This window comes from Micromonospora sp. NPDC049529, from assembly GCF_055586685.1.
This window is the reverse complement of sequence record NZ_JBVJHT010000026.1, coordinates 1-57,671: the sequence shown is the minus strand read 5'-3', so window position 1 is coordinate 57,671 and position 57,671 is coordinate 1. Positions and strand designations below refer to the sequence as shown.

General features: G+C 72.1%; 33 protein-coding genes and 2 pseudogenes (1 of these 35 running past the window's edge). 22 read left to right on the top strand and 13 right to left on the bottom strand.

Annotated features, from left to right (window positions below):
• On the bottom strand, positions 1–296 hold the 5' portion of the coding sequence (locus tag ACZ6QQ_RS32755) for a FecCD family ABC transporter permease (protein WP_465881611.1). 670 nt of this gene lie to the left of the window's left edge; only the first 296 of its 966 coding nucleotides appear in the window; it begins with the start codon at positions 294–296; its stop codon lies off the left edge, out of view.
• Positions 297–530: 234 nt separating this feature from the next.
• Between ACZ6QQ_RS32755 and ACZ6QQ_RS32750 the strand changes: the two genes are divergently transcribed.
• Both ACZ6QQ_RS32750 and ACZ6QQ_RS32745 read left to right on the top strand, forming a co-directional pair.
• On the top strand, positions 531–1,562 hold the full coding sequence (locus tag ACZ6QQ_RS32750; protein ID WP_465881546.1) for an iron-siderophore ABC transporter substrate-binding protein: 1,032 nt from the start codon (positions 531–533) through the stop codon (positions 1,560–1,562).
• 1 nt (position 1,563) lies between these two features.
• Positions 1,564–2,496 carry a siderophore-interacting protein gene (locus ACZ6QQ_RS32745; RefSeq protein ID WP_465881544.1) on the top strand — a complete coding sequence of 311 codons (933 nt, stop codon included), beginning with the start codon at positions 1,564–1,566 and terminating at the stop codon, positions 2,494–2,496.
• A gap of 67 nt (positions 2,497–2,563) precedes the next feature.
• Here the strand turns inward: ACZ6QQ_RS32745 and ACZ6QQ_RS32740 are convergent, their stop codons facing one another.
• A complete protein-coding gene (locus ACZ6QQ_RS32740) occupies positions 2,564–3,508 on the bottom strand; it encodes a methionyl-tRNA formyltransferase (RefSeq protein ID WP_465881543.1) in 945 nt (314 codons plus the stop codon).
• 140 nt (positions 3,509–3,648) lie between these two features.
• Here ACZ6QQ_RS32740 and ACZ6QQ_RS32735 point away from each other — a divergent pair, with 140 nt between their 5' ends.
• The 3 genes from ACZ6QQ_RS32735 to ACZ6QQ_RS32725 all read left to right on the top strand — a co-directional run bounded on the left by ACZ6QQ_RS32735 (position 3,649) and on the right by ACZ6QQ_RS32725 (position 25,978).
• Positions 3,649–5,001 (top strand): lysine N(6)-hydroxylase/L-ornithine N(5)-oxygenase family protein, encoded by a 1,353-nt coding sequence (locus ACZ6QQ_RS32735; RefSeq protein ID WP_465881542.1) that lies wholly within the window; start codon positions 3,649–3,651, stop codon positions 4,999–5,001.
• A 142-nt stretch (positions 5,002–5,143) separates the two neighbouring features.
• A complete protein-coding gene (locus tag ACZ6QQ_RS32730; protein ID WP_465881540.1) occupies positions 5,144–25,753 on the top strand; it encodes an amino acid adenylation domain-containing protein in 20,610 nt (6,869 codons plus the stop codon).
• A gap of 9 nt (positions 25,754–25,762) precedes the next feature.
• Positions 25,763–25,978 (top strand): MbtH family protein, encoded by a 216-nt coding sequence (locus ACZ6QQ_RS32725; RefSeq protein ID WP_465881539.1) that lies wholly within the window; start codon positions 25,763–25,765, stop codon positions 25,976–25,978.
• A gap of 109 nt (positions 25,979–26,087) precedes the next feature.
• On the opposite strand, the gene ACZ6QQ_RS32720 is transcribed toward ACZ6QQ_RS32725, so the two are convergent.
• Positions 26,088–29,873 carry an nSTAND1 domain-containing NTPase gene (locus ACZ6QQ_RS32720; RefSeq protein WP_465881610.1) on the bottom strand — a complete coding sequence of 1,262 codons (3,786 nt, stop codon included), beginning with the start codon at positions 29,871–29,873 and terminating at the stop codon, positions 26,088–26,090.
• 152 nt (positions 29,874–30,025) lie between these two features.
• On the opposite strand from ACZ6QQ_RS32720, the gene ACZ6QQ_RS32715 reads away from it, so the two are divergent.
• Positions 30,026–30,943: a hypothetical protein gene (locus ACZ6QQ_RS32715; protein ID WP_465881538.1), complete on the top strand. Its 918-nt coding sequence runs from the start codon at positions 30,026–30,028 to the stop codon at positions 30,941–30,943.
• Here the strand turns inward: ACZ6QQ_RS32715 and ACZ6QQ_RS32710 are convergent.
• Positions 30,936–31,364: pseudogene (locus ACZ6QQ_RS32710) on the bottom strand (nuclear transport factor 2 family protein). The gene ACZ6QQ_RS32715 and the pseudogene ACZ6QQ_RS32710 sit on opposite strands and share 8 nt — an antisense overlap.
• A 71-nt stretch (positions 31,365–31,435) precedes the next feature.
• Entirely contained in the window at positions 31,436–31,561 is a 126-nt protein-coding gene (locus ACZ6QQ_RS32705; RefSeq protein WP_465881615.1) for a hypothetical protein, read from the bottom strand.
• Between ACZ6QQ_RS32705 and ACZ6QQ_RS32700 the strand changes: the two genes are divergently transcribed.
• The 4 genes and pseudogenes from ACZ6QQ_RS32700 (at position 31,512) to ACZ6QQ_RS32685 (ending at position 33,522) form a co-directional block, all read left to right on the top strand.
• Entirely contained in the window at positions 31,512–31,856 is a 345-nt protein-coding gene (locus tag ACZ6QQ_RS32700; protein WP_465881608.1) for a LysR substrate-binding domain-containing protein, read from the top strand. The two genes, ACZ6QQ_RS32705 and ACZ6QQ_RS32700, sit on opposite strands and share 50 nt — an antisense overlap.
• 395 nt (positions 31,857–32,251) lie before the next feature.
• Entirely contained in the window at positions 32,252–32,605 is a 354-nt protein-coding gene (locus ACZ6QQ_RS32695; protein WP_465881537.1) for a hypothetical protein, read from the top strand.
• A gap of 101 nt (positions 32,606–32,706) precedes the next feature.
• Positions 32,707–32,928: pseudogene (locus ACZ6QQ_RS32690) on the top strand (helix-turn-helix domain-containing protein); the annotation flags it as partial.
• 123 nt (positions 32,929–33,051) lie between these two features.
• Positions 33,052–33,522, top strand: coding sequence for a hypothetical protein (locus ACZ6QQ_RS32685; RefSeq protein ID WP_465881614.1), 471 nt, complete (start codon positions 33,052–33,054; stop codon positions 33,520–33,522).
• Between the two features lie 23 nt (positions 33,523–33,545).
• Here ACZ6QQ_RS32685 and ACZ6QQ_RS32680 read toward each other — a convergent pair whose 3' ends face one another.
• Positions 33,546–35,096 (bottom strand): glycosyltransferase family 4 protein, encoded by a 1,551-nt coding sequence (locus ACZ6QQ_RS32680; protein ID WP_465881536.1) that lies wholly within the window; start codon positions 35,094–35,096, stop codon positions 33,546–33,548.
• Between the two features lie 232 nt (positions 35,097–35,328).
• On the opposite strand from ACZ6QQ_RS32680, the gene ACZ6QQ_RS32675 reads away from it, so the two are divergent.
• Together ACZ6QQ_RS32675 and ACZ6QQ_RS32670 are read left to right on the top strand one after the other, a co-directional pair.
• A complete protein-coding gene (locus tag ACZ6QQ_RS32675) occupies positions 35,329–37,761 on the top strand; it encodes a CHAT domain-containing protein (protein ID WP_465881535.1) in 2,433 nt (810 codons plus the stop codon).
• A gap of 109 nt (positions 37,762–37,870) precedes the next feature.
• Positions 37,871–38,413, top strand: a complete 543-nt coding sequence (locus ACZ6QQ_RS32670; protein ID WP_465881534.1) for a hypothetical protein — start codon at positions 37,871–37,873, stop codon at positions 38,411–38,413.
• 30 nt (positions 38,414–38,443) lie between these two features.
• Here the strand turns inward: ACZ6QQ_RS32670 and ACZ6QQ_RS32665 are convergent, their stop codons facing one another.
• The 4 genes from ACZ6QQ_RS32665 to ACZ6QQ_RS32650 form a co-directional block, all read right to left on the bottom strand.
• Positions 38,444–39,535 carry a hypothetical protein gene (locus ACZ6QQ_RS32665; RefSeq protein ID WP_465881532.1) on the bottom strand — a complete coding sequence of 364 codons (1,092 nt, stop codon included), beginning with the start codon at positions 39,533–39,535 and terminating at the stop codon, positions 38,444–38,446.
• Positions 39,532–40,296, bottom strand: coding sequence for a TauD/TfdA family dioxygenase (locus ACZ6QQ_RS32660; protein WP_465881530.1), 765 nt, complete (start codon positions 40,294–40,296; stop codon positions 39,532–39,534). Before ACZ6QQ_RS32660 ends, ACZ6QQ_RS32665 begins: the two co-directional genes overlap by 4 nt.
• Positions 40,293–40,955: a hypothetical protein gene (locus ACZ6QQ_RS32655; protein WP_465881528.1), complete on the bottom strand. Its 663-nt coding sequence runs from the start codon at positions 40,953–40,955 to the stop codon at positions 40,293–40,295. The genes ACZ6QQ_RS32660 and ACZ6QQ_RS32655 overlap by 4 nt, the downstream gene beginning before the upstream one ends.
• A gap of 258 nt (positions 40,956–41,213) precedes the next feature.
• Entirely contained in the window at positions 41,214–41,519 is a 306-nt protein-coding gene (locus ACZ6QQ_RS32650; protein ID WP_465881526.1) for a hypothetical protein, read from the bottom strand.
• A gap of 334 nt (positions 41,520–41,853) precedes the next feature.
• On the opposite strand from ACZ6QQ_RS32650, the gene ACZ6QQ_RS32645 reads away from it, so the two are divergent.
• Together ACZ6QQ_RS32645 and ACZ6QQ_RS32640 are read left to right on the top strand one after the other, a co-directional pair.
• A complete protein-coding gene (locus ACZ6QQ_RS32645) occupies positions 41,854–43,026 on the top strand; it encodes an alanine--tRNA ligase-related protein (protein WP_465881525.1) in 1,173 nt (390 codons plus the stop codon).
• 130 nt (positions 43,027–43,156) lie between these two features.
• Complete coding sequence (locus tag ACZ6QQ_RS32640; protein ID WP_465881523.1) at positions 43,157–44,824, top strand: AAA family ATPase; 1,668 nt, start codon at positions 43,157–43,159, stop codon at positions 44,822–44,824.
• Positions 44,825–44,849: 25 nt separating this feature from the next.
• On the opposite strand, the gene ACZ6QQ_RS32635 is transcribed toward ACZ6QQ_RS32640, so the two are convergent.
• Together ACZ6QQ_RS32635 and ACZ6QQ_RS32630 are read right to left on the bottom strand one after the other, a co-directional pair.
• Positions 44,850–45,080, bottom strand: coding sequence for a hypothetical protein (locus tag ACZ6QQ_RS32635; RefSeq protein ID WP_465881522.1), 231 nt, complete (start codon positions 45,078–45,080; stop codon positions 44,850–44,852).
• A gap of 95 nt (positions 45,081–45,175) precedes the next feature.
• A complete protein-coding gene (locus tag ACZ6QQ_RS32630) occupies positions 45,176–46,045 on the bottom strand; it encodes an ion transporter (RefSeq protein WP_465881520.1) in 870 nt (289 codons plus the stop codon).
• A gap of 396 nt (positions 46,046–46,441) precedes the next feature.
• Between ACZ6QQ_RS32630 and ACZ6QQ_RS32625 the strand changes: the two genes are divergently transcribed.
• From ACZ6QQ_RS32625 to ACZ6QQ_RS32590, 8 genes are all read left to right on the top strand, one after another.
• Positions 46,442–47,539, top strand: coding sequence for an Ig-like domain-containing protein (locus ACZ6QQ_RS32625; protein WP_465881519.1), 1,098 nt, complete (start codon positions 46,442–46,444; stop codon positions 47,537–47,539).
• Positions 47,540–48,153: 614 nt separating this feature from the next.
• Entirely contained in the window at positions 48,154–49,236 is a 1,083-nt protein-coding gene (locus tag ACZ6QQ_RS32620; RefSeq protein ID WP_465881518.1) for a hypothetical protein, read from the top strand.
• Positions 49,237–49,546: 310 nt separating this feature from the next.
• The gene (locus ACZ6QQ_RS32615) at positions 49,547–50,500 is read left to right on the top strand and encodes an FAD-dependent oxidoreductase (RefSeq protein WP_465881517.1); all 954 of its coding nucleotides are present in this window, start codon (positions 49,547–49,549) and stop codon (positions 50,498–50,500) included.
• 301 nt (positions 50,501–50,801) lie between these two features.
• Complete coding sequence (gene mmsA / locus ACZ6QQ_RS32610; RefSeq protein WP_465881516.1) at positions 50,802–52,349, top strand: multiple monosaccharide ABC transporter ATP-binding protein; 1,548 nt, start codon at positions 50,802–50,804, stop codon at positions 52,347–52,349.
• A complete protein-coding gene (gene mmsB / locus ACZ6QQ_RS32605) occupies positions 52,346–53,644 on the top strand; it encodes a multiple monosaccharide ABC transporter permease (RefSeq protein WP_465881515.1) in 1,299 nt (432 codons plus the stop codon). The genes mmsA and mmsB overlap by 4 nt, the downstream gene beginning before the upstream one ends.
• A 61-nt stretch (positions 53,645–53,705) precedes the next feature.
• Positions 53,706–54,803, top strand: a complete 1,098-nt coding sequence (locus ACZ6QQ_RS32600) for a substrate-binding domain-containing protein (protein ID WP_465881513.1) — start codon at positions 53,706–53,708, stop codon at positions 54,801–54,803.
• Positions 54,804–54,963: 160 nt separating this feature from the next.
• On the top strand, positions 54,964–55,755 hold the full coding sequence (locus ACZ6QQ_RS32595; protein ID WP_465881512.1) for a maleylpyruvate isomerase family mycothiol-dependent enzyme: 792 nt from the start codon (positions 54,964–54,966) through the stop codon (positions 55,753–55,755).
• A gap of 113 nt (positions 55,756–55,868) precedes the next feature.
• The gene (locus ACZ6QQ_RS32590) at positions 55,869–56,354 is read left to right on the top strand and encodes a GNAT family N-acetyltransferase (protein ID WP_465881510.1); all 486 of its coding nucleotides are present in this window, start codon (positions 55,869–55,871) and stop codon (positions 56,352–56,354) included.
• 68 nt (positions 56,355–56,422) lie between these two features.
• Here ACZ6QQ_RS32590 and ACZ6QQ_RS32585 read toward each other — a convergent pair whose 3' ends face one another.
• Positions 56,423–57,475 (bottom strand): LLM class flavin-dependent oxidoreductase, encoded by a 1,053-nt coding sequence (locus tag ACZ6QQ_RS32585; protein ID WP_465881509.1) that lies wholly within the window; start codon positions 57,473–57,475, stop codon positions 56,423–56,425.
• Positions 57,476–57,671 lie beyond the last annotated feature (196 nt).

Here is a 57,671-nt window from a genome sequence, read left to right as displayed (position 1 = left end):
TGCAGCACGGCGCTGGCGGTGACGATGCCGAGGGCGGCGCCGGCGCTGACGCCGAGCAGTCCGGGGTCGGCCAGCGGGTTGCGGGTCAGCCCCTGCATGACGGCGCCGGCCAGGCCGATGGCGGCTCCGGCGAGCAGCCCGAGGACGGTACGCGGCAGCCGCAGTCCGCGGACGATCGCCAGGATGTCCTCGGGTGTCCCGCCGGGGTCCACGAGGGAGCGCACGACCTGGGCCGGGGGGATCTGGCGGGCGCCGATCGCGATCGACAGTAGGCAGACCACGCCGAGGACGAGCATCCCGGCGCCGAGCGCGACCACGTGCCGTCGGGTCCGCCCCGGCACGGTGGGTGGCCGGATCGGTGTGCTCACGTGGTCTCCCCTCGCGGTGGTGTCATCGGCGTCGGTGATCGTCGCCCGACACGGCTGCGAGCATCCTACGGCTTGAGGTTAGGTAAGCCGACCCTTACTATATGGCAACCTCTCCTCGGCCGGTGCCGAGGCTCAGCTGGACGCCGATCCCGAAGGGGACCAATGCATAGCCCGTCGAAGATAGTCAATGGCCGGTCCGGTGTGCTGGCGCGGACGCTGCTCGCGGTGGCACTGACCGCCACGGTGGCCGCCTGTGGCGGCGAGTCCGCCGAGCCGGACGCCGCCGCGCCGTCGGCCGCCTCCGGAGCGTTCCCGGTCACCATCGAGCACAAGTACGGTTCGACCACCGTGACCAAGGCGGCCACCCGCGTGGTCACCCTCGGGCTCAGCGACCAGGACACCGTGCTGGCGCTGGGCGTCACGCCGGTCGGCGCGGTCGACTGGTTCGGCGAGCGCCCGTTCGGCAACTGGGCCTGGACCAAGGACAGGTGGGGCAGCACCCCGCCGGAGATCGTCGGTGAGCGGGACGACTACCAGGTCGAGAAGATCGTCGCGCTGAAGCCGGACCTGATCATCGCCCAGTACTCGGGCATGACCCAGGAGCAGTACACCACCCTGTCGAAGATCGCCCCGGTGGTCGCCCAGTCCAAGAAGTACGACGACTACGCCACCCCGTGGGACGAGATGGCCCGGGTGATCGGGCAGGCCCTCGGCCAGCAGCCGAAGGTCGACGAACTGCTCGCCGCGATCGACACCCGGCTCGCCGACATCCGCAAGCAGCACCCGGAGTTCGCCACCCAGACCGCCGTGGTGGCCGACCCGAGCGAGCCGGGCACGTACGCCGCCTTCGCCAAGAACGACCCCAAGGCGCAACTGCTCGGCGAGATGGGCTTCAAGCTCTCCGACCAGGTCGAACAGCTCGCCGGCAAGGAGATCGCGGCGGTGGTCAGCTCGGAGCGGCTGGACCTGCTCGACGTGGACCGGCTGGTGCTGCTGACCGCCGACGAGTCGGTGGAGCCGAGGGTCAAGGCGGACCCGGTCTTCGCGGCGTTGAAGGTGGCCAAGGAGCAGCGGGCGGTGTTCGTGCCCTACATGGAGCCGCCGGTCGGCGCGGCACTGTCCTTCGTCACCGTGCTGAGCGTTCCGTACGCGATCGACCAGCTGTTGCCGATGCTCGTCGCGCCCGGTCGGTAGCGTGGCCGCGTACCTGCCGTTCGCCGTACGGGTGCTCCGGGTGCGGCGGTTGAGCCCCACCTTCGTACGCGTGACCGTGGCCGGCGAGTCCCTCGCGGGGTTCGCCGGTCACGGCTTCGACCAGCGGATCAACCTGCTGTTCCCGCCGGGCGGCGATCCGGACCTGCTGCCGACCGGCCCGGACTGGGTGGACCGGTGGCAGGCGGTGCCCGCGCGGCGGCGCCCGCCGCTGCGGACGTACACGGTGCGGGCGTTCCGGCCGAAGGCCCGCGAACTCGACCTGGACTTCGTCCTGCACGGCGACGTGGGGCCGGCGTCGCGCTGGGCGGGCGCCGCCCGCCCCGGTGACCCGCTCACCGTCATCGGCCCGGTCGCCGGGCACCCCGGACCGGTGGCGGACGTGGCCTGGGCACCACCGCCGGGCACCGGGCGGCGGCTGCTGCTCGCCGCGGACGAGGCCGCCCTGCCGGCGGCGTCGGCGATCGCCGAGGCGCTCGGGCCGGACGACCGGGCGACCATGGTGCTGGAGGTGGCCGAACCCGCCGACGCGGTCGAGTTCGACGCGCCGGCCGGCGTCTCGGTGATCTGGCTGGCCCGCAGCCGGGGCGAGCGCCTCGGGCCGGTGGTCCGCGAACTGCTCGCGGACCTGGTCCCGCTGCCGGTGGGAAGCACCGCCGCCGGCCGGGCGGGACGGCCGGTTTCGGCGGATCACCGCGCCGACGACGGGAACCGGTCGGACGAGGCCGACGACGACCCCTGGGACGTGCCCGAACCGGGCGACGCCGGTGGTGCCGGCGGGTTCTACGCCTGGCTGGCCGGGGAGGCGGGCGCGGTGGTGGCGCTGCGCCGGCACCTGGTGGGGGAGCGGGGAGTGGACCGGCGCTCGGTGGCCTTCATGGGGTACTGGCGCCGGGGCAGGTCGCAACCGAACTGACGGCTCGGGCGGGTCCGCCTGGCGTGGGGCGATACCACCACGGCGACGGGCCCGCCCGAGTGCGCGGTCAGGGCTGGTTGGTGAGGTAGCCGCCCATGGTGTGGAAGAACTCGGTGGCCGGGTACTCGGTGCCGTCGTCGGTGCGTACCCGTTTGATCACCAGGCCGTGGCTGCGACCGCGCCGCGCCTCGCTGCCGGCGACGATGACGATGCCGTCGTCCTCCCGGATGAAGATCCGGCCGGGGGTGCCGCCGTAGAAGCCACGGGAGACGCCGGCCTCGATGATCCGGATCCGCTCGCCCCGGTGGTGGGTGAACGCGTTCGGGTACGGGTCCGCCAGCGCCCGGACCAGCCGCTCCAGGTCCTCCGCCGGCCAGGTCCAGTCGATCAGGCTGTCCTGGATGGACCGCTTGTGGAAGAAGCTGCCCTGGCTCGGATCCTGCTTGGTCCAGTCGGTGCGACCGGATTCGATCAGTGCGAGGCCGTCCAGCGTGATCGGCCCGAACAGCGCCAGCGTGCGGTGGAACAGGTCCGCGGTGGTGTCGGTCGGTCCGACCGGCACCGCGCGTTGCAGCACGATGTCGCCGCCGTCGAGCGCCTCGTCCATCAGGTGTGCGGTGACCCCGACCTCCGGCTCGCCGTTGATCAGCGCCCAGATCAGCGGGGAGAAGCCGGCGTATTTGGGCAGCAGCGAGTCGTGCACGTTGAGGGTGCCGTACCGGGGCAGGTTGAAGATCGCCGGGGGCAGCCAGGTGCGCCAGTTGGTCGCCACGATCACGTCGGCGTCGGCCTGCTTGACCTGGTCGGCGAGCTCGTCGTCCGGGCGCTGGCGCAACAGCACCGGTACGCCGTGCTCGCGGGCCAGGTCGGCCACCGAGTCGTCCCACATCTGCTCGTACGCGTGGTCGCTCTTGGGATGCGTCACCACCATGACGACCTCATGTTCCGAGTCCAGCAGCGCCTGCAGGGTCCGATGACCCCAGGTCTGGTAACCGAACATGATCACTCGCATGTGGAGGCCTCCTGGCGATTGGGGGATACTAGTCAGGCAAGGCTTACCTAGCTAGCGTGTGCGGTGTTGCCGTCGACTCATTGACCGGGATTTGAAGCAAGGGTAGCCTACCCTAAATCGACGATCTAGGGGTGTGGTCCATGGCGCACGTACCGCCGCATGACGAGGTGCCTGTTCACGACATCGTCGGAGTGGGGTTCGGGCCGTCCAACCTGGCCCTGGCCATCGCCCTGACCGAGCAGGCCGAAACGACCGGCCCCGGCGGGTCGAGTCGACCGGTGAGCGCGCTCTTCCTCGAACGACAACAGAGCTTCGGCTGGCACCGCGGCATGCTCCTGGACGACGCGACCATGCAGGTCTCGTTCCTCAAGGACCTGGTGACCCTGCGCAACCCGACCAGCCGATTCAGCTTCCTGGCCTACCTGCACGCCAAGGACCGGCTGGTCGACTTCATCAACCACAAGACGCTCTACCCGCTGCGGATCGAGTTCCACGACTACCTCGAATGGGCCGCCGCCCAGGTCGACCACCTGGTGCGCTACGGCCACGAGGTGATCGGCGTGCGCCCGGTGACCACCGACGACGGCATCGAACTGGTCGACGTCATGGTCGACACCGGTCGGGGCACCACCGTGCACCGGGCCCGCAACCTCGTGCTCGCCACCGGCCTGCAACCCCGGCTACCGGCCGGCGTGATCGCCGACGACCGGATCTGGCACAGCCGCGACCTGCTGTTCAACCTCGACCGGCGTACCGGCCCGGCCCCGTCCCGGTTCGTCGTCGTCGGCGCCGGACAGAGCGCCGCCGAGATCACCGCGCACCTGCACGAACGCTTCCCCGACGCCGAGATCTGCGCCGTCTTCTCCCGGTACGGCTACAGCCCCGCCGACGACAGCTCGTTCGCCAACCGCATCTTCGACCCCGGCGCCGTCGACGACTACTTCGACGCGCCCGCCGAGGTCAAGACCCAGCTCATGGACTACCACGGCAACACCAACTACTCCGTGGTGGACGGTGACCTGATCGCCGAGCTGTACCGGCGCAGCTACCGGGAACAGGTGCTCGGCCAGTCCCGGCTGCGGCTGCTCAACACCTCCCGGCTGCGCGCCGCCGTGTCCCACCCGGACGGCGTACAGGTCACCATCGAGACCATGATCACCGGGCAGCCGGCCGTACTCGACGCGGACGTGCTGGTCTGCGCCACCGGATACGACCCGGTCGACCCGGCCACCATGCTCGGTGAGCTGAGCCGTTACTGCCACCGCGACGAACTCGGCCGGCTGCGGCTGGACCGCGACTACCGGGTCTCCACCGGCGACGACCTGCGCTGCGGCATCTACCTCCAGGGCGGCACCGAGCACAGCCACGGGATCAGCTCCTCGCTGCTGTCCAACGGCTCCGTGCGCGCCGCCGAGATCCTGGAGTCGATCCTGGCCCACCGCGACTCGCCCAGCCCGGTGCCGGCGTACCCGGCCGGAGCGCTGCGGGGCTGACCGCCGCCCGAGCAGTCCTCCCCGGCTGGTCGGTACCCGGCGTCGGGCTCCACCCTGCCTGCCCGACGCGCAACCGGCCGCGCCGCCCGCGTCGCCGTCCCGCGCCCGCCCGCGCAACCCTGTCGAAGAGGTGTGAGTCTTCTTGTCCGCCAGCGAACTGACCACCGTGGACGACGCGCTCCGGTATTGGCGCGACCGGCTCAGCCCGGCCGCGCCGGCGATCGCGCTACCGTTCGACGGGCCGGAACGGGATCTCACCGAGGACGTCGACCCGGACCCGGTCGGGACCGCCGGTCGGGTCCTGCCGGCCAAGGCGAGCGCGCTGGTGGCCGCGCACGCCCGGCGGGTCGGCGCGCACCCGGACGACGTGGTGCTCGCCGGGCTCGTGGCCCTGCTCGCCCGCTACGGCAACGGCACCGACCCGGTGCTGACCGTGGGGGACCTGCCGCTCCGGCTCGACCTGACCGGTGTCGTCGGTCTCGGTGACCTGGTCGGACGGGTCGTCGCCGCGCGAGCCGAGGCGTCGGCGTACGCGCTGCCGCTGCCGGTGATCACCGCGCACCTGGACCCGGAACGGGACGCCCCGCTCACCACCGTCGGGTACGCCGGCACCCCGGACCCCCGCCACGACCTCTGGCTCGGGGTCACCACCACGGCGGACACGCTCACGCTCGAACTGCGCCACCGGCACCGGGCCCTGACTCCGGCGGGCGCCGAGCGGCTCCTCGGCCACCTGGAACTGCTGCTCACCGACGGGCTGCGCCGGCCGGAGCACCCGATCGGTCGGCTCGACCTGCTCAGCGCGGCCGAACACGAGCAGCTGGTGCGGCAGTGGAACGACACCGCCCTCACCGGCCCGTCCACCCCGCTGCCGGAACTGTTCGAGGCCTGGGTCCGGCGCACCCCGGACGCGGTGGCCCTGGTGCTGGACCGCACCGAACTCACCTACGCCGAACTCAACGCGGCCGCCAACCGGCTCGCCCACCGGCTGATCGCCGCCGGTGTCGGACCCGAGCGGCTGGTCGCGCTGGCGCTGCCCCGCTCGGTCGACCTGTTCGTGGCGGAACTCGCCGTGCTCAAGGCCGGCGGGGCGTACCTGCCGCTGGACGTCGACTACCCGGCCGAGCGGATCGCCTACATGCTCGCCGACGCCGCCCCGATCTGCCTGCTGACCACCGTCGAGCTGGCCGGTGACGTACCGGAGCGGACGGGCACCGCCCGACTCTTGCTCGACGACCCCGAACTCGCCCGGCAGATCGCCGCCGGCCCCGACACCGACCCGACCGACGCCGACCGGACCGCCCCGCTCGACGTGCTCCACACCGCGTACGTCATCTACACCTCCGGCTCCACCGGCCGCCCCAAGGGCGTGGTGCTCTCCCACACCGGCGTGGCCAAACTGCTCGCCACCCAGACCGAACGCTTCGGCGTCGGCCCGCACAGCCGGATCCTCCAGTTCGCGTCCCCGAGCTTCGACGTGGCGTTCTGGGACCTCTGCCTGGCCCTGCTCTCCGGCGGCCGGCTGGTGGTGGTGCCCACCGAGCGACGGCTGCCCACCGCCGACCTCGCCGACTACGCCCACGAACACGGCGCCACCTTCATGATCCTGCCGCCGGCCCTGCTCGCCGCCCTGCCGCCGCAGGTCGAACTGCCCGAGGGCGCGACCCTGCTCGCCGGCACCGAACGCGTCTCCGCCGAACTCGTCGCCCGGTATGCCGGCCGGCAGCGGATGTTCAACGCGTACGGGCCGACCGAGGCGACGGTCAACTCCACCCTGGGCCGCTGCACCCCGACCACCCGCCCCGGTTCCTCGGTGCCGATCGGCCGACCCGACCCCGGCACCCGCGCGTACGTGCTCGACGCAGGCCTGCGACCGGTGCCGGTCGGGGTGATCGGCGAGTTGTACCTCGGCGGCGACGGGCTGGCCCGGGGTTACCTCGGTCGGCCGGCGCTGACCGCCCAGCGGTTCGTCGCGGACCCGTACGGCGGGCCGGGACAGCGGCTCTACCGGACCGGTGACCTGGTCCGGTGGCGCGCCGACGGGCAACTCGACTTCGTCGGCCGCGCCGACGACCAGGTGAAGATCCGTGGCTACCGGATCGAGCTCGGCGAGGTCGAATCGGCGCTGGTCCGCGATCCCGACGTGGCACAGGTGGTCGCCACGGTCCGTGAGGACCAGCCGGGCGAGCGCCGCCTGGTCGCGTACGTGGTCCCGGCCACCGGCGACCAGCTCGCCGCCGGCAGCGGTGAACACCAGGTCGCCCAGTGGAAGGACCTGCACGAACTGCTCTACACCGCCGGTACGACCGAACCGGCGGCGGAGAACTTCACCGGCTGGAACAGCAGCTACGACGGCCAACCGATCCCGCTGCCGCAGATGCGGGCCTGGCGCGACGCCACCGTCGCCCGGATCGCCGCCCTGCGCCCGGAACGGATCCTGGAGATCGGTGTCGGCAGCGGCCTGCTGCTGTCCGGACTCGCCCCCGACGCCGCCGACTACTGGGGCACCGACCTGTCCGAGCAGGCGATCGACTCGCTGCGCCGGCACGTCGACCGCGATCCCGACCTCGCCGCCCGGGTCACCCTGCGGGCCCAACCGGCACACCGCTTCGACGGGCTGCCGACCGGCTACTTCGACACCGTCGTGGTCAACTCGGTGGCGCAGTACTTCCCCGACGCCGACTACCTCGCCGACGTACTGCGGCGCGCGGTCGACCTGGTCGTGCCCGGCGGCCGGGTCTTCGTCGGCGACGTGCGCAACCTGCGCCTGCTGCCGTGTTTCCGGGCGGCGATCCAGGTCGGACGCCGGGGCGCGGACGCCGATCCGACCGCGATCGAGTCGACCCGGACCGCCGTCGAGCAGGACCTCGCCTGGGAGGGCGAACTCCTGCTCGACCCGGAGTTCTTCCCCGCCCTCGCCCGCGAACTGCCCGAGGTCGACCGAACCGACCTGTGGGTCAAGCGCGGCGACGACCACAACGAACTGACCCGCTACCGGTACGACGTCGTGCTGCGCCGCCGAGGCGGCGACCCCGTCCCGGCGCCGACGAACGGGGCGGACGGAGCGCGGACGTACCGGTGGGGGAGCGGGGTCGCGGACCTCGACGCGCTCGCGGACCTGCTCACCGACGTGCGGCCGCCGGCCCTGCGGCTCACCGCCGTGCCGAACGCGCGCCTGACCGTGGACCTCGCCGCCGCCCGCGCCCTGGCCGGTGAGCCGGCACCGGCGACCGGCGCGGTCGACCCGGAGGCCCTGCACCGGTTGGGCGCCCGACTCGGCTACACGGTCGTCGTCACCTGGACCCCGGACGCCACCGACGGCAGCCTCGACGTGCTGTTCACCACCGGTCCCGCCACCGCCGACGCCTACCGGCCCGCGTCGACCGGCCCCCGCCGCCCCGAGTACGGCAACCGTCCCACCCGCTTCCGCGACATCCCCACCCTGCTGCGCCGGCTGCGCGAACAGGCCCGAACGTGGCTGCCGGAGTACATGGTGCCGGCCGCGATCGTGCCGCTGCACCGGTTGCCGGTCACCGGCAGCGGCAAGCTCGACCGGGCCGCGCTGCCCGTCCCCGACCGGGGCGCGCTGAGCACCGGCGTACGGCCGCGCAGTGCCCGCGAGGAACTGCTCTGCACCCTCTACGCCGAGGTGCTCGACCTGCCCACGGTCGGCATCGACGACGACTTCTTCGCCCTCGGCGGGGACAGCATCGTCGCCATCCAACTGGTCATCCGCGCCCGGCAGGCCGGCCTGGCGCTCACCCTGCGGCAGGTGTTCGTCAGCCGTACGGTCGCCGAACTCGCCCCGGTCGCCGTACCCGTCACCTCGGCCGTCACCGAACCGCTCGCCCCGGTGCTCGACCCGCAGGCCACCGCCCAACTCGCCGTCGACCTGCCGGGGCTGGTCGAGGCGCTGCCGGTCACCCCGATGCAGGAGGGTTTCTACTTCCACGCCCTCGCCGACGGCACCGGGACCGACGCCTACCTGGTGCAACTCGTCGTCGAACTCGACGGCCCGCTCGACGAGGCCGCGCTGCGCCGGGCCGGGCAGCGGCTGCTCGACCGGCACGCGCCGCTGCGGGCCGGGTTCCGGCTGACCGGCGACGGTCGGCTGATCCAGGCCGTGGTCACCGCCGTGGACCTGCCCTGGCGCACCGTCGACCTGTCCGGGCTGGACGAGGCCGGGCAGTCCGACCGGCTCGCCGTCGAGATCGACAGCGAGCGGGCCCGCCCGTTCGACCTGGGCCGACCGCCGCTGCTGCGGGCGCTGCTGGTCCGCCGCGACGGCAACCGGCACTGGCTGGTGCTCCAGTTCCCGCACATCGTCGCCGACGGCTGGTCGGTGCCGGTGCTCCTGCGCGACCTGCTGGCCCTGTACGGGCCCGCCGACACCGTGGCGTCGTTGCCGGTGCCCACCCCGTACCGCGACTACCTCGGCTGGCTCGCCCGGCAGGACCGCGACGCCGCCCGGACCGCCTGGCGGCAGGTGCTGGCCGGGGTGGACGAGCCGACCCGGCTGGTGCCGCCGACCGGACCCGACCGACCGGCCCGCCCCGGCGAGGTACGCATCGCGCTGCCCGAACCGACCACCGCCGGGCTCACCGCACGGGCCCGCGAACACGGCATCACCCTCGGTGTCCTGCTCCAGGGCGCCTGGGGCATCCTGCTCGGCCACCTCACCGGGCGCCGCGACGTGCTCTTCGGCACCACCGTCAGCGGCCGGGCGGCCGACCTCGACGGCATCGGTGACCTGGTCGGGCTGCTCATCAACACGCTGCCGATCCGGGCCCGGTGGCGTCCGGAACAGCCGCTGGTCGATGTCCTGGGGCGGCTGCACGCCGAACAGTCCGACCTGCTCGACCACCAGCACCTCGGCCTGGCCGAACTGCACCGGATCGCCGGCCTGGACGAGCTGTTCGACACCCTGGTGGTGCTGGAGAACTACCCGGACCCGGCCGACCTGCGCGACCCGGCCGGCACGCTCGCCGTCACCGGCACCGACTACCGGGACGCCGGACACTATCCACTCGCTCTGATCGTCGTCCCCGGCGACCGGCTGGAGCTGCGGTTCAAACACGACGCCGCCCGGCTGGACCGCGGCGCCGTACACCGGATCGGTGGCTGGCTGACCCGGCTGCTGGAGCAGGTGGTCGAGGACCCGTACCGGCCGGTGGGAAGGGTCGAGCTGCTCTCCGCCGCCGAGCGGCGGGAACTGCTGACCCGGCTGTCCGGCCCGGACCACGACACCGTCCCCGGCACCCTGGTCGCCGCGATCGGGGCGCAGGTGGCGCGGACCCCGGACGCGACCGCGCTGGTGTCCGACGACGGCACGCTGAGCTACGCCGAACTCGACGCCCGCGCGGCGGCACTCGCCGCCGACCTGGTGGCCCGGGGCGTACGGCCGGAGCACGTCGTCGGCGTGGCCGTGCCCCGCTCGGCGGAACTGGTCGTGGCCCTGCTCGGCGTGCTCAGGGCCGGTGCGGCGTACCTGCCGCTGGACGTGGACCACCCGGCCGAGCGGTTGGCGTACCTGCTGGCCGACTCCGGCGTACGGACCGTGGTCACCACCGCTGCCGCCGCACCCCTGCTGCCCGCCACCGGTCTCGACCTCCTCGTCCCGGCCGAAGACGCGCCGCCACCGGGCGCCACGGCGCCGGTTCCGCACCCCGCCCACCCCGCCTACCTGCTGTACACCTCGGGTTCGACCGGGCAACCGAAGGGTGTGCTCGTACCGCACTCGGCGATCGCCGCCCAGCTCGCCTGGGTGCAGGACCGGTTCCGGCTCACCGCCGACGACCGGGTGCTGCACCACCTGTCGGCGAGCTTCGACCCGGCCGCGCTGGAGATCTTCTGGCCGCTGACCACCGGCGCCGCCGTGGTGCTCACCGCACCGGACGCCACCGGCGACCCGGCGAGGCTGGCCGAGGCGGTCCGCCGGCACCGGGTGAGCACGCTGGTGGTCGTCTCCTCGATGCTGGCCGCGTTCGCCGACGCGGTCGAGGTCGGCGGCGACGCGCGGTCGGTACGCACGCTGCGCCGGGTCCTCGCCGGTGGCGACGCGCTCGGCGACACCGTCGCGCGCCGGTGGTCGGACCTCACCGGGGTCCCGGTGCACAACGTGTACGGCCCGACCGAGGCGACGATCCAGGTCACCTGTGCCGACCCGGTCGACGGGCACACCGGCCCGGCGACCGCCGGCACGAACCCGACGGAGCAGGCCGGCGGCACCGTCCCGATCGGACGCGCGGTCGCCGGCACCCGGCTCTACGTCCTCGACGAGGGGCTGCGCCAGGTGCCGGCGGGGGTACCCGGTGAGCTGTACGTCGCCGGCGTCCAACTCGCCCGTGGTTACCTCGCCCGGCCGGCGCTGACCGCGCACCGGTTCGTCGCCGACCCGTACGGGCCGGCCGGGCAGCGGATGTACCGCACCGGTGACCTGGTCCGGTCCACCGCCGACGGAACCCTCGAATACCTGGGGCGGACCGACCGGCAGGTGAAGATCCGGGGCCACCGGGTGGAACTGGGCGAGATCGAAGCCCGGCTCGCCAACCTCCCTGCGGTCGCCGCCTCGGCGGTGGTCGCCCGGATCGGGGCGGCCGGAACCGCCCGGCTGCTCGGCTACGTGGTCGCCCGGACCGGCACCACGATCGACCCGGACGCGCTGCTGGCCGGGCTGGCGGAGACCCTGCCTACACCGCTGGTGCCGGCCGCGCTGCTGGTCCTGGACGCGCTGCCGCGTACGGCCAGCGGCAAGCTCGATCTCGACGCGCTGCCGGAGCCGGCGCCCGTACGGGTCGCCGGCCGGGCGCCGCGCACCGGGCGGGAGCGGCTGTTCTGCGAGATCTTCGCGTCCGTACTCGGGGTGGCGCAGGTCGGGCCGGACGACGACTTCTTCGTCCTCGGCGGGGACAGCATCGCGTCGATCGGGGTCGCCAACCGGGCGCACGCCGAGGAGCTGACGATCACTCCACGTGACGTGTTCACCCACCGCACCCCGGCCAACCTGGCGGAACTGGTCGGCTCCGAACCCGTGGGCCCGGAACCCGTCGACACGACGCCGGAGCCCGAGCCCGTCCCGGTGGCGGCGATTCCGGAGCCGGTGTCGGACCGGTACGGGGACCTGCCGCCCACCCCGGCGGTGCACCGGCTGCGGGAGAGCGGCGTACCCGTCGCCCCGGCCGGTACGGCGGTGCTCGCCCGTACCCCGGTCGGGACGACCACGGCGCAGCTCCGCGCCGCCGTCGCGGCGCTGCTGGACCGGCACGACGGGCTGCGCCAGCGGCTGACCCGGATCGGCGCGCTGCTCTGGACCCTGCACATCGCCCCGGCCGGCGCCCTCCCCGGCGACGACCTGCCGCTGACCGTGGAAACCACCGCCGGGGCGCTCGACCGGGCCCGGATAGACGAGGAGACGGCGGCGGCGCTCGGCCGGCTCGATCCGGAGTCCGGTGTGGTGTTCGGCGCCGTCTGGTTCCCCGGCGGCCCGGACCGGCCGGGCCACCTGCTGCTGGCGGCCCACCGGCTGGCCGTGGACGAGGCCTCCTGGCCGATCCTGCTGGCCGACCTGTCCGCGCTGCTGGCATCGGCCCCGGTGGACCCGGTACCGGCCCCGGACGTGGCGCCGGTACCCACCCCGCTGCGCGGCTGGGTCCGGTCCCTCGGGGAGCAGGCCCAGCACCCGGACCGGCTCGCCGAGCTGACCCACTGGGCGCAGACCCTCGCACCGGGCGCGGACCCGCTGGGCCGCCCGTTGCCGCCCGGCGCGGACCCGCTGGACCGGTCCATGATCGACCTGCGCCTCGACCCCGTCACCGCGCACCCGGTCGACCTGCTGCTCGCCGCGTTGCGGGTGGCGGTGACCCGCCGCCAGCGACGGCTCGGTCGGGACACCGACACCGACCTCCTGGTCGACGTCGTGACCGCCGGCCGCACCCCGACCGGCCCGGACCTGTCCGGCACGGTCGGGCCGCTGGGCCGGGTGCATCCGGTACGCCTGCCGGCGTCGACCGACCCCGCCGAGGCGCTGACCGAGGTGCGCCGTCGCCGTGCCGCCGTCCCCGACCACGGATCCGGGTACGACCTGCTGCGCCACCTCAACCCGCAGGCCGCCCCGATCCTCGCCCAGACACCGCGCCCGCCGGTGCTGGTCGACCACGCGGACGCGCTGCCCGACGCGGAGTGGCTGACCACCCCGACCGCCCACCCGCACCCGCTCCAGATCACCGTCCGCAACGCCGGCACCGCCACCTGGACCTGGTCGACGGCGGCACTGGACGAACCGGACGTACGCGAACTCGCCGACGACTGGCTCGCCGCACTGGCCGAGCTGACCACCCCCGCCGTCGACGCCGGTGCAGGGTCGCTGCCCACGATCGACCCGGACGAGCTGGAACTGGTCCGCTCGCGCAGCCCGTGGCCGGTGGCCGAGGTGTGGCCGCTGTCGCCGTTGCAGGAGGGGCTCTTCTTCCACGCCAGCTACGACCAGGGCGAGATCGACGTCTACACCGCACAGGTCGCCTTCGAGGTGGCGTACCGGATGGACGCCGACCGGCTGCGAGCCGCCTGCGCGACCCTGCTGGCCCGCAACCCGGGCCTGCGGGTGGGTTTCACCGGTGACGGACTGACCGCGCCGGTGCAGTTCGTCACCGTCGACCCGCCGCCGCCGCTGACCGTGGTCGACCTCTCCACGGTCCCCGGCCCGGACCGGGCGGCCCGGATCGAGGCGCTGCTGGCCGACGACCGGACCCGCCGGTTCGACCCGGCTCGCCCGCCGCTGTTCCGGCTGCTGCTGCTCCGGCTCGACGACGGCACCGACCGGCTGGTCGTCACCCACCATGTGCTGCTCTGGGACGGCTGGTCGGCCCGGATCGTGCTGGACCAGCTTCTCGCCCTCTACGCCACCGGCGGCGACGACACCGACCTGCCGCCGGCCGGCTCGTACCGGGACTACCTGGTCTGGTTGACCGAACAGGACCGGGACGCGGGCCTGGCCGCGTGGCAGGCCGAGTTCGCCGACCTGGCCGAGCCGACCCTCGTCGCGCCGGTGGACCGGGCCCGCCGCCCGGTGCTGCCGCAGCGCCGCCGGGCGGAGCTGTCGCCGGCGTCGACCGCCCGGATCCGGGCGGCGGCGCGGGAGCACGGCGTCACCCTCAACACGCTGCTCAACGCTGCCTGGGCGCTGGTGCTCTCCGGCGCGGTCGGGCGTACCGACGTGGTGTTCGGTGCCACCGTCGCCGGCCGGCCGGCCGAGATCCCGCACGTCGGGAACGCGGTCGGGCTGTTCCTCAACACCGTGCCGGTCCGGGTCACCCTCGACCCGACCGAGCGGGTCGGTGACCTGCTGCGCCGGATCCAGGCGTCGCGTACCGCGCTGATGGCGCACGAGTACCTGGGTCTGGGCGAGGTACAGCGCGGCAGCGGGCACGCCCAGCTCTTCGACACCCTGTTCGCGCTGCAACAGGTCGGCGGCGGCGACGAGGCCACCGACCTGCGGGACCGGTACGGGCTCACCGAGGTCGGCAGCGTCGACGCCACCCACTACCCGCTGACCCTGGTGGTCGCACCCGGCGCGACCGTACGGGCGACGTTGGCGTACCGGGACGACGCGATCGCCGCGACGACGGCGGCGAGCCTGCTGGACCGGTTCACCACCGTGCTGGAGCGGCTCGCCGGTGACCCGGACCGGCCGGTCGGCCGGCTGGACGTCCTGCCGGCGGCGCAGCGGGCGGCGGTGACCGCCGGTGCCCGTGCGACGGCCCGCCCGCTGCCCGGTGAGACGGTCGCCGACCTGCTCGGCGCGCAGGCCCGGCGTACGCCGGACGAGACCGCCCTGGTCTTCGGCGAGTCCGCGCTGAGCTACGCGCAACTCGACGCGCGGGTGAACCGGCTGGCCCGGCTGCTGCTGGCTCGGGGCGCCGGCCCGGAACGGGTGGTGGCGCTGGCCCTGCCCCGGTCGGCGGACATGGTGGCCGCGCTGTTCGCGGTCCTCCGTACGGGTGCGGCGTACCTGCCGCTGGAGCTGGACCACCCAGCCGAGCGGCTGGCGCACATGGTCGCCGACGCCGCCCCGGTCTGCGTGCTCACCACCACCGCCGTGGCGGCCCGACTGCCGGTCCCCGGCACCGTGGCGCTGGACGATCCGGCGGTCACCGCCGAACTCGACGCGTTGCCGCCGTCGGAGGTCACCGACGCCGAGCACCCCGCCTTCGCCCGTACCCGCGCCGACCGGCTGGAACACCCGGCGTACGTCATCTACACCTCCGGTTCGACCGGGCGGCCCAAGGGCGTGGTCACCCCGTACCGGGGGCTGACCAACATGCAGCTCAACCACCAGGAGGCGATCTTCGGCCCGACGGTGGCGGCGGCCGGCGGGCGCCGGCTGCGGATCGCGCACACCGTCTCGTTCGCCTTCGACATGTCCTGGGAGGAGCTGCTCTGGCTGGTCGAGGGGCACGAGGTGCACGTCTGCGACGAGGACCTGCGCCGCGACGCGGAGGCGCTGGTGGCGTACTGCGACCGGAACCGGATCGACGTGGTCAACGTGACCCCGACGTACGCCGACCACCTGATCGCCGAGGGGCTGCTCCGGCAGGACCCGGCGGCCGGGCGGCACCGGCCGGTGCTCGTCCTGCTCGGCGGTGAGGCGGTTTCCGAGCAGGTGTGGAGCAGTCTGCGGGACACCGAGGGAACGCTCGGCTACAACCTGTACGGCCCGACCGAGTACACCATCAACACCCTCGGCGGCGGCACCGAGGACAGTGCCACCCCGACGGTCGGGCGGGAGATCTGGAACACCCGCGCGTACCTGCTCGACCCGTGGCTGCGTCCGGTTCCCGACGGCTGCCCCGGCGAGCTGTACATCGGCGGTGCCGGCCTGGCCCGGGGTTACCTCGGCGCGCCGGGGCTGACCGCGTCGCGGTTCGTCGCCGACCCGTTCGGCAGCCCCGGCGACCGGCTCTACCGCACCGGTGACCTGGTCCGCCGCCGCCCGGACGGCAACCTCGACTTCCTCGGCCGCACCGACGACCAGGTGAAGATCCGGGGCTACCGGGTGGAGCTGGGCGAGATCGAGTCGGTGTTGACCGAGCATCCGGAGGTGGCCCGCGCCGCGGTGATCGCCCGCGAGGGCGCCTCCGGCACCGGCCGCCGGCTGATCGGGTACGTCGTACCGGTCGCCGGTGTCGACGCCGGCAACGAACGTGAACACCTGGCCGAGTGGCAGCAGATCTACCACGACGAGTACGCCGCCATCGGCACCGCCGTGGCCGAGGAGGACTTCGCCGGCTGGGACAGCAGCTACGACGGGCAGCCGATCCCGCTGCCCGACATGCGCGAGTGGCGGGAGACGACCGTCGCCCGGATCCGCGAGCTGCGTCCGCGCCGGGTGCTGGAGATCGGCGTCGGGTCGGGGCTGCTGCTGTCCCGGATCGCGCCGGAGTGCGAGTCGTACTGGGGCACCGACTTCGCCGGCCCGGTGATCGACAAACTGCGGGCCGAGATCGCCGGGCTGCCGGAGCTCGCCGGCCGGGTCGAGCTGCGCCACCAGAGCGCCGACGTGTTCGACGGGTTGCCGCGCGACCACTTCGACACCATCGTGATCAACTCGGTGGTGCAGTACTTCCCGAGCGTCGAGTACCTGGTCGAGGTGCTGGCCGGGGCGGTTGACCTGCTGGTGCCGGGCGGTTCCCTGTTCGTCGGCGACGTGCGCAACCTGCGCCTGGCGCGGACGTTCCACGCCGCCGTGCAGGCGACCCGCGCCGGAGCGGGGGCCGACCTCGACCGGCTGCGGCGGGCGGTCGAGCGTTCCGTGCTGCTGGAGAAGGAACTGCTGGTCGACCCCGACCTGTTCGCGACCCTGCCGGCGGCCTGGGCGCGGACCACCCCGGTCGCGGTCACCGTGCGGACCAGGCGCGGCCACCGGCACAACGAACTGACCCGGCACCGGTACGACGCCGTCCTGCGCCGGCTCGACACGCGTTTTGCCGTCGTGCCGAGTGACCCGCTCACCCCGCCGACCGGCGACCCGCTCACCCCGCCGACCGGCGACCCGCTCTCCCTGGCGGACGCACCCACGATCCGCTGGGGCGACCGGGTCGGCAACCTGTCCGCACTGGAGAACGAGCTGACCACCCGGCGGCCGGACCGGCTGCGGGTCGAACGGGTCCCCAACGCCCGGCTGACCGACGAACTGGCCGTCCTCCGGGCGCTCGACCCGGACCGGGCCGACGCCGCCGGTGCGCCGGACGTGACCCCGGTGGAGCCGGAGGACCTGCACGCACTCGGCGAACGGCTCGGCTACCGGGTCTTCACCACCTGGTCGCAGCTCTCCGACGGCAGCCTCGACGCGCTCTTCGTGGCGCCGGACCGGCTCGGCGACGACACCCTGCCGGTCGACCTGTGCCGGCCGCTGCGGGCGGCGGCGACCCCGGCCGACTGCGCCAACCGGCCGGCGGTGGCCCGGGGCGTGGCCGCCCTCACCACCCGGCTGCGGGACCACCTCAAGCTCCGGCTGCCCGACTACATGGTGCCGGCCGCCCTGGTCACCCTCTCCGCGCTGCCGCTGACGGTGAACGGCAAGCTGAACGTACGGGCGCTGCCGGACGCCGAGCCCGCCGGCTCGGTCGGCGGCGACCAGGCCCCGGTCACCGAGCAGGAGAAGCAGCTCTGCCAGCTCTTCGCCGACGTACTGGGGCTGCCCGCCGTCGGGGTCCGGGACAGCTTCTTCGACCTCGGCGGGCACTCCCTGCTCGCCACCCGGCTGATCGGCCGGGCCCGCAGTGTGCTCGGCGCCGAACTGTCCATCCGGGACCTGTTCGAGGCGCCCACCGTGGCCGAGCTGACCGCCCGGCTCGCCCCGGAGACCGCCGCCGCGCTCCGCCCGGCACTGGTGCCGGTGGACCGGCCCGACCCGCTGCCGGCCGCGTACGCGCAGCAGCGGCTCTGGGTCATCCAGCAACTCGACCCCGACTCCCCGGCCTACAACTTCCCACTGGTGGCTCGGGTACGCGGAGCACTGGACGAGGTTGCCTTCACCGCCGCGATCCGTGACGTCATGCTCCGCCACGAGGCCCTGCGTACGCTGATCGAGGAGCACGACGGGCTGCCGACGCAGCGGGTCGTCGCCCCCGCCGACACCCACCCGGTGGTGCGTACGGTCGCCGTCGACCGGGCCGACCTGGCCGAGGTGATCCGGACCGCCGCGTCCCGCCCGTTCGACCTCGCCACCGAGCTGCCGCTGCGGGTCACCCTCGCCCGGCTCACCGCGGACGAGCACGTGGTGGTGTTCCTGCTGCACCACATCACCACCGACGAGTGGTCCGACGGCCCGTTCCTGCGTGACCTCGGCGTCGCGTACGCGGCCCGGGTCGGCGGCGCCGCCCCGGACTGGACCCCGCTGCCGGTGCAGTACGCCGACTACACGCTCTGGCAGCGCAACCTGCTCGGCGACCCGGCCACCCCGGACAGTCTCGCCGCCCGCCAGCTCGACTTCTGGCGGGAGACCCTGCGCGACCTGCCGCAGCGCATCGAGCTGCCGACCGACCGGGTGCCCCGACCGGGGCAGCGGCGCCGGGTCGGTGGCGAGACGACGGTCGAGCTGGACCCGGCCGCCGTACGCGCCCTGCGCCGACTCGCCCAGGCCGGCGGTGCCAGCATGTTCATGGTCGGGCAGGCGGCGGTGGCGGCACTGCTGCACCGGCTCGGTGCGGGTACCGACATCCCGCTCGGCGCCCCGATCGCCGGTCGTACCGACGAGGCGCTCGACGACCTGATCGGCTTCTTCGTCAACACACTGGTGCTGCGGACCGACGTGGCCGGCGACCCGAGTTTCACCGAACTGCTGGGCCGGGTCCGGGCCGCCGACCTGGCCGCGTTCTCGCACCAGGACGTGCCGTTCGAGGCCGTGGTGCGGGCGCTGAACCCGGACCGGTCGGTCACCGACAACCCGCTGTTCCAGGTGATGGTGGTCTACCGCAACCGGGCCGACGACCGGCTGGAGCTGGGCGACCTGGAGGTCACCCCGGAGCCGTACGCGAGCGACGCGGCCCGGTTCGACCTGGTGTTCAGCTTCGGCGAGCAGGCCGACGAGGACCGCATCACGGTGCTGCTGGAGTACCGGGCCGACCTGTTCGACGCCGCCACGGTGCAGACGATCGGCCGGCGCCTGAGCCGGTTGGTCGAGGCCGTCGCCGCCGACCCGGACGCCCCGGTGAGCCGGGCCGACCTGCTCGACGACACCGAGCGGCGCCGGGTGCTGCACGACCTGAACGACACCGACCGGCAGGTCGACGAGGCGACGGTTCCGGAGCTGTTCACCGCCCGCGCGGCGCGGCGACCGGACGCGGTCGCCGTGGTCGACGCGGCCGGCGAGTGGACGTACGCGCACCTGGACGCCCGGTCGAACCGGATCGCCCGGCTGCTCGCCGGCCGGGGCGTGCGGGCCGGGGACGTCGTCGGGTTGGCGGTGCCCCGCTCGCGGGAGATGGTCGCCGCGATCCTGGGTGTGCTGAAGCTCGGTGCGGCGTACCTGCCGCTGGAGCTGACCCTGCCGGCCGACCGGCTCGACTACCTGCTCACCGACAGCGGCACCCGGCTCGTGCTGGTCACCGCCGAGGCGTCCGACCGGCTGCCGGACGCACCCGGTGTGCACCGGATCGGGCTGGACACCCCGGAGACGCTCGCGGAGCTGGCCGCCCTGGCCGACGACGCGCTCGATCCCGCCCTGACCCGGATCCCGCCGGGGCTGGACCACGCCGCGTACGTCATCTACACCTCCGGCTCGACCGGCCGGCCCAAGGGCGTGGTGGTCAGCCACGAGGGCATCGGCAGCCTGATCGCCACCGCCGTGGACCGGATGGGCGTCACCGCCGACAGCCGGGTGTCGCAGTTCGCCTCCGTCGGCTTCGACGTGGCCGTGTTCGACCTGGTCATGTCGTTGTGCGTCGGCGGGCGGCTGGTGCTGGTCCCGGACGAGGCGCGGGTCGCCGACCATCCGCTGACCGACTTCCTGCACGCCCACGGCGTGACCCACATGATCCTGCCGCCGTCGCTGCTGTCGGCACTGCCGGCCGAGTGCGAGCTGCCTGCCGGCGGCACCGTCCTGGTCGGTACGGAGACCGTGCCGCCGGACCTGATCCGACGGCTGGCCCGCCGCCAGCGGGTGTTCGGCGCGTACGGCCTGACCGAGGCGACCGTCAACTCCACCCTCTGGGCGGCGGAGCCGGACTGGGACGCGGCCGTACCGATCGGCCGCCCCGACCCGAACACCCGCACGTACGTGCTGGACGCGAACCTGCGCCCGGTTCCGCCCGGCGTGGTCGGCGAGCTGTACGTCGCCGGTCGCGGGCTGGCCCGTGGTTACCTCGGCCGGTCCGCGCTGACCGCCGAACGTTTCGTCGCCTCGCCGTTCGGTCCGCCCGGAGCGCGGATGTACCGCACCGGTGACCGGGCCCGGTGGCGGGCCGACGGCAACCTCGACTTCCTCGGCCGGGTCGACGACCAGGTGAAGATCCGGGGCTTCCGGATCGAGTTGGGCGAGATCGAGGCGGCGTTGGCCGGGCACCCCGACCTGACCCAGGCGGCCGTGGTCGCCGACCGGGCCGGCAGTGTGGTGCGGCTGGTCGCGTACGTGGTGCCCCACCCGGCCATCCCGACGGTCCCGGTCCCGGGCGCGATCCGGGCGTACGTGGCGGGCCTGCTGCCGGAGTACATGGTGCCGGCGGCGGTGGTGGTGCTCGACGGCCCGTTGCCGCTGACCGCGAACGGCAAGCTCGACCGGCGGGCGCTACCGGCACCGGACTTCGGTGCGACCGGCGGCGGACGGCCGCCGGCCACCGCCCGCGAGGAGGTGTTCTGCCGGCTCGTCGCCGAACTGCTGCACCTGCCCCGGGTCGGCGCCGACGACGACTTCTTCGCCCTCGGCGGGGACAGCATCGTGGCGATCCAGTTGGTCAGCCGGGTCCGCCGGGAGGGGTACGCGATCCGGCCGGCCGCCGTGTTCCAGGCCCGTACGCCGGCCGGTCTGGCCCGGGCCGCCCACGAACTGGCCGATGCCCCGGTGCCGGCGCCCAGTACGTTGCTCGACCTCGACCCGACCGAGCGGGCCGAGGTGGCCGGGTTCGACCCGGCCCCGGTGGAACTGCTGCCGCTGACCCCGTTGCAGGCGGGTCTGCTCTTCCACACCGCGTTGGACACCGACGGGCCGGACGTCTACACCGTGCAGACCTGGTTCGACCTGGACGGTCCGGTCGACCCGGCCCGGTTGCGCCGGGCCGGGCAGGCGCTGCTGGACCGGCATCCGAACCTGCGCGCCGGGTTCCGTTACCTGGCCTCGGGCCGCCCGGTGGCGGTGGTGCCGGCGCACGCGCCGGTGCCGTGGACCGAACGGGACGTGACCGGTGCCGACGCCGTGGCCGCCGAGCAGACCTGGCGGGGACTGCTCGACGAGCAGGCGGCCCGGTTCGACCCGGCCCGCCCACCGCTGCTGCGGCTGCTGCTGGCCCGGTTCGGTTCCGACCGGCACCGGCTGCTCCTCACCCACCAGCACCTGCTGCTCGACGGGTGGTCCGGGCCGCCGCTGGTCGAGGAGTTGTCCGCCCTGTACCACGCCGACGCCGATCCGGGCGCGCTCGCCCCGGCGGTACCGTTCCGGGACTATCTCGGCTGGCTCGCCGGCCAGGACCGGGACGCCGCCCGTACGGCCTGGGCGGCGGAACTCGCCGGGCTGACCGAGCCGACGCTGCTGGCGGCGGCGGAACCGACCCGGCTGCCGATCGCACCGGCACTGCACCGGGCGGTGCTGCCGGAGTCGGTGACCGAGGCGCTGACGGCGCTGGCCCGGCGCCGGGGCGTGACCCTCGGTGCCGTGGTGCACGCCGCCTGGGGGGTTGTCCTCGGCCGGCTCACCGGTCGGCACGACGTCGTCTTCGGTGCCACCGTCTCCGGCCGCCCGGCCGACCTGCCCGGCATGGAGGCGATGATCGGACTGTTCATCACCACCGTGCCGGTACGGGTGCGCTGCGCCCCGGCCGACCGGCTCGGCACCGTCCTCGACCGGGTCTGGGCGGCCCAGTCGCGGCTGGTCGAACACGAACACCTGGGCCTGTCGGAGATCCAGCGCTCGGCCGGCATCGGGGAACTGTTCGACAGCCTGGTGGTGTTCGAGAACTTCCCCGCCGTACCGGACCTGCCGGAGACTCCCGGTGACCGGTTGACCATCCGGCCGACCGGTGGGCGCGACGCCACCCACTACCCGCTGACCTGGGCGATCGCTCCCGGAGCGGAGTTGACCATGGTCGCCGAGTACCGGCCCGACCTGTTCGACACCGAGGCGGTGGGCCGGTTCACCGACGCGTTCGTCCGGGTGCTCACCGCCCTCGCCGACGACCCGGACCGTACGGTCGGCACGGTCGACCTGCTGCCCGGTCCGGTACGGCACCGGGTGCTGACCGAGTGGAACGACACCGCCCTGCCCGTACCGGTCGGCACCATGCCGGCGCTGCTCGCCGCGCAGGTCGCGCAGTCGCCGGACGCGGTGGCGCTGGTCGCACCGGACACCGGTGCGGGCGGTTGGACGTTCGCCGACCTCGACGACCGGGTGAACCGGCTGGCCCGGCTGCTGGTGGCCCGGGGCGCCGGCCCGGAGAAGGTGGTCGCGCTGGCGCTGCCGCGCGGCGCCGCAATGATCACGGCGATCCTCGCCACCCAGCAGGCCGGGGCGGCGTACCTGCCGATCGACCCGGACCTGCCCGCCGACCGGGTCACCATGATGCTCGACGACGCGGACCCGGTGACGCTGGTGACCACCACCGCGCTCGCCGGGGACCTGCCGCCGACCGGTCGCCCGCACCTGCTGCTCGACACCGCCGACACGGCCGACCTGCTCGCCGGCCAGCCGGGGCACGGGCTCGACGACGCCGACCGGCTCGCGCCGCTGCGCCCGGACCACCCGGCGTACGTCATCTACACCTCCGGGTCCACCGGGCGACCCAAGGGCGTGGTGGTCACCCACCGCAACCTGGTGAACCTGTTCCACAGTCACCGGACCACGCTGCACCGCCCGGCGGTCGCCGCCATTGGCCGGCGTCACCTGCGGGTAGGGCACGCCTGGTCGTTCTCCTTCGACGCCTCCTGGCAGCCGCAGCTCTGGCTCTTCGACGGGCACGCCCTGCACGTCGTGGACGACGAGACCCGCCGCGACCCCGGTCGGCTCGCCGCCGAGATCGGTGCCGCCGCGCTCGACTTCATCGAGGTCACCCCGGCGCACTTCGCCGCGATGGCCGAGGCCGGACTGGTCCGCGACGGCCGGTGCGGGCTCGCGGTGGTCGGGGTCGGTGGGGAGGCGGTGCCACCGGCGCTCTGGCGGACGCTGCGCGAACTGACCGGCACCGAGGCATACAACCTGTACGGGCCGACCGAGTGCACGGTGGACGCCCTGGTCGCCCGGATCTCCGACAGCGACGTACCGGTGGTCGGCCGCCCGGTGCACAACATGCGGGCGTACGTGCTCGACACCGCGCTGCGGCCGGTCGCGCCCGGCGTGACCGGGGAGTTGTACCTGGCCGGCGCCGGACTGGCGCGCGGTTACCTGGGCCGCCCCGGACTGACCGCGCAACGGTTCGTGGCCGACCCGTACGGGCCGACCGGTGCCCGGATGTACCGCACCGGCGACCTCGCCCGGTGGACCCCGGACGGTCGGCTCGACTACGCCGGGCGGGCCGACGACCAGGTGAAGATCCGTGGGTTCCGGGTCGAGCCGGGCGAGATCGAGGCGGCGCTGGCCCGGCACCCCGACATCGGTTCGGCGACCGTGGTCGTACGCGAGGACCGGGCCCGTGGTCGGCACCTGGTGGCGTACCTGGTCGCCGCCGGTGGCGCGGACGTGGACCGGGCGGCGGTACGGGCCCACCTCGCCGGGCTGCTGCCCGAGTACATGACCCCGGCCGCGTTCGTGGTGCTGCCCCGGCTGCCGGTGCTGCCGAACGGCAAACTCGACCGCAGCGCCCTGCCGGTGCCGCAGTACCCGGTCACGCGGGGCCGGGCACCCCGTACGCCGGTGGAGCAGGCGCTGCTCGCGGTGGCCGTACGGGCGTTGGCCCGACCGGAGCTCGGGGTCGAGGACGACTTCTTCGCCCTCGGCGGGGACAGTGCCGCCTCGATCCAGCTGGTGGTGCTGGCCCGGCAGGCGGGGCTGGAGGTCCGTCCCCGGGACGTGTTCCGGCTGCGGACCGTCGCGGCGCTGGCCGAGGTCGCGGTCCCGGTGGAGACCGTGGTGCCGCTGACCCCGGTGATGCACTGGCTGCGGGAACTGACCGGTCCGGTCGCCGGGTTCAACCAGTCGGTGGTGCTGCGGGTGCCGGCGGGTCTCGGCACCGACCGGCTCGGCCGGGCGCTGGGCACCCTGCTTGGCCGGCACGACCTGCTGCGGGCCCGGCTCGACCGGACGGGGGCCGACGGCTCCACCTGGTCGCTGCGGGTCCCGTCGGCCGGCACGGTCGACGCCGGGCCGCTGGTCCGGCGGGTGGACGTGTCGACGATGGACGACGGCGGCCTCACCGACGTGGTGGGCGAGCAGGCCCGGCTGGCCCGGGAACGGCTCGACCCGGATCGGGGCGTGCTGGTGCAGGCGGTCTGGTTCGACGCGGGGGACCGGCCCGGCCGGCTGCTGCTGATGGTCCACCACCTCGCGGTCGACGGTGTCTCCTGGCGCATCCTGGTGCCGGAACTCGCCGCCGCCTGGACCGACGCCACCGAACCGTCGCCCGCCACCGAACCGTCGCCCGCCACCGAACCGTGGGCCGCCACCGCTGAGCCCGCGACCGGGGAGTCGCCGGCCGGCGTCTCCGAGTCGTCGGCGTCGGGCACGTCGTTCGCCCGGTGGGCGGAGGTGCTCGGCGAGGCGGCGGTCGATCCGGCGCGCGAGGCCGAGCTGGCGTACTGGGTCGAGGTGATGACCGGTGCCGTGCCGCTGCTGGACCCGGTCGACCCGGCCAGGGACACCACGGCCACCACCCGCGAGGTACGGGTCACGCTCGGCCCGGCGGAGGTGTCGCCGCTGCTGACCCGGCTGCCGGCCGCGCTCGACGCCACCGTGAACGAGGTGCTGATGACCGGGTTCGCCCTGGCCGTCAACGAGACCCGGCAAGGTGGCGGCGACACCGGCACCTCGGTCCGGTTCACGCTGGAGGGACACGGGCGGGAGGAGGCGGCCGTCGACGCCGGTCCGGCGCGCGGCGGGCTCGACCTGTCCCGTACCGTCGGCTGGTTCACCAGCGTCTACCCGGTACGCCTCGATCCCGGCCCGGCCCGGTTGACCGACCCGGCCGGCACGGACCGGCTCCCGCCGCTGGCCGACGCGGTGACCCGGGTACGGGACCAGTTGCGGGCGCTGCCCGACAACGGGCTCGGGTACGGCCTGCTGCGTTACCTGAACCCGCGTACCGCGCCGACCCTGGCCGCGCTCGGTCTGCCCGACATCCAACTGAACTACCTGGGCCGGTTCGGGCTGCCGGGGGCGGCGGACTGGGCGTTCGCCCCGGAGATGGCAGCCGCCTCGGCCCACGCCGGTGACCCGGACATGCCGCAGGCGTACGGTCTGAGTGTCACCGTGCACATCGAGGACCGCGCCGATGGGCCCTACCTGATGGCGAGCTGGACCTGGCCGGACGCGGTGCTGACCGAGAGCGCGGTCCGGAACCTGGCCGACACCTGGACCCGGGCGCTGCGCGGGCTCGTCGCGTCCGTCGACCCAACCTGAGGAGAAACGATGACCAACCCGTTCGAAGACCCGGACGGCACCTACCTGGTGCTGGTGAACGCCGAGAACCAGCACAGCCTCTGGCCGTCGTTCGTGGACGTGCCGGCCGGGTGGACCACCCTGCACGGCCCCGGTCCCCGGCAGGAGTGCCTGGACTATGTGGAGGCGCACTGGACGGACCTGCGGCCGCAGAGTCTCATCGACGCCATGGGTGCCGACCGGTAGTCGTCGTCCACGGTTGCCCGACGCGTCCGCGTCGGGCAACCGCGACCCACCGCCGACCGGTGGTCGAGCGGGAACCTCCGACCGGTGGGCGAGCAGGAAACGGCCCCGGTCAGTGGTCGAGCAGGAAGGCCCGGCGTTCGTCCGGGGTGAACGGCCGTACCTGCCGGGTCCCGGCGACGGCGAGGACCCGGTCGACCGGTCCGCAGACGTCGCAGTTCCAGGTGCGGACCGAGCCGTCCGAGTGGACGGTCGCGACGCGTTCGCCGTCGGGGCCGAACGCGAAGCCGAGCGGGCCGGGGCCGAGCGGGTGCACGGTGACCGGCTCGGTGGTGCCGGCACCCGTGTTCCAGAGCTGGATCCCGGTGAGCTCGCCGCCGCCGAGCAGCGCGAGGTGGCGGCCGTCCGGGGTGTGGGTCAGCCGGGTGGTGGCCGCACCCTGGCCGGCGGCGGCCAGCAGGGTGGCCGCGCCGCCGGTCGCCGGCCAGATCCGGATGGTGCTGTCCAGGCCGAGGCTGGCGGCGCTGTGACCGTCCGGGCTGAACGACACCGAGGTCACCGGCCCGTCGTGCCGGCCGAGCAGGACGCCCCGGCCGTCCTGCGCCGTGGCCGGGCGCAGTGACACGGTCCCGTCCTCGGCCCCGGTGACCACCCGCCGCCCGTCCGGGGCGAACGCGGCGACGGAACCGGCCGGGGCCAGCGATGCGGTGGGACCGCCGCCGACGGTCCCGTCCCAGACCCGCACGCCGCCGGGTCCGCTGGTCAGCAGCCGCCGGCTGTCCGGGCCGAAGACGATCCGGCTGGAGCCGGCGGCGTCGAAGGTCGCGGCCAGCGCACCGGTCGGCCAGTTCCAGACGCGTACGGTGCCGGCCGAGTCGAGGCTCGCCAGGCGGGTGCCGTCCGGTGCGAACGTCACCTCCAGCACCATGCCCGAATGCCCGCCCAGGATCGGTGCGCCGGTGGTGGCGGTGACCGCCGTGGTGCTGTCGCCGCCCGGTGACCCGAGGGTGGTGATCCGGACCAGTCCGTCGTCGATGCCGCCGGTGGCGAGGTGCCGGCCGTCGGGGCTGAACCGGGCCACGTGCGCCAGATCGTCGTGCGGGTGGGTGATCTCGGGGTGGAACGGCCCGTCGACGTCCCAGGATCGGATGGTGCCGTCCTCGCCGACGCTGACCAGGTGTCCGTCCGGTCCGATCGTGGCGGCCCGGACCGCACCGGCGTGACCGCGCAGCGGCACCGGGTCGCCGGGCGTCCCGGTGTCCCAGAAGCCGAGTACGCCGTACCCGTTGGTGGTGATCAGCCGTCGGCCGTCGGGGCTGAACGCCGCCGGGATGACCCCGCGCAGCCGCCCCAGCACCGTTGGCTGATCGTTTCCGGTCGCCGACCAGATCCGCAGTGTTCCGTCAGCACTGCCGGCCAGCCGGGTCCCGTCCGGGCTGAACAGCAGTTCGTCGGGGTCGACGGAGTCGGTCAGTTCGACCGGTTTCTGGGCGGTGTCGGTCAGGTCCCAGATCCGGGCCGGGGACTGCGCGGTTCCGGTGGCCAACCGTCGCCCGTCGGCCGACCACGCCAGTGTGTAGACACCACCGCGACCCCCGTACGGCAGCACCCGGGACACCGGAGCGCCGGCCAGGTCCCACAGCCGTACGGTCCCGTCGGCGTCCCCGGTCGCCAGCTGCCGGCCGTCGGGGCTGAACCGGACGTCGCGTACCGGTCCGGTGTGGCCGGACAGCAGCACCGGCCCCCGGTTCGGCGCCTCGGTGTCCCAGACCCGGACCACCGCGGAGTTGTAGGAGGCGGCCACCCGCCGACCGTCGTTGCCGATCGCCACCGCCCGCAGGTCCGTGCCCGGTTCCGGCAGCGGTGCGGCGGTACCGGGGGCGTCGGTGGCGTGCCAGACCCGGACGGTGCCGTCCGCGGTGCCGGCCACGGCGTGGAGCCCGTCCCGGCTCAGCGCCGCCGCCCGGTTGCGGGGGCCGAACACCGGTCGGACCGCGAGCACCCGCCAGTTGAGGGTGGCCTGCCGCAGCACCGTCTCGGCGCGGCTGTCCGGCCGGAACCGGTACGCCTCCCGCGCCAGCAGGAAGGCCAGCTGCGGATCGCGTTCCATCTGGGCCCGCGCCCCGGCGACGAGCTGCCCGTGCAGCGCGTTGTCCCGCTGGTCGGCGGCGCGTCCGGCCTGGATCACCGCCAGTGAGGCGAGCACGGTGACGACCGTCGCCACCCCGGCCAGGGTCCCGTGCAGGATCCGCGCCCGCCGACGTCGGCTCGCCGACCGTTGCTCCTCGGCCCGCCGGCTGCCGGTGAGGAACTCCCGTTCGGTGCGGGTCAGGCCGCCCGGCTGGCCGTCCGCCCAGGCCAGGGTCCGGGACAGGGCCAGACCGCGCAGCAGGGCCCCCGGATCGTGCTCCAGCGACTGCCACACCGAGGCGGCCTGGGTGAGCTGGCGGTGGGTGCGTACGCCCTCGCGGTCCTCGTCCAGCCAGTCACGCAGCCGGGGCCAGGCACCGAGCAGCGCCTCGTGGGCCACCCGGACCGACTGCCCGTCCACGGTGACCAGCCGGGCACCGGCCAGCCGCTCCAGCACGGACGCGGTGACCGGGTCGGCGTCGTCGAGTTCGGCGCGGTCGAGCCGGCGACTGGTCACCGGCTCGTCCCCGGCACCGATCTCCACCATCCGCAGCAGCACGTGTCGGGCGCAGCGGCGCTGGTCGGCGTCGAACTCCTGCCAGATCCGCTCGGCGGTCTGGGCGACCGCGCCGTCCATCCCGCCGGCCGCCTCGTACCCGGTCAGCGTGACCGCGCTGCCCCGGCGTCGCCACCACGCCTCCAGCAGTGCGTGCGAGGCCATCGGCAGGGCGCCGGCCCGCCCGGCCACCTGCGCGACGATGGTCGAGACCAGGGCCGTCTCGACCATCGCGCCGGCCCGCTCGGCCGGTCGCACCACGGCGTCGCGGACCTGCGCCGGGGTCATCGGTCCGAGCAGCACCTGTGCCTGCGCCAGCGCCGCCGGCAACTCCGGCAGCTCGGCGCACCGGCCGTAGAAGTCGGCCCGGACCCCGAGGACCACCCGCAGCCGGCTGTCCGGTGCCCGTACCGCCGCCAGCAGGGCACCGACGAAGCCGGTCCGCGCCCGGTCGTCCCGGCACAGCACGAACAGCTCCTCGAACTGGTCCACGACCAGCCACAACTCCGGGTCGGTCGGCTCACCGCCGACGGCTTGGCGGATCGCCAGGTGCAGGTGCGCCGGGTCGGCGGCCAGGTCGGTCCGCAACGCCCCGGCCGGTACGCCGGTCAACCGGGCCAGCCGTACCGCCAGTTCGCCGATCGGGTCCGCCCCCGGCGTCAGCACCTCCACCACCGGCCGAACGGGTTCCGCCGCCGCCGACCGGCCCGGCCCCGGTGCACGCCCGACCAGGGCCGCCGGTACGAGTCCCGCCCGCAGCAGGGACGACTTGCCGCTGCCGGAGGCCCCGAAGACCGCCACCAGCCGTTGCCCTGTCAACCGGCGCAGCAGGTCGTCGACCACGTCCTCCCGCCCGAAGAACCACTCGGCCCGCTCCGGCCCGTACGCGGCCAGCCCCTGGTACGGCACCTCCTGCCCGGCCCCGTCCGGGTCGGCCGTGGTCGTCGTGGTTCCCGCCGCGGCGGCCCGCCACCGCTGTTCCCACTCCGGGCCGTTCCCGCCGCAGGCGTTCACGTACGCCAGGGCGACGGCGAGCGTCGGCAACCGCCGGCCCCCGGCGGCCTCGGACAGGGTGGTGGAGGAGAAGTGCGCCCGTCGGGCCAGTTCCCGGTAACCCGGTCGGCCGGCCTTCTCCCGCAGCAGGCGCAACCCGGCCGCGAATTCCATGATCTCCGGGTCGCCCGGACCCAGCTCACCCTCCGGCCGTGGCACCAAGCCCCCAAAGGTCCATTCCGGTCCACCTTGTCCGCAGTTGATTGTCCGGCCCCGTGCCCCGAAGCCGGACAACGAGTCGGCGACTAGACATCGATCCAGCGGGTCCCGGACGGTGCCCGCCACCACACCCAACGAGGGGGAACCCAGCGATGTCCAAGATCTCCACCAGATTCGGACCGAGGGTGCTGACCAGCACACTCGGCGTACTCCTGGGCTTGACCGCCGTTGTCGTCGGGGTCGCCGCACCGGCGGCGGCCCGGTCGGCACCGGCGGACCGGGCGGGGACCACCGCGTCCGTGGTCCGGTTCAACGCCATCTGGGAACCGGGCGGCGACGGCCGGCCGACCGCGCACACCCACACCTCGGCCCAACTGCTCCAGCGCAACTCGGAACTGTTCGGCCTGGGCTACCGGATCGACTCACTGACCCAGGTCACACTGGACAACGGCGAGTTGCGGTACGACGCGATCTGGAAGCCCGGCACCGGCGCCAGCCCGTTCGTGGTCGGCTGGACCGAGGCCCAGTTCTTCGAGCAGAACTCGGTCTACTGGGCGCAGGGGCTGCGGGCCTGGCGGATCAACCGGTACCCGCACAACGGCACGTACCTCTACGACGCGATCTGGAAGCCGGGCACCGACGGCCGTCGGTTCGTCGTGGACTGGACGGCGGAGTCGTTCCGTGCCGAGGACGCCCGGATGCGGGCCCAGGGCTACCGGCTGATCCAGGCCAGCGGCGTACGCCAGGCCACGCCGTCGGGGAACGACATCCGCTACATCGGCATCTGGATGCCCGGTACGGACACCCGGCCGACGATCTTCGGTGCCACCTGGGACGAGATGAGCCAGGCGAACGCCAACCACTGGCCGGGCGGCTACCGGATGAAGTACCTCAACGTGTACCGGACGAGCACCGACGGCCTGCGCTACGACGCCATCTGGGAACCGGGTGGTGACGGCCGGCCGTTCGTCACCGCCTGGACCTTCTCCGAGCTGATGGCGAAGAACGCGGAGATGTGGGCGGCCGGTTTCCGGATGACGGTGGTCCAGCCGTACCTGAACTTCAACTGATCCGAGGTGAACCGGTGGGGAGGGCGGCCACGACCGCCCTCCCCACAACATGAGTCGCTTCTACGTTGGTGCGCCCGTCAACCGAGGAGTGCCGGTGGTAGACCTTGTTGGCGACGAGCCACCTGTCGTCGACGCGGACGAGCAGGAAGATGTCGGTGGAGGTGTATGCGCCGTGCCAGAGCGTCGTGGTCGCGGTCGCGACGGTGCCGAGGACATCGACGGAGTCGATGCGGCGGGAGCGGATCGGTTCGTTTGGGGCCGGGTGGCTGTGGAAGACAGTGCACTAATCGTCCAGGGGCCACGAGGCGAACGCGCCGTCCCGAACTCCCTCGATGTGCGCGCTGGGCAGGAACGCGTCGCGGAAGTGTGCGGGGTCTCCGGTGGCGTGTCCGCGGACGCAGGCGCGTAGCGGTTCGAGCACGGCGTCGTGTACGGCGGGGACGGTAGCGGCAACGGCGATGTCGGCCTGCTGGCCGGCGGGGGTATCGGAGGTCAGGCCGGTCGCACTGCGGAGGGGGTGTTTGACGCGGCGGCCAGCAGTGCCATGTCCTTCATCAGGGCGCCGATCGTGAACTCGGCCGTCGCGTGGCCGGCTGCCCTGGACGTCGCCGTCGTCACCGATGCGCCACCAGGATTACCCGACGATCCGCGTCTGCCACGACGATTCCTGGAGACGGACGAGATGGTCGTCGTCCTGCCCTTCGACCACCCGCTGGCCGGCCCGGACCCGGTGCGCATCGAGGCGCTGGCCGACCAACACGCTCACACCACGTCGCGACCCTCACCCGTCCACCGCCCCGCTGCTCGACCAGCTCACCCTCGCCTTCGGCCCGGTTCGTGGCCTGGGCCAAGCACGGGCCGACCGAGACGGGCGTCCACCCCTCGGCGGTGGAGGCTGCGGCATCGGAGGTGAGCCGACATCGTTGAGCGGGTCCGATCCACACTCAACGGCCCGGCCGGGCCAAAGCTCGCCATCCGCCCCGTACGCTCGTGCCGCCGCGCTGGGTGGTGTTCAAATGAACAGCCATACTGGCCTGCCGGCAGCTCGCGGGCGCGGCTTCTGCGGTGACCTGTTCAATCGGGGCTTACCGGGCCGGCCGGTTTCGTGAACACCCTGGGAGCGCCCTCCGGCGCTGAAAATCAACCCCGTATCGCGTCTCGTCACGCCTCAGCGTGGGTCGACCGTGCGGTGTCTCCTTCCTGTGACATGCGACAGGAAACACGTTCCGGAAAGGGGGCTGAGCGGTTGACGCTCATGGCAGTCGGCTGGTTGGTCTGCCAGCCCGGAAGTGCAGAGGAGAGTGCGCGATGTCGAAGAGCAGGGTTGCCTTCCGCCACCGTCTCGGGCGGATGGCCGCGATCGTCGGTGCGGTCGGCGCTTTCTTGGCGGTGACAAGTGTGCCGGCATCTGCGGCCGGCCCGTACATCAGCTCGAACTCCGGGGGTGCCAACATCCGAAGCTGCGCCAACACCGGTTGCACGTCCTACGGGTTCTACGGCAACGGCACGTCCGTGACGATGGCCTGCTGGACCGATGCCCAGTGGGTCTACCCGCCGAACTCCAACTATGCGTCGAACCGCTGGTTCAGGGTAACTGCGCCGACGGGCGGCTACATCCACTCATCGCTGGTCGCGGCCCAGGTGTCGACGCCCGCGTGCTGATCGTGGCGGTGGCCCGGCGGTCATTCCGTCCGCCGGCCACCGCCGTGCGAGGGTTGACCTTGATACAGTTACGACGTGTCTTGCAAAGACGACGCTGTGGCATGATGGCCGCGCGTGACGATGAATGCGAGTCACCAACCGACACTCCGGAACGGCTGGGGGAGTGCCTCCGCCGGTACCGGGAGGCCGCTGGGCTGTCTCTTTCCGGGCTCGCCCGGAAAGTCAACTACAGCCGTGGCTACTTGAGCAAAGTGGAGACAGGCCGCGCGCCGGGCAACGTCCAGTTGGCGGAGCGCTGCGACGAGGCGCTGGGGACCAGCGGCGTGTTGGCCAGACTTGCGCGAGCGCAGCTACGTGACCCGCGCCCATCCGAACGGACGGAGTCGCGCGACCGCACGCAGGACGCGCCGATCGGGTGGCCTCGCCAGCGTCGCCCCGACGAGGGGATGTTTCAGCACAGGCCCGACGAGCCACTGGCCCAGGCAGGAATGTCGGTCTCGTCGGCTACCGCTGTCGCGTTCATGCTCGCTCTCGACGAGGCGCACAACGCGTTGCGCGCCCTCGCCCGTACCGATCTGCCACCCCGGGCGCGGCGCGACCCGGCCAACGAGACGCTCCACGACGCGCGGGTGTACGCGCTCCGTGAGCGCCTCTTGGTGCTGGGCGCTGCGCCGTTGGTGAGCTCGGCCGAAGCGACCTTCCTGCGGCTCATCGCGGTTCGGGACGCGATCCGGGCCGGGGCGCGCCTAGAAGAGGCGGCCTACCACCGGGTCTACCATCCGTTCGCCGAGGCGCTGTGGGCCTTCCGGATGGCCGTGCGGGCCGACCTGGGACAGCCACCGTTGACCCCGGACGCGCTCGGCCGGCAAGACTGGTCGGATCGTGAACGATGCCGCGACTGTGGCGAGGTAGCCTAACCCTCCGCGCGAGACCTGGACAGTCAGGCGAGCGTACCCAGCACGGAGGCGGCAGCCTGGTCGCTGGTGACCCGCTCTGCCATGGTCTGTCGGATCCGTTCGGCGATGGCGAATGCACCTGCGGGGTCGCGCAGGATCCGCGCCGTCTCGAACGCCCAGCGCTTGGTGTCGGCCGACTCGTCGTCATCGACCGGCAGCACGATCAGCGCTGCGTCCCTCGGCGGTAGCACCTCGTGGAGCAGCATGCCCAGACCACTTCTCGCGCTGACGAGCAGTGGGGTGCCGGCGACGATGGCCTCGCGTCCGACCAGACCGAATGCCTCGGCGCGGGAGGGCATGAGAGCGAGGCACGCTCGGCGCAGGTCGGCCCGGAGTTCCTCCTCGCTGGTGGAGTAGGCCCGGGGGGTGACCTGCAAGGTACGCCGGTCCGCCCACTTGAGGACCAGGTCCCGTACCTGGCCGTGCTCCGTTGGTGGCACGCCCCGCAGCACCAGTTCCGGCTCGGTGCCGCCGAGGCTGAGCAGCTCCACTGCGTTTCCCACCGCTCGCGCCGCCAGATCGAGCCCTTTGACCGACCAGTCGTCGAGCCGACCCATGAGCATGACCTGGCGTTGGTGCCATGACGGCGGTACGCGGGGCGTCTGGTCGTCGAGCTCAAAGCCCGGGTCGATCCGCCCAGGGGCGCGGGTGCCGGGGTAGCCGGAAAGGTCGCGCTCAAGGAGACCGTGCAGCAGCGGTCCCACCCCGAAGGCCCGGTCTGCGGTGCGAGCCAGCTCGATGTCCTCCTTCCAACGGCCATCGGCGATCGCACCGGCGTCCGGCCGGTCACCACGCTGCCACTCGATGTGGTCTGACCAGGTGTGCACGATGTGTGCCCTGGCGGCCGACCGGAAATGGTCCTCCACCTGGATCCGGGCGTATCCGCCGGTGATCCGGCCGTGTCCGATGACCAGGTCGGGTACCCAACCGTCGGGCAGTCGCGGACGGCGGCCCAGCGCGTCCCGCTCGGCGGCGCCGGAGACCGGCGGAGGGGCGGCGACCAAGGTGACACCGCGTACGCGGGCGTGGCTGATCTCGTCCGGGGACGGCTGGGGAACAACGCACACGACCTCCGCGCCCATCCGGGCCAGCGCGGCGCAGAGTGACCGGTTGAACGTACTCAACCCGCCCTTGGCGGAGAACCAGTGAGTGTCCAGCGCCAGCACCCGGGGCGGTGGGCCGGCGGTACGGCCAGTCGGCTGGGCCGGCTCGGTGGCCCATCGGTCACCGCTCCAGGTCACTGGTCCTGGAGTGGGCCCTTTGGCCAGCATGGCAGCCAGCACCTCGGCTGCCCGAACCGGGTCACTGCCCCGGACAATCACCACCTGGTCGGTCCCGGGTAACTCCAACTCGACGAAGCCCGGCGCGGCCATGGACGCCAACCAGTCCCGCGCGGCCCGGGTGACCTGCGTGAGCCGATCTGCGCCGATCTCGGCGAGGCCGTCGAAGAGGGTGATCACCGCAGCCGGAAACAGCCGTTCCGGTTCGAGGTCCAGATGGCCCAGGTCGAAACCGACGCGTGGTGCGAGTCCCACAGCCGCCAGTCGCTCCGTGAGGTTATCCCGAGCGGAACCATCAATTTCCTCGACGAACTTGACTACTGCCCGCCCGGAAGCTGAGTCTGTCACGGACGTCATTGTGGCATTTCACAATCGATCTTACTTGGACGGTGGTGTGATCGACTCCGGACCATGCGCCGCTCTCCTCGATCAACTCGTTGATCCAATGGTCGCGCTACCGGACGACCACCTCTCCCGGCCTGCCGCCATGCGCCTGTATGTCGAGGGACAATGGGGTCTGCTGGCCGATCTGTGCCAGGAAGAAGCCACGGCCGCATGGCGCCAGCAGCGGGCGCCGATGGCGTTGCGGCTCCTGCTCGCCGAGAGCCGAGTTGCCCTGCGCGACGATGATCAGCGACGATGTCAGGAGGCGGTCGCGTTCGTCGCCCTCTGGCACAGACTCAGTAAGGGCTTCGTTGCCGCCGAGCTGTGGAACCGAATCCTGCTGCGGGAACCGTTGCATGCCGGCACCGCCTGGTTCCATTCGTACGCCTGGCGGGAACTGGCGGCGCTACAGGAGGCGGCAAGCCGGTACGAAACGGGTTTGTCCTACTGCGACCAGGCCGTCGCGGTGTGCCGCCGGTACGCCGATGCACCCCGTATCGGACAACAGCACGTCAAGGTCCTGATGCAGCAGGCGACACTGCACCGGCAGCGGGGCGAGGTGATGACCGCGCGGGACGTCCTGCGCGAGGCCCGCGAGCTCGCCGACCACCGGAACCTCGACGCGTTCACCCGTGGGTTGCTCTCGCACCGCGAAGGCGGACTGGAGATCGTGCTCGGGCGACCCGAGGCGGCACTCGGCGCGTACCGGCGAGCAGCCGCCGCCTTCGACGGCGTGAGCGAGGTGAACCTCCTGTCCACCCGGCTACGCGAAATCGGGGCGCTGCGTGCGCTGCGCCGGTTCGGCGAGGCGCTGCGGATCGCCGACGATCTGGCGAATCGGCTGCGCGTTTCCGGTGACATCTATCGACTTGGTCAGGTACTGCTGGAACGGGCCGAGGTTCTACAAAGTCGCGGCGAGCTGGCTGCCGTCGCGGCCACCCTGGCGGAGGCGCGGCCGTACTACGAACAGGCTGAGACGCTGGAGGCGCTGCGCTGGCACCGGCACATGGCCCGCACCCTGATCGCCTCGAACGGCGAGGCTGCGGTCATCGCCGGACACCTGGCCGCGGTCCTGCGGTTGGCCGGCCGACCAGAACGGCGGGACCTCAGCCGGACCATGCTCGCGCTGTACGACCTGCACCGGACGCCGACCACGGACCTCCTGCCGCCAGCGCTGCGACACGCGGCCGGCCGGGCTGCGCTCGTCGCCGCCGACCTGCAACGCAGTTCGTTGGTGGAGCCGGACGAGCGGTGGTCGCTGCATGCCGCGCGCGAGGAGGTGTACGCGGCGGCGTTGCTGGTACACACAGATCTCGACGAGCCGGAGGAGACGGCGCGCATCGCCGAGACCGGACGAGCCGATCTCCTGAACCAGGTGCTGGCCGACGGTACGGACGGGTCGACGGTGGCCGTGGCGCAGTCTCCTATCTCCGCACCGCCTGCTGATCCCGCGTTGGCCGACGAGGTCTTCACGGTGGCCCGGCTCGCCGCTGCGGCGATCCGCTCCGAGCGACCTGCCGCACAGGTGCCACTGCTGCCGTTGCCCGGACACCTGCCGTCTCCGGCCGTGCTCGACGCGATGGGCGACGTCGTGGTGGTGGTCACTCTCGGGCCGGGGTCGGACGGCTGGTGGTCGTCGGTGCTGGTCAGGCCCAGGCACGGGGCGTGGCGGTCGGCATTGTGTACTGCCTCGGCCAGCCTGGCGGCGCAGCTTGACGGTCTGGCTGCTGGCCGCGCACCACAACGTGGTCTGACCCGCGCCCTGTGGGACGAACTCGGCGCGTTCCTGCTGCCCGACTCGGCCATCTGGGACGGCTCACCGGAGCGCCCCAGGTCAGTGACGATCGTTCCGGACCCACGGCTGTGGCATCTGCCGCACGCGGCGCTGACCCGCGAGGGGACGTATCTCTGCGACGTGGCCGAGGTCACCCTGGCACCAAGCCTGCGGACCGTGGAGCTGCTGCTGGCCCGCTCGGCGGGGACCCGTGGGTCCGGCCCGGCGGCGACCGACCCGGTGGTGAGCCTGCTCGACGACAAGCTGCCCCGCCATTCCGAGTTGAAGTCCGCCCTGGACGGCTGGCCGGGCGGTCACCGGGAGCTTGTCGCGCTGCCGGGCGTCGACGACGGACCACCCCCCGCGCTGCTCTACGTCTCCGGTCACGGTGATCGGCCGGGTGCCACCGGGCTGCTCGGCCCCGACGGCGTGACGATGGACGCGCTTGCTTCCCGGCAACTGCCCAGGCTGGTCGTGCTGAGCGGCTGCTGGAGCGGCACGGCGTTGAGCCGGTACGGGTACGAGCCACTGAGCCTGGCCATCGGCGCGTTGATCGGCGGTGCGGATACGGTGGTGGCCGGCACAGGCCGGATCGGTGGCGTCGCCTCGGCGTTCGTCGGCAAGCACGTGGTGCGACAGGTCGGGCTGGGGGTCCCGGTGGTGACGGCGTTGCGCGACGCGCAGCGGGAGATCCGTGACGAGCATCCCGATCTCGGCCCCTTCGACTGGGCTGGTCTCTGTGTCGTCGGGATCCGCCAATGATCCGTCCACTGTCCGGGTAACCCGGCGCAGTCGGTGTTTCCTGACTCCCGATCGGACGGGAGACAGGAACGCGTGGCGAGTCCGGACACCACGGGCGGAGACTGAAAACGTGGAATGGATAACGTTTGTTGGTGCGATCTGCGGGGCCGTCATCGCCCTCGCCAGTGCGGTGACCGTGGAGTTGCAGCACAACCGTACGGAGCGTCGGCGCAATCGGGAAACCGAGCGCCTCGGGTATTGTCTCGACTTCGCCGTGGCGCTCGATTCGGCCCACAGCGCACTCCGTGAGGTCGCCCAGAGTGACGAGGATCCGTCGCACCGTCTTCGTTCCGCCAACCGCGTCGTCCACGAGGCTGACGTCTTCGCCGCACGAGAACGCCTGCTCGTGGCCGGCACGACGGAGATCGTCAAGGCCGGGGAGTTGGCCTACCAGGGGTTGATCGGGGTGCGGAACGCGGTCCGCTCGGGCGTGGCCCTCTCGTCGGGGGAGTACCACCGTGCGTACCACGAGTTCGCCGAGGCGATCTGGCAGTTCCGGATGGCGGTGCGCGCGGACCTCGACCACGCCCGGTTGGGGCCAGCCGACCTGGAGCGACAGAGTTGGTCCGAACGCGAGAACTGTCGCGGGTGTCGTGAGGTGGCCGGACGGTGAGCTGGTGGCGGCAAACGACGAAGGCCTCGATCACCTCGGCGGCGCTGGCATCGCAGCCCTGATCAGTGTCAACGCGGTCGTGAGGGTCGGACGTCGGGTGCCCAGTCCGGTGAGGCGGCATCCGTACTCGGCGGCGCTGGCCATGGCGCAGACGTGCATGAGGCCGAAGCCGGGTTGTCCCGCGAATTCGAGAAGCTGGTCGCCGAGCGACCCGACAGCGCTCGGGTACCGTCGTCGCATCGCCCCGACAGCGGCATCGATCGGCTGCCCGCGCCAGCGGACCCTCACCTCCAGCTCCACCCTGAGGAACCGTTCGAAGACGGCATGGATGAGCGCGTTCCGTATCCCGGCCTGCCGGGTCTCCGCCAGCGACGCCAACTCCTCGGCCATCGCCCACGATTCGCCGGCCAGCATCTGACGCGGCAGCGCTATCGGTAATCCCTGGTCCGGGCTTGTCGCGAGCGCGTTCAGATGCCGCAGGTGACCACCGTCGTGCACCAGATGCTGGCAGTGGAACAGCAGGTCGCCGTTAGTGTCGGGGTCGAGCAGATAGACATGGCGACCGGGAGAGATCTCGTGCCAGCGACGGAAGAGCAGGTCGGCGCCGGGGACCTCGATGACGGACACATGGGGCGCGGCCAGGGCGCGAATCCGCTCGCGCTGTTCCTCGGGGTCGGCGACTGCGGCCGCCCAGTCCACCGGATGGTTCTCGACGTGGGTATACAGGTCGGGCAGGGCCCGGATTGCCGCGTCGGCCAGCGACCGCACCGCCGCCGGATCCAGGCCGAACAGCGACGCCACGGGCGGTAGCCGGTCACCCGTCGACTCGCCCGCCGTCCCGGTCACCGCGACCGCCGCCAGGTCCGCCGGGATGTCACATGCCACGAGTACGCGCCGCAACCGGGCGAGATGCCGTTTCACGCCGTACGTCTCGTCGGCCTGCGGTGGCCGTCGGGCCAGTTCGGTGGCTAGGACCTCGACCGGCCGTGCGGGATCGCCGCCGAGCAGCGCCTCCAGCATGGCCAACTCGGTCATGTACCGGAACCACCAGCCCCGGTGGTGGTAGGAACCGTCCAACCGGGCCGCGAGTGACCGGTAGTCCATGTCGAGCCTCGTGATCATCCGGAGCACTGTCCGCTGGACGCGGCGGTGGCAGCCGTCAGTGGGTACGGCTCCCACCGCCACCGGATCCGCCAGAGCAGCCGCCGGTGGTCCTGGAACGCGGTCCGCGCGTGCAGCATCCGGGTGTTGTCGACCACAATCTCCTCGCCGGCGCGGAGCCTCAGTTCGACCCGGTCCACCACGCCGATGGCGTCCTCGAACGCCTGGATCGCCGGTCGTAGTCCGGGCCGGTGGAAACCGGTCAACCGCAGGCCGGCCGCGAGGGTGTCCGTCCGCCATCGGACGCGCCCCTGAGCGTCGATGATCCGCCCCCACGATGTGCCGTGCATCCGAAACGTCCGGGGAGCGGCAAAGGGGACGTCGACCTGCTGTAGCAGAGCCAGCGCCGCCGGATCGCGGCGTTCGAGCATGGCGATCACGTCGGCGGCGCGGATGAGGATACTGCTGCCGCCGCCGCAGGCCGCAGGCCACGCGCAGTGCAACACGAAGGCATCCTCCGGCCGATCGCTGTACTGGGAGTCGGTGTGTGGTCCGGCCGCCCGGGACGTCTGACTGAAGGTGGCGTCGGCGCCAGCCTCCGCGCTGCTGCGGACCGGCCAGACGAAACGGGCACCGTCCGGTGCCACGGGCAGGCCGATCGCTCGGACATTGCGCAGCAGCCGGCGCGGCCTGAGCGGTGCCGCGAACCGGTGCACCATCCAGCCAGCGGACGCGAGAGCGGTCCGCGCCTGCGCCGGGTCGAGGTCCCACAGGAGGGTCACCGCAGCACCTCCAGCCGTGTTGCCGCGCCGCCGGACCAGTGCACATGCGCGAGAAGGCGCGGGGCCGAGCGCACCCGCCCACTGCGCCACCAGGCCCGGTGCGGGAACCACAGCCGCTCCACCTCGACGTGCACCTGCTCGAACGACTCGTGCAACTCGAATTCGAGGTACGAGGCGAGCAGTTGGTGCAGGACTCCTCCCGGCACCCGTTCGGTCGCCGCCGACCACTGGATGGTCGTGCTCCTGCGCTGGTCGTGTGAGTCGGGGCGGCAGAATGTCAGGACCCACAAACCTTCAGCGATCTTGGCGACACCGCGAAGGTCGGGATGCGGGGCGGTGGCGACGGACCGCGCCCAGACCGTGGCCGGAACGTCATCGGTGGCGGCGCGCGACCGCTCCACCACCGGGCCGGGCTCGGGGTGCCCCGTCCCGATCTCTGCCGGCGAGGCGTCCACGCAGAGCATCCTCACCCCGTACGCCTGCAACGCACCCGTGTGCGCCGCAAGCCGGCCAAGCCTCCGTCGAATCACCCGCCGGATCTCCGTGGCGTGGGACGATCCGGCGATTGTGGCGGTCAACGGCAACTCGGTGGTGGCGGATGGCGGAACCGGCCGGGTGTGCACCGGAGCAGCCCGACGGCGCTGCACCTGCTCGGTCAAATTTCCTCCTCGGCTCCAGTCGGCGTACCTCAGGCTGCGGAGGGTCGGGCAGTTGCCGCCAGATGTTTCCTGTCGCCAGGCGCCACTGGCGACAGGCGACAGCCGGCTGAGTACTACGCACTCCCGGTCGCGAACCACTGGATCGCCGGCAGCGGTGAACACGGCATGAGGCCGGTGTGTCGCGGCGACCGGGTAAACGCGTACGCCGCGACGCTGACGGCGACCGTCCCGTCGGTCGGCGGAGCGGCGCGCGGATGATCAGCGGCGCCGGGCCGGGTCGGTGGCCCGGTCGAGCAGGGTCAGCGTCGCCACGGCGGTCAGGCTGTAGGCGACGTACGGCAGCGCGTCCTCGACCCAGTCCTGGGCCCGCCAGTCCTCGGGCCCCAGACTGGGCTGGGCCCGCTCCATGAGTCGCTGCACCGTCCGTTCGTGGCTGTTGCTCATCGGTCGGGCCCGGACGACCACGTCCAGGTTGCTGACTATTTCGCGGGCGAGGGTGGCGGCAGCGCCGGCCAGGATGCCGTTGGTCAGGTTGGCCAGCGGGTGCGCCCGTTGCCGCGCCATGAGACCCCCTCGGCTGCCGGTCCCGCCCGCGCCCACCGCGCGGTACGGCGTGAGCCACTTACCCGCCCTGTTCTGCCGCACTCCCGGTCAGCGGGTGGCGTCGGCCGGGAAAGCGGTGGGCGGTGGTCCCGCCTGGCGGTACAGTAGGGCCCATGGAGATCACCTGTCGGCACACCGCCGCGACCGCGCGAGCTACCAGCTCGTCGGTTGCCGCCGTCTGATCTCCCGATTCCCCGCCGGCGACCGGAAACGGTCCGCCGGTGCGTCGACTCCGCGTGACTCGCCCCACCTCGGTGGTCCTTTCCGGTCGTCATGACCCCGAAAGGCCGCCGCCGTGACACCCGAGCAGATCGTCCGCACCTTCGTCGACTACTACCGCGAGCGGGGACACCTGTTGGTGCCCGACACCTCGCTGATCCCGCCACCCGGTGACCCGGTGCTCTTCACCACCTCCGGGATGCATCCGCTCACCCCGTACCTGGAGGGTCGTTCGCATCCGCTCGGACGGCGTCTGGTGGATCTCCAGCGCTGCCTGCGTACCACCGACCTGGACGAGGTCGGCGACCCCACCCACCTGACCGTGTTCGAGATGCTGGGTTCGTGGTCACTCGGTGACTACGACGGCGCGCAGAGCCTGCGCTGGGGCTACGACCTGCTCCGCGAGGGCTTCGGCATCGACCGGGACCGGCTGCACGTCACCGTCTTCGGCGGCGACGACCGGGTCGGGCCGGACACCACGTCGCTCGCCGTCTGGGAAGACCTCGGGGTACCGGTCGAGTTGACCCGCGAGGAGAACTGGTGGTCGAACGGACCGACCGGACCGTGCGGGCCCGACTCCGAGATATTCGTCTGGACCGGGCCGACCCCGCCGCAGGGGACGCCGGGCACCGACGACCGGTGGATGGAGGTCTGGAACCACGTCCGGATGCGCTACCGCCGGTACGACGACGGCCGCCTCGAACCGCTGCGCCAGCCCAACGTCGACACCGGCATGGGGCTGGAGCGGATGGAGATGGTGCTGCGCGGCAACGGTTCGGTGTTCGAGGGCGACGGCTTCGAGCCGTGGGTGCGTACCGTCTCCGGGCTGTGGGGGCAGGACGGGGCGTCGCTGCGCCGGGTCTGCGACCACCTGCGGTCGAGCGTCGTGGTCGTCGGTGACGGTGTACGCCCCTCGAACACCGGCCGGGGCTACGTGCTGCGCCGACTGGTCCGCCGGGTGCTCACCATCCTGTGGCGCGACGATCCCGCGCGAAGCCTGTCCGACCTGCCGGTGGAGCCCTTCGCACACACCCTCGACCGGTTCCGTCAGCGGGTCGACCCCGGTGACCTGCGTGATCTGCTCGCCGACGAGGAGCGGCGGTTCCGGGGCCTGCTGCGGCGCGGACGCCCGCTGGTCTCCCGGGCGAGGTCCCGTGGCCCGTTGGCCGACGAGGACTACCACTACCTGCACGACACCCACGGGCTGCCGCGCGAGTTGGTCGACGGTCTGCTCGGCGAGGTGGGCTGAGAGCCGCCGGGCGGGCTTCGGATACCCAGCGCAGCCGGTCTGAGCACATTGCGTGGCGTCCGGCAATGATTCCGGACGGAGTCTGGACACTGTGGATGCTCCGGGCCCGCCGTCGCCTAGCGTCGGGGCCATGGCACACGAAGAGCCGCTGGCACTGTTCGCGGCCCGGTTGCGCGACTTGCGCGCGGAATGCGGCGAACCGTCGGTACGGGACCTGGCGGCGTACATGAAAGAGGCCGGCCGGCCTTTTCCCCGGTCGACGGTCAGTGACAAGCTCGCCGGGGTTTCGAAGCCGTCGTGGGAGTTCGTCGAGGCGTACGTGAGTACCTGCGCCCGCCTCGGCGGCTGGCCGGCCGACCTGGACAACTGGCGGGCGTCGTACCGGGGGCTGTTGCAGCAGTTGGCGCAGCGTCGGGCCGGCCACCGCCGGGCGGTGGCCGCGCGGTTCGAACTCACCGGGACCGGGCGGGCGGTGCCGGGCCTGGTACCGGCCTCGGACCCGCCGCGTCAGCTACCCGGCGACGTCCCCGCCTTCACCGGCCGGGAGGCGGAGTTCGCCGCCCTGGACAACCTGCTGGCCACGGCGGCGTCCGCCGGGTCGGTCGCCGTCGTCTCGGGTACGGCGGGAGTCGGCAAGACGGCCCTGGCGGTGCACTGGGCGCACCGGGTCGCCGACGCGTTCCCCGACGGGCAGCTCTACCTCGACCTGCGCGGCTACGACGTGGAGGCGCCGGTGACACCGGTGCGCGCACTGGAGGGTTTCCTGCACGCGCTGGACGGCGGGCGGGTCCAGTCCTGGGGCGGCCCGGACGAACTCGCCGCCCGCTTCCGTTCCCTGGTGGCGGGGCGGCGGATGCTGCTGGTGCTGGACAACGCCGGTTCGGTCGACCAGGTCCGGCCGCTGCTGCCCGGCACGGCGTCCTGTTTCGTGCTGCTGACCAGCCGTGACCGGCTCACCGCCCTGGCCGTCCGGCACGGTGCGCGGCGGGTGGAACTGGACCGGTTGCCGCTGGACGCGTCGCTGCGTCTGCTGGGCGCCCTCGTCGGGCCCCGGGTCACGACCGAACCCGAGTCGGCGGTCGTGCTCGCCCGCCGCTGCGCCCAGCTGCCGCTGGCCCTGCGGATCGCCGGTGACCTGGCCGCCGCCCGCCCGACGGCCCGGCTGGCGGACGTTGCCGCCGACCTCGCCGACGAGCAGCGCCGGCTGGACCTGCTCGACGCGGGCGGCGACGAGCGTACCGACGTCCGGGCGGTCTTCTCCTGGTCGTACCGTCGGCTCGACGCCCCGGCGATGCGCCTGTTCCGGCTGCTGGCCCTGCATCCGGGCGACTTCGACCGGTACGCCGCGGCGGCGCTCGCCGGACTCCACCCGGCCGAACTGCACCGGCCACTGGAGACGCTGCTCCGGACCCACCTGGTCCAGCGCGTCGACGGCGACCGGATGGAACTGCACGACCTGCTCCGCGCGTACGCCTACGAACTGCTCGGCGACGACGAGCGGCAACGGGTCGACGTCCTGGTCGACTACTACCGGCACACCGCTCTCGCCGCCCTGGACGTCGCCTCGCCCGACGAGCGCTACGACTGGCTCACCCGGGGCGGGTACCACGGCGAGCTGCCGCCGTTTCCCGACCCGGACACGGCCCGACGCTGGCTGGACGCGGAACGGCCGAACCTGATGGCGGTGACGGACTACGCCCACCGGCACGACCGGTGGGACGACACCAAGGAACTCTCCGTGATGCTCTGGCGCTACCTCGACCTCGACCCGGCCGCCGACGCGTCGTACTCGACGTAGCGGCGTCGTGGGGGCGACCGGGGCGTCAGCGCAGGGGTTGGACGATGTCCCGGGCGTGGTCGACGACGGCCGCCCCGACGACGGTGGCCTCCAGCGGCAGCACCTCCAGGCAGCGCCGTACGGCCGCGGCCATCAGCGCGTTCGGTACCCGCATGGAGAGGGTGCAGTGCGGTACCCACCGGCCCGGTTGGTAGCGCTCGTCGAGGACCACGTCGGCGGCGGCCAGCCGGGCGTGCACGTCGGCGTGATGGGCCACAGCGTCCGGATCCGCCGGGTGGCGTCCGGGTCCAGATACAGTTCGAGCGCCGCGACCAGCGGGTCACGATAGTGGTCCGGCGGCGGCGTTCGTGATCAGGTCCGGTTGCCGGCCGTACGCCGGGCCTTGGACCGCCGTCCGCCGGTGCGACCCGGCCTGCTCGCGGCGGGTGGTTGCTGCCGGGCCAGTTCGGCCTCCAGGGCGTTCAGGGCGGTCCGCAGTTCACGCAGCCGCTCACCGATGGCCTGCGCGCTCTCCGGCGGGTCCGGGGCGGGAGTGGGCGCTGCCGGCCGCTCCGCCTGGTGGGCCTCCTCCAACGCCTTGAGCACGATGCCGATCAGCAGGTTCGTGAGCAGGTACGACGCCACGATGATGTACGACGTGTAGTAGGGGATGCTCCACTCCGAGACCAGCCGCCCGGTCTCCAGCGCGTCGGTGATGCCGTCCAGTGAGAGCAGCAGGAACAGGGTGAGCATGGCTCGGCCGACGGTGCCGTACCGGTCCGGCTGGGCGTCGCCGAAGGTCATCCAGCCGACCATCGCGTACAGGTAGACGGTCAGCGTCGCGATCAGCAGGAAGCTGCCCAGGCCGGGCAGGCTGCGCAGCACCCCGCCGATGATCATCCGCAGACTGGGGAAGAGCCGTACCGCCCGCACCACCCGGGCGAGCCGGAACAGTCGTAGCAGGGTCACGTTCTCCCGTACGCCGGGCAGCAGGGGCGCGCAGACGACCAGCAGGTCGAAGACGTTCCAGCCGTCCCGGAAGAAGCCGCGTGGCGCGGTCAGGTGTGCGCCGAACCGCAGCGCCAGTTCGACCGTGAAGCAGGCGAGGCAGGCGTACTCGACGGCGAGCAGGAGCCCACCGGCCCGGTCCAGCGCCCGGTCGTACGTCTCGACCCCGAGCACGACCGCGTTGACGATGATCACGCCGAAGGCGGCGGCATTGAACCAGTCCGCGCCCACCACCCGCCCACACCAGCCCGCCACTCGTGTCCTGACGGCAGCCGGAACCTCGTTCACGCCGCGCACTCTCCCCTGTGGATCACACCTGTCGCGGGGCAGCCTACGGGCGTACGGTCCGGTGCCACGCACGCCGTCCACCCGGACGAGCGGTCACCCATGTCGCTGAGCGCCACCGCCCGGCGGTAGCACGCGATCGCCTGCCGGTGGTTGCCGGGATGGTGGTGGGCGTAACCGACGGTTTCGGAACAGGTCGAGTGCCGGTTCGACGGTTTTGCAGGTCGAAGGCTTACCTGTGGTCGGATCACGGACAGGACAATCTATATCTAAAGATTTCGCACTTATACTGCAAAATATGAAAAAACTAGCGAGGATAGCCTATATTCATGCAAGGGAGGCGTCATGTGGCGTAAACTTTTAGCCGCGACGCTCATAGTGACCTTGGCAAGCTTGGCTATTGCCGGGCCGGCGCGGGCCGGGGGAGGTAACGAACCGTTCTACGGCGACGTGACCGGCGACAGCCGGTCCGACCGGGTTACTCTCGGCTACCAGGAGCCGGACCGCTGCGGTGTGATCGTGGAGCCGGGCCGCCCCGAGGGCGGCTACGGCGTACGGGAGATCCATACCTACCGGAGTCCGGCGGACCGCAGCGGCGAGGACTGGTGTCCTCACCTTGGTGTGGTGATCGATCTCGGCTGGGACGGCGTCAACGAGATCGTCGTGTCGTGGTTCAACGGCCGCCCGCCCGGAGTCGACTACGGAATGTTGGTACTCCGTAATTTCCAACCCGTGGGCGGCTTCGACGGCCTGGCGTACCCCGACGAGATGCGCCTGGAGGATTGGAACGGCGACGGTCACCAGGACATCTACCAGACCGGTGACCAGGGCGGCGGCTTCGCCACCTACCTGAACACCGTATCGGGTCGTCTGGTGCCCGGCCCGGTCCGGTGGTGCTCGGGGCTGCCCCAGTACGTCCTGGCGGACTTCGACGGCAACGGCATCACGGGCGTTGCCATCGCCTACCGGTCCGGATGCGACAACAACGAGACCGGAGTGGTGGTGATCCGCGACGACGGATCCACCGAGTTGCTCCAGAACGACCCCACCAACGGCAACGACTGGCGGGTCTCCGTCATCGACGCGAACAGCGACGGCATTCCTGACGTGCGGACCGTCGACGTCATCACCGGGCGTACCGAGATATTCATCAACGACGGTCTCGCGCACTTCACCCGCGCACCGGTGGCCAACGACGACGCCGCCACCGTCCGGGGCAACAAACGCACCGCGATCCCCGTACTCGCCAACGACATCGCCAACAGCGACGTGAAGATCACCATCGCCACCCCACCGTCACATGGCACCGCACAGGTCACCTCCGGCGGCACCATCGTCTACACCCCGAACCTTGACCACGGCACCACCGACCGCTTCTCCTACCGGCTCACCCAGAACGCTCAGAGTGATACCGCCTCCGTCGAAATCCGCTTCGTCAACTGAACCCGGGCACAGCCAGTGAGCGCCAGAGCGCGCAGATGCGTCCCCGACAAGGACGCACCTGCGGTGGTGCACCACAAATGCCGGAGATCGCGACAGTGGCACTCTGGATTGCCCGCCAAATGGGGATGATGTCCAGCAATTGTGTTAGAAAGCCGTCAGATCACCTGAAGTCGCTAAATGCACCACAGAGCGTAGTATTCGGATAGAAGTATCTACCTGCTTCCGGGGCGACAAGGCCCTCGATCAATGCCCTTATGAACCTGCCTGAAAAGGCGACCGGGACCCTACCCGGCACCCATGCGGACCACTGGGCAGAACGGCCAGTGTGGCCTCGCCGTGCGCCGCCACTTCCCGAAGGCAAAGTCATGGACAAAACCGGCTCTCCTTGCCCAACGAACGAAGCTGAAGCTCCGCGTCGTACCATCCCTACCTGGCGCATCGCCACCGCCGGCGTTATCAGTCTCGCCGCCGTCGGCGCCACGGCGTACGTCGTCCTCGACGATCCCGGTTCGGGCAGGGAAACCCTGGTACTCAGCACACCGAACGCCGTCATCGCTGGTCAGACCTTCGACCGTCCAATCGAGATTGCGGCAGACAACATCCGGTTACAACAGGTGACCATCCGAACAGGTGGTACGGCGGCCGTCCGGATCCGCCCCGACGTCGCGGGCACCACCATCACCGACACCGAGATCTACTGCACAGACGACGAGACCGACGGGATCGTGCCCGGGGACTACTCCGCGACGCGGGTGACGGTCCACGACTGCCGTCAGGCGTTCGTCCAGTCCACCAACGCGACGGCAACGATCGTGGACTCGGAGCAGAACGGCGAGGCGTACTCGCCGGACGTACCGGGTGGGGTCGAGGTCGCTCCCGGAGCGCCCGACCCCAGCCCCAAGGATCCGTCGGCGGACCCACCCGAGGCACCGACCGTCGTGCCGCCCACCCCGATCACCTACTGGCCCGGCCCGACCAACACCGGCGTACCCGCCGGCACGGTACTGACGAACTCCGGCCCACTCGACCTCCGCACCGCCGGACAGGTACTCACCAACCTCAACATCGTCGGCTGTGTCACAGTACGAGCGAGTAACGTCGTCATCCGCAGGTCGCGGATCACCTGTAACAGCACGACCTACTCCGTCAGGGTCTACGACACGGCGGTCAATCTGCTCGTCGAAGACGTCGAGATCAACGGCACCGGACGGAACTCTGCCTCCGTCTGCTGCAGCAACTACCTCCTGCGGCGGACGAACATCTACGGAATGGTCGACGGTCCACGACTCAGCACCAACAGCACCGTCGTCGACTCCTGGATCCACGACCTCGCCCGGATACCCGGCTCACACAACGACGCCCTACAGACCACCGGCGGCAGCAAGATCCTGGTTCGACACAACCGGATCGAGCCGTACACGGCAAGCAGCAACGACCCACACAACGGCTGCATCATGATCGGCTCAACCACCGCCGACGCGGTCCGCAACCTCACCTTCGAGAACAACTACTGCAACGGCGGCAACTACTCGATCGGAGTACGCGACGACCTGGTCGCCTCGAACATCGTCATCCGGAACAACAAATTCGGCCACAACTATCGCTACGGCGTCATCGCCCGCCCCAACCAAACCGGCATCCGCTGGGATCGGGCCACCAACCTCTGGTTCGACACCGGCCTCCCGGTAGTGCCGTAACCACCATCTGGTCGGCCTGCTCCGGCGGTTCAGCAGGGGCCGGATACGGCCGGCTGGACCAGGCCGCTGCCCGGTGGAGGCACCATTCACCAGCAAAGGTCGACTGACACCAACCACTGTTGGCCGCACCCCCTGCCGGGTGCGGCCAACAGTTCGACCGACATCGGCCCCACTGTGGTGCCCGACGAAACGCGTACCACGGAGACGGCGCGGAGACCCGCTGGTTCGACTGCCCCCGACCCCGGCCGGCCGCTCCCGGCCCCTCTGGACGGGGAGGGGGACGGGGGAGTTGGGTGGACGGGTGGTCGACGTGGTGGTTGTGGGGGCGGGGGTGGTCGGGCTCAGCTGTGCGCTGCGGTTGCAACGGGACGGGGCTCGGGTGGCCGTGGTGACGGCGGACGAACCCGCTCGGACGGTGTCCCGGATCGCCGCGGCGGTGTGGTACCCGACCCGTACCGAGGGCGACCCGCGGGTGCTGGACTGGGCCCGGAGCACCTTCGGGGAACTGTCCGAACAGGCGCGACGGGGCGTGCCCGGAGTGGTGATGCGACCGACCCGGATGCTGCTGCGCACCGGGGACGGAACGTCCCCGTGGTGGGCGGCCGCCGTACCGGACTTCCGGTCGACCGGGCCGATCGACGGCTACGCCGGGCAGTGGCGGTTCACCGTGCCGTCGGTGGAGATGGGCCCCTACCTGGACTGGCTGGTCGGGCAGGTGAGCGCGGCCGGCGGGGTGCTGCGGCGGCGGCGGGTGGCACGCCTCGCCGACGTCGCGGACCTGGCCCCGGTGGTGGTCAACGCCACCGGCCTGGCCGCCGGTGTGCTGGCCGACGACAGTGCGGTCCATCCGGCCCGTGGTCAGATCGTGGTGGTCGGCAATCCCGGACTGCACGTCTCGGTCCGGGACGAGCAGAACCCGGCCGGGATGACGTACGTCCATCCGCGCTCCGGCGACGTGGTGCTCGGCGGCACCTTCGAGCCGGAGGTCTGGGACACCACACCGGACGAGACCACCGCGCGGGCGATCCTGGACCGGTGCGTCGCCCTGGTGCCGGAACTCGCCGGGGCTCCGGTGCTGGCACACCTGGTCGGCCTCCGGCCGGCGCGGCACGGCGGTGCGCGGGTGGCGGTCGATCCGGCCGGGCTGCCGGGCGGGTGCCGGTTGGTGCACGCCTACGGCCACGGTGGAGCCGGTGTCACGCTCGCCTGGGGCTGCGCCGACGAGGTGGTCGAGTTGTGCCGCCGGCCGGTGGCGGGTCGCTGACCCGGCCCGGCTTCGGCGCTCCGAAAGAGAGCGCGATCCGGGTCTGTGAGCATGGGAAGTAGCCGCTACGGTAGAGCGCGTTCACGGGTTGCGAAACAGCCTCGACTCACATAGTTTGCTTGCCGCGGCGAACGATCGGGGCCGATCTCTGCGCGGAGGCAACCATGGCGTTGGTGACGTGGCGCGGCCCGCTTCGGACGGGTGCGTGTGGGTGCCTCCGGCTACCGGGGCGGGCTCATCCGGCGGCCCCGGCCGCGCAGCCCGCCTACCCGCCGCTGGACCGGACCGGGAGGCCACGAGCATGAGCGATGCCCCGATCCTGCTGGAGATGCGCTCGATCACCAAGGAGTTTCCCGGCGTCAGGGCGCTCGCCGACGTGAACCTGGTGGTCCGCGCCGGTGAGATCCACGCGATCTGCGGTGAGAACGGCGCCGGGAAGTCCACCCTGATGAAGGTGCTCAGCGGGGTCTACCCGTACGGCAGCTATTCCGGTGAGATCTTCTACCGCGACGCCGAGTGCCGGTTCTCCGACATCCGGGCGAGTGAACACGCCGGCATCGTGATCATCCATCAGGAACTGGCGCTGGTTCCCGGCATGTCCATCACGGAGAACCTCTTCCTGGGCAACGAGCCGCGTCGGGCCGGCGCCATCGACTGGAAGGTGGCGAACCGCCGGGCGCTGGAGTTGATGGCGCAGGTGGGTCTGCGGGAGGACCCGGACACCCTGGTCAAGGACATCGGCGTCGGCAAGCAGCAGCTCATCGAGATCGCGAAGGCGTTCGCGAAGGACGTCAAGCTGCTCATCCTCGACGAGCCCACCGCCGCCCTGAACGAGGCCGACTCGCAGCACCTGCTCGACCTGCTGCGCGGGTTCCGGGAGCGGGGCATCACCTCGATCATCATTTCGCACAAGCTCAACGAGATCGAACAGATCGCCGACTCGATCACCATCCTGCGCGACGGTCGCAGCATCGAGACGCTCGACGTCGAGGCGGAGGGGGTCAACGAGGACCGGATTGTCCGGGGCATGGTCGGCCGGGAGCTGAGCAGCCGGTTCCCGGACCACACCCCGTCGATCGGGGAGGTCTTCTTCGAGGTACGCGACTGGACGGTCCGGCATCCGATCTCGGCCGAGCGCCTCGTCTGCAAGGGATCCAGTTTCACCGTCCGGCGGGGCGAGATCGTCGGCTTCGCCGGGCTGATGGGTGCCGGGCGGACCGAGCTGGCGATGAGCGTGTTCGGCCGGTCGTACGGCACGTACCTGTCCGGGCGGATCTTCAAGGACGGTCGGGAGATCGTGCTGAAGTCCGTGTCGGACGCGATCGAGCACGGACTCGCGTACGTCAGTGAGGACCGCAAGTCGATCGGCCTGAACCTGCTCGACGACATCAAGACCTCGATGGTCTCGGCCAAGCTCGCCAAGGTCTCCACCCGTGGTGTGGTCGACCGGGTGCGGGAGTACCGCGCGGCGGAGGGTTACCGGACCGGTCTGCGGGTCAAGGCCCCGAGCGTCGACGAGGGGGTCACCACGCTGTCGGGCGGCAACCAGCAGAAGGTGGTCCTGGCGAAGTGGATGTTCACCGACCCGGACCTGCTCATCCTCGACGAGCCGACCCGCGGCATCGACGTGGGCGCCAAGTACGAGATCTACGGCATCATCCAGCGGCTCGCTGACCAGGGCAAGGGCGTTGTCGTCATCTCCTCGGAGCTGCCCGAGCTGATCGGCCTGTGTGACCGCATCTACACGGTGTTCGAAGGAACCATCACCGGCAACCTCGACAAGCGGGACGCGGACCCGGAGACCCTGTTGAAGCAGATGACCTCAGCGAAGAAGACGCGGACGCCATGAGTCGTATCAGAGACCTCCAGAAGTCCCTGTTCGGAGGGACGACCTCGAACGCCCGACAGTTCGGGATGATCTTCACGTTAGTGGCGATCGTCCTGCTGTTCCAGATCCTGACCAACGGGCTCACCCTGAACTCGGGCAATCTGATCTCGCTGGTCAGCCAGTACTCGTACATCCTCATCCTGGCCATCGGGATGCTGATGGTGATCGTCGCCGGCCACATCGACCTCTCGGTGGGTTCGATCGCCGCGTTCGTCGGCATCGTGGTCGCGAAGGTCATGCAGGAGTACTCCGTGCCGTGGTTCCTCGCGATCCTGATCGGCCTGGGCGTCGGCGCCCTGATCGGTGCCTGGCAGGGGTTCTGGGTCGCCTACGTCGGGGTGCCCGCGTTCATCGTCACGCTCGCCGGAATGATGCTGTTCCGGGGCGGCAACCAGTACATCGGCAACGCCGACACCATCCCCGTACCCGAGGGGTTCAAGGTCATCGGTGCCGGCTTCCTGTGGGAGGTCGGCCCGGACACCGGGTACAACAACCTCACCCTGCTGCTCGGCCTCGCGGCCTGCGTCGCGGTGGTGGTCCGGGAGTGGCGGCTGCGCCGGACCCGGCGGGAGATGGAGGCCGAGGTCGCTCCGATGTGGATCTCGGTGCTCCGGGTCGCGGTCGCGCTCGGTGTGATCGTGTACGTGACCCTGCGGTTCGCCGGTGGACGGGTCGGCACCAGCTTCCCGATCTCCGGGATCATCCTCGCCGTCCTGGTGCTCGCGTACTCGTTCATCACCCGCAACACCGCGGGCGGCCGACACATCTACGCGGTCGGTGGCAACGCGCGCGCCGCCGAGCTGTCCGGCGTCAAACTGCGCCGGGTCAACTTCTTCGTGATGATGAACATGTCGGTCCTCGCGGCGCTGGCCGGCATGATCTTCGTCGCCCGGTCCGCCGCGTCCGGCCCGCAGGACGGGCTGGGGTGGGAGCTCGACGCCATCGCCGCCGTCTTCATCGGCGGCGCGGCGGTCTCCGGCGGACTCGGCACCATCAGCGGTTCGATCGTCGGCGGCCTGGTGATGGCCGTGCTCAACAACGGCCTGCAACTGATGGGCGTGGGGTCGGACCGGGTCCAGATCATCAAGGGCCTGGTGCTGCTGCTGGCCGTCGCGCTCGACGTCTACAACAAGAACCAGGGACGGACCTCGATCACGGGGACGTTCATGCGCCAGTTCCGCCGGCAGGCCGCCACCGGACCGGCGTCCGTGTCCGAACCGGGCCCCGAGCCCGTGAAGACCCCGGTAGCCGGCTGACGGCCACCCCCGGCGGGGTGGAAGACATCCGCCCCGCTCACTCCGAAGAAGGGCCACCACCATGCGTAAGTTCCTCGCCAGGAGCGTCGCGCTCAGCGCCGTAGCCCTGCTGGCGCTCACCGCCTGCTCCGAACGGGAAGGCTCCGACTCCGGCTCCACCGGGTCGGAGAAGGGCTTCGCCGCCGACGCGCTGATCGGTGTGGCGCTGCCGTCGAAGACCTCGGAGAACTGGGTCCTCGCCGGTGACCTGTTCACCAACGGCCTGAAGGAGGCCGGCTTCCAGTCCGACGTGCAGTACGCCGGCGCCTCCACCACCGTGGCCGACCAGCAGTCGCAGATCTCGGCGATGGTCACCAAGGGAGCCAAGGTGATCGTCATCGGCGCGACCGACGCCGCGCAGCTCTCCACCCAGGTCGAGGCGGCCAAGAAGGAGGGCGCGGTGGTGATCGCGTACGACCGGCTGATCACCAACACCAAGGACGTGGACTACTACGTCGCGTACGACAACTTCAAGGTCGGCCAGCTCCAGGGCGAGGCGCTGCTCAAGGGCATGAAGGAGAAGAAGCCGACCGGCCCGTACACGATCGAGCTGTTCGCCGGCTCGTCGGACGACAACAACTCCGGTGTCTTCTTCAACGGCGCGATGGACGTGCTGAAGAAGGAGATCGACGCCGGCAACGTGGTGGTCGGCTCCGGCCAGACCGACATCAAGCAGGTCGCCACCGACGGCTGGAAGGCCGAGAACGCCCAGCGGCGGATGGACTCGCTGCTCACCGCCAGCTACGGCAGCAAGACCCTGGACGGCGTGCTCTCGCCGAACGACACCCTGGCCCGCGCGATCATCACCTCGGTACGGGGCGCCAACAAGCCGCTGCCGGTGGTGACCGGGCAGGACTCCGAGGTCGAGTCGGTCAAGTCGATCATGGCGGGGGAGCAGTACTCGACCATCAACAAGGACACCCGCAACCTGGTCAAGCAGACCATCCAGATGGTCAAGGACCTCCAGGCCGGCAAGGAGGTCCAGGTCAACGACACCGAGTCGTACGACAACGGCGTCAAGGTCGTCCCGGCGTACCTGCTTCCGCCGCTGATCGTCACCAAGACCAACGCCGTCGAGGCGTACGCCAACGACCCGAAGCTCGCCCCGCTCACCAAGTAGCACCGCCCGCCGTCAGCGAGCCGGCACCACCGGGTCCCCGGATGTCACCGTCCGGGGACCCGGTGTCGATCCGGTGCCGGACCGGGCATGATGGATCGTTGCCACGGGTCGCCCTCACGGGCGGCGCCGACTCGGCACCGACCCAGGTGACAGGAGAACCATGAGCACGCTCGCCGACCAGACCATCGCCGCCCTGCGCTCGGGCCACGACGAACTTTCCGGTCTCGTCCGGGACCTCGGCCCGGACGACCTGCTCCGGCCCTCCGCCGCCAGCGAGTGGCAGGTGTCCCAGGTGCTCAGTCACCTGGGCAGCGGCGCCGAGATCGGCCTGGCGGCGCTGACCGCCTCGATCGAGGGCGGCTCCGCGCCCGACGGTGAGTTCAACCGCAAGGTGTGGGCCCGGTGGGACGCCATGGAGCCCGCCGAGCACGCCGCCGGCTTCCTCGACGCCAGCCGGGAACTGGTCGAGGCGTTCGAGGCGCTGGACCAGACCACCCGCGCGGAGCTCCGGGTCGACCTCGGCTTCCTGCCCGAGCCGCTCGACGTCGCCACCGCCGCCCGGTTCCGGCTCAGCGAGGCCGCCCTGCACCAGTGGGACGTCGAGGTCGCCTTCAACCCGTACGCGACCGTCACGCCCACGGCGGTCCCGCTCCTCCTGGACCAGGTCGGCTGGATGATCGGCTGGGCCGCCCGCCCCGACACGCTCGACGGACGGCGGGGCACCCTGGCGCTGCGGATCAGCGACCCCGAGCGGGCGTACGGGCTGCGGCTGGGTGAGCGGTTCGCGCTGACCGACGTACCGGAGCAGCCGGACGGTGAACTGGTCATGCCGGCCGAGGCGTGGCTGCGGCTCTCCGTCGGGCGGCTGGCCGAGCGGTACACCCCGGACGGGGTACGGGTGACCGGACCGTTCAGCCTGGACGACCTGCGTCGGGCCCTGCCCGGCTTCTGACGCTCAGCGGACGAGCAGGTCGAGCAGGCGGGCCAGCTCGCCGGCCGGGTGCTCGGTCAGTCCGGTGTGCACCGGGCCGGACTGGATCACCGGCCCCGACTAATCTTGGGCGGGTGGGGGAGGTACGCAGAGGGACCGCCGTCGATGCCGAGGAACTCGTCCGGCTGCGTGCGGTGCTGCTGGCCGCCGTCACCGGTCGCGAGCCGGAGGCTGACGGGTGGCAGAGGGCCGCGACCGCAACCCTGCGGAGCCGGTTGATCGGACCGGATCCGGTCCTGGCGGCCTTCGTGGTGGACCACCCCGACCGGCCGGGCACCCTGGTTGCCTGTGCGGTAGGCACGGTCGAGTACCGGATCGGCGGGCCGGGCAACCACACCGGCGAGACCGGGCATGTGTTCAACGTCGGCACCGATCCCCACCATCGACGGCGCGGCTACTCCCGAGCCTGCGTGACGGCGTTGCTCGACTGGTATCGCGAGCGGGGGGTCACCACCGTCGAACTGCGCGCGTCCGAACAGGGCGAACCGCTCTACGCGTCGCTGGGCTTCGTCCGTACGCCCGATCCCGCGATGCGGCTGCGGATGCCGGCGCCGGAGTAGCCCGGGCACCCCGGTCGGGACGGGCGGGCCGCTGCGGCGCGACGGGCGTCACCCCCCGACCCGGTGGCTCAGGAGCCGGTGGAGTCGTTCGCGGCGAGCAGTTCGCGGACCCGGGGGATGACCTCGGTGCCGTACAGCTCGATCGCGGTCATCAACCGGTCGTGCGGCAGGGTGCCGGTGGAGTACTTCAGGTCGAAACGCTGTACGCCGAGCGCGCTCACCGTCTTGGCGATCTTGCGCGCGACGGTCTCCGGTGACCCGACGTGCATGGCCCCCTCGGCGATGTCGGCGTCGAAGCGGTCGCGGGTCATCGGCGGCCAGCCCCGCTCGGCACCGATCCGGTTGAACAGCACCCGCACGTGCGGCCACATGACGTCGGCCGCCTCCTCGTCGGTGCGGGCGACGAAGCCGGGGGAGTGCACGGCGACCGGCAGTGGCTCCTTGCCGAACTCGGCCAGGGCGCGGTGGTACAGGTCGACGTAGGGCGCGAACCGGGCCGGCGCACCGCCGATGATGGCCAACACCAGTGGGAAGCCGTACTCGGCGGCGCGGACGACGGATTCGGGGCTGCCGCCGACACCGATCCAGGTACGGATGTGCCCGGACTCGGTCTTCGGGTAGACGTGCTGCTTGTCCAACGGGGCCCGGACGGTGCCCTGCCAGGTCACCGCGTCCTCGGTGAGCAGGTGCGACATCAGGTCGGCCTTCTCCGCGAAGAGCCGGTCGTAGTCGGTGAGGTCGTACCCGAACAGCGGGAACGACTCGGTGAACGAGCCCCGGCCCAGGGTGATCTCCGCCCGTCCCCGGGACACCGCGTCGAGGGTGGCGAACCGCTCGAAGACGCGTACCGGGTCGTCGGAGCTGAGCACGGTGACGGCGGTGCCGAGGCGGATCCGTTCGGTCCGGGCGGCGATCGCGGCGAGCACGATCTCGGGGGCCGAGATCGCGTAGTCGTCGCGGTGGTGCTCGCCGATGCCGAAGCCGTCGACGCCCAGCCGGTCGGCGAGTACGGCCTGCTCGACGACGTCGCGGATCACCTGGCCGTACGGCAGACGGTTGCCCTCGGCGTCGACGGTGACGTCGCCGAAGGTGTCCAGCCCGAACTCCACACCGGTCGCCATGATCTCTCTCCTTGATCGGTACGCCCCGAGCGCGCCCACACCGGGGCCGCTTCCGGCGGTGTAACGGCGCCGTCGATGATCTCATTCCCGTACCGGGAGGGCTCATGCCCGATTCCGGCGGGGGGGGGGGGGGGGGGGGGGCGGGGGGGGGGGGGGGGGCGGGGGGGGGGGGGGGGAGGGAAGAAATCTTTTCCCC

What these genes read in the sequence shown, in the direction of transcription:
- ACZ6QQ_RS32665 (WP_465881532.1), bottom strand. Translation starts at nt 39,535, where the DNA reads ATGATCACGAGGCTCGACATGGACTACCGGTCACTCGCGGCCCGGTTG.
- mmsB (WP_465881515.1), top strand. Translation starts at nt 52,346, where the DNA reads ATGAGTCGTATCAGAGACCTCCAGAAGTCCCTGTTCGGAGGGACGACC.
- ACZ6QQ_RS32625 (WP_465881519.1), top strand. Translation starts at nt 46,442, where the DNA reads ATGTGGCGTAAACTTTTAGCCGCGACGCTCATAGTGACCTTGGCAAGC.
- ACZ6QQ_RS32725 (WP_465881539.1), top strand. Translation starts at nt 25,763, where the DNA reads ATGACCAACCCGTTCGAAGACCCGGACGGCACCTACCTGGTGCTGGTG.
- ACZ6QQ_RS32600 (WP_465881513.1), top strand. Translation starts at nt 53,706, where the DNA reads ATGCGTAAGTTCCTCGCCAGGAGCGTCGCGCTCAGCGCCGTAGCCCTG.
- ACZ6QQ_RS32595 (WP_465881512.1), top strand. Translation starts at nt 54,964, where the DNA reads ATGAGCACGCTCGCCGACCAGACCATCGCCGCCCTGCGCTCGGGCCAC.
- ACZ6QQ_RS32740 (WP_465881543.1), bottom strand. Translation starts at nt 3,508, where the DNA reads ATGCGAGTGATCATGTTCGGTTACCAGACCTGGGGTCATCGGACCCTG.
- ACZ6QQ_RS32640 (WP_465881523.1), top strand. Translation starts at nt 43,157, where the DNA reads ATGGCACACGAAGAGCCGCTGGCACTGTTCGCGGCCCGGTTGCGCGAC.
- ACZ6QQ_RS32675 (WP_465881535.1), top strand. Translation starts at nt 35,329, where the DNA reads ATGCGCCTGTATGTCGAGGGACAATGGGGTCTGCTGGCCGATCTGTGC.
- ACZ6QQ_RS32685 (WP_465881614.1), top strand. Translation starts at nt 33,052, where the DNA reads ATGTTTCAGCACAGGCCCGACGAGCCACTGGCCCAGGCAGGAATGTCG.
- ACZ6QQ_RS32585 (WP_465881509.1), bottom strand. Translation starts at nt 57,475, where the DNA reads ATGGCGACCGGTGTGGAGTTCGGGCTGGACACCTTCGGCGACGTCACC.
- ACZ6QQ_RS32735 (WP_465881542.1), top strand. Translation starts at nt 3,649, where the DNA reads ATGGCGCACGTACCGCCGCATGACGAGGTGCCTGTTCACGACATCGTC.
- ACZ6QQ_RS32695 (WP_465881537.1), top strand. Translation starts at nt 32,252, where the DNA reads ATGTCGAAGAGCAGGGTTGCCTTCCGCCACCGTCTCGGGCGGATGGCC.
- mmsA (WP_465881516.1), top strand. Translation starts at nt 50,802, where the DNA reads ATGAGCGATGCCCCGATCCTGCTGGAGATGCGCTCGATCACCAAGGAG.
- ACZ6QQ_RS32650 (WP_465881526.1), bottom strand. Translation starts at nt 41,519, where the DNA reads ATGGCGCGGCAACGGGCGCACCCGCTGGCCAACCTGACCAACGGCATC.
- ACZ6QQ_RS32750 (WP_465881546.1), top strand. Translation starts at nt 531, where the DNA reads ATGCATAGCCCGTCGAAGATAGTCAATGGCCGGTCCGGTGTGCTGGCG.
- ACZ6QQ_RS32715 (WP_465881538.1), top strand. Translation starts at nt 30,026, where the DNA reads ATGTCCAAGATCTCCACCAGATTCGGACCGAGGGTGCTGACCAGCACA.